Origin of the sequence: Sphingomonas sp. TF3 (assembly GCF_003985085.1) — a bacterium.
Taxonomy (GTDB): domain Bacteria; phylum Pseudomonadota; class Alphaproteobacteria; order Sphingomonadales; family Sphingomonadaceae; genus Sphingomonas.
The window spans coordinates 1-56954 of the sequence record NZ_RWKS01000023.1 but is presented as its reverse complement, the minus strand read 5'-3'; the positions used below and the strand labels follow the sequence as shown (position 1 = coordinate 56954).

The 56954-nt window shown below is 64.1% G+C and carries 55 protein-coding genes and 2 tRNA genes (1 of these 57 running past the window's edge); 24 read left to right on the top strand and 33 right to left on the bottom strand.

The features are described from left to right. The 13 genes from EJC47_RS17340 to EJC47_RS17280 all read right to left on the bottom strand — a co-directional run. A protein-coding gene (locus EJC47_RS17340; RefSeq protein ID WP_126849076.1) for a tyrosine-protein phosphatase crosses the window boundary here: on the bottom strand, positions 1-233 show its 5' portion. 652 nt of this gene lie to the left of the window's left edge; 233 of the gene's 885 nt are visible here — the first part of the coding sequence; its start codon is at positions 231-233; its stop codon lies beyond the left edge, outside the window. A 25-nt stretch (positions 234-258) separates the two neighbouring features. Continuing rightward, positions 259-2649 (bottom strand): TonB-dependent receptor, encoded by a 2391-nt coding sequence (locus tag EJC47_RS17335; RefSeq protein ID WP_126849075.1) that lies wholly within the window; start codon positions 2647-2649, stop codon positions 259-261. Positions 2650-2768: 119 nt separating this feature from the next. Beyond that, a complete protein-coding gene (locus EJC47_RS17330) occupies positions 2769-4115 on the bottom strand; it encodes an ATP-binding protein (protein ID WP_126849074.1) in 1347 nt (448 codons plus the stop codon). 88 nt (positions 4116-4203) lie between these two features. Next, positions 4204-4959, bottom strand: a complete 756-nt coding sequence (locus tag EJC47_RS17325; RefSeq protein WP_033966597.1) for a 3'(2'),5'-bisphosphate nucleotidase CysQ — start codon at positions 4957-4959, stop codon at positions 4204-4206. After that, positions 4956-6854 carry a sulfate adenylyltransferase subunit CysN gene (gene cysN, locus EJC47_RS17320; protein ID WP_126849073.1) on the bottom strand — a complete coding sequence of 633 codons (1899 nt, stop codon included), beginning with the start codon at positions 6852-6854 and terminating at the stop codon, positions 4956-4958. The genes EJC47_RS17325 and cysN overlap by 4 nt, the downstream gene beginning before the upstream one ends. A 122-nt stretch (positions 6855-6976) precedes the next feature. Further along, complete coding sequence (cysD, locus tag EJC47_RS17315; protein ID WP_033963292.1) at positions 6977-7879, bottom strand: sulfate adenylyltransferase subunit CysD; 903 nt, start codon at positions 7877-7879, stop codon at positions 6977-6979. A gap of 68 nt (positions 7880-7947) precedes the next feature. Beyond that, entirely contained in the window at positions 7948-8166 is a 219-nt protein-coding gene (locus tag EJC47_RS17310; protein WP_126849072.1) for a hypothetical protein, read from the bottom strand. A gap of 65 nt (positions 8167-8231) precedes the next feature. Further along, positions 8232-9485: an N-succinylarginine dihydrolase gene (locus EJC47_RS17305; RefSeq protein WP_126849071.1), complete on the bottom strand. Its 1254-nt coding sequence runs from the start codon at positions 9483-9485 to the stop codon at positions 8232-8234. A 6-nt stretch (positions 9486-9491) separates the two neighbouring features. Further along, on the bottom strand, positions 9492-10508 hold the full coding sequence (locus tag EJC47_RS17300) for an arginine N-succinyltransferase (RefSeq protein ID WP_033963296.1): 1017 nt from the start codon (positions 10506-10508) through the stop codon (positions 9492-9494). Continuing rightward, the gene (locus EJC47_RS17295; protein WP_185867707.1) at positions 10505-11713 is read right to left on the bottom strand and encodes a hydrolase; all 1209 of its coding nucleotides are present in this window, start codon (positions 11711-11713) and stop codon (positions 10505-10507) included. Before EJC47_RS17295 ends, EJC47_RS17300 begins: the two co-directional genes overlap by 4 nt. 46 nt (positions 11714-11759) lie before the next feature. Next, a complete protein-coding gene (locus EJC47_RS17290) occupies positions 11760-12695 on the bottom strand; it encodes a DUF481 domain-containing protein (protein WP_126849070.1) in 936 nt (311 codons plus the stop codon). A gap of 62 nt (positions 12696-12757) precedes the next feature. Then, positions 12758-13237: an RNA pyrophosphohydrolase gene (locus EJC47_RS17285; protein ID WP_033963298.1), complete on the bottom strand. Its 480-nt coding sequence runs from the start codon at positions 13235-13237 to the stop codon at positions 12758-12760. A gap of 17 nt (positions 13238-13254) precedes the next feature. Then, on the bottom strand, positions 13255-14214 hold the full coding sequence (locus tag EJC47_RS17280) for an alpha/beta hydrolase (RefSeq protein WP_126849069.1): 960 nt from the start codon (positions 14212-14214) through the stop codon (positions 13255-13257). A gap of 34 nt (positions 14215-14248) precedes the next feature. Here EJC47_RS17280 and EJC47_RS17275 point away from each other — a divergent pair, with 34 nt between their 5' ends. The 5 genes from EJC47_RS17275 to EJC47_RS17255 all read left to right on the top strand — a co-directional run bounded on the left by EJC47_RS17275 (position 14249) and on the right by EJC47_RS17255 (position 20992). After that, positions 14249-15175, top strand: coding sequence for a histone deacetylase family protein (locus tag EJC47_RS17275; protein ID WP_126849068.1), 927 nt, complete (start codon positions 14249-14251; stop codon positions 15173-15175). Positions 15176-15270: 95 nt separating this feature from the next. Then, on the top strand, positions 15271-17181 hold the full coding sequence (locus EJC47_RS17270; protein ID WP_126849067.1) for a 2-oxoacid:acceptor oxidoreductase subunit alpha: 1911 nt from the start codon (positions 15271-15273) through the stop codon (positions 17179-17181). 28 nt (positions 17182-17209) lie between these two features. Continuing rightward, positions 17210-18244, top strand: a complete 1035-nt coding sequence (locus EJC47_RS17265; RefSeq protein WP_126849066.1) for a 2-oxoacid:ferredoxin oxidoreductase subunit beta — start codon at positions 17210-17212, stop codon at positions 18242-18244. A gap of 133 nt (positions 18245-18377) precedes the next feature. Next, entirely contained in the window at positions 18378-19754 is a 1377-nt protein-coding gene (locus EJC47_RS17260; RefSeq protein ID WP_126849065.1) for a cryptochrome/photolyase family protein, read from the top strand. A 41-nt stretch (positions 19755-19795) separates the two neighbouring features. Then, positions 19796-20992, top strand: a complete 1197-nt coding sequence (locus EJC47_RS17255; protein WP_126849064.1) for an SAM-dependent methyltransferase — start codon at positions 19796-19798, stop codon at positions 20990-20992. On the opposite strand, the gene EJC47_RS17250 is transcribed toward EJC47_RS17255, so the two are convergent. Together EJC47_RS17250 and purF are read right to left on the bottom strand one after the other, a co-directional pair. After that, positions 20989-21699 (bottom strand): SDR family NAD(P)-dependent oxidoreductase, encoded by a 711-nt coding sequence (locus EJC47_RS17250; RefSeq protein WP_126849063.1) that lies wholly within the window; start codon positions 21697-21699, stop codon positions 20989-20991. The genes EJC47_RS17255 and EJC47_RS17250 overlap by 4 nt on opposite strands. Before the next feature lie 101 nt (positions 21700-21800). After that, on the bottom strand, positions 21801-23285 hold the full coding sequence (gene purF, locus EJC47_RS17245; protein ID WP_126849062.1) for an amidophosphoribosyltransferase: 1485 nt from the start codon (positions 23283-23285) through the stop codon (positions 21801-21803). Positions 23286-23440: 155 nt separating this feature from the next. On the opposite strand from purF, the gene EJC47_RS17240 reads away from it, so the two are divergent. The 5 genes from EJC47_RS17240 to EJC47_RS17220 are packed head-to-tail and all read left to right on the top strand — an operon-like array spanning position 23441 to position 26889. Continuing rightward, positions 23441-23689, top strand: a complete 249-nt coding sequence (locus EJC47_RS17240) for a Rho termination factor N-terminal domain-containing protein (RefSeq protein ID WP_126849061.1) — start codon at positions 23441-23443, stop codon at positions 23687-23689. Between the two features lie 45 nt (positions 23690-23734). Continuing rightward, positions 23735-24097 carry a phosphoribosyl-AMP cyclohydrolase gene (gene hisI, locus EJC47_RS17235; protein WP_033963312.1) on the top strand — a complete coding sequence of 121 codons (363 nt, stop codon included), beginning with the start codon at positions 23735-23737 and terminating at the stop codon, positions 24095-24097. Next, complete coding sequence (locus EJC47_RS17230) at positions 24094-24615, top strand: hypothetical protein (protein WP_126849060.1); 522 nt, start codon at positions 24094-24096, stop codon at positions 24613-24615. Before hisI ends, EJC47_RS17230 begins: the two co-directional genes overlap by 4 nt. 37 nt (positions 24616-24652) lie before the next feature. Continuing rightward, positions 24653-25081: a MerR family transcriptional regulator gene (locus tag EJC47_RS17225; RefSeq protein WP_010408546.1), complete on the top strand. Its 429-nt coding sequence runs from the start codon at positions 24653-24655 to the stop codon at positions 25079-25081. 5 nt (positions 25082-25086) lie between these two features. Then, complete coding sequence (locus tag EJC47_RS17220) at positions 25087-26889, top strand: acyl-CoA dehydrogenase C-terminal domain-containing protein (protein ID WP_126849059.1); 1803 nt, start codon at positions 25087-25089, stop codon at positions 26887-26889. A 75-nt stretch (positions 26890-26964) separates the two neighbouring features. Here EJC47_RS17220 and EJC47_RS17215 read toward each other — a convergent pair whose 3' ends face one another. The 4 genes from EJC47_RS17215 to EJC47_RS17200 form a co-directional block, all read right to left on the bottom strand. Continuing rightward, complete coding sequence (locus EJC47_RS17215) at positions 26965-28320, bottom strand: cell wall hydrolase (RefSeq protein WP_185867708.1); 1356 nt, start codon at positions 28318-28320, stop codon at positions 26965-26967. Positions 28321-28505: 185 nt separating this feature from the next. After that, a complete protein-coding gene (locus EJC47_RS17210) occupies positions 28506-28823 on the bottom strand; it encodes a hypothetical protein (protein ID WP_126849058.1) in 318 nt (105 codons plus the stop codon). A 67-nt stretch (positions 28824-28890) separates the two neighbouring features. After that, complete coding sequence (cysK, locus tag EJC47_RS17205; protein ID WP_126849057.1) at positions 28891-29811, bottom strand: cysteine synthase A; 921 nt, start codon at positions 29809-29811, stop codon at positions 28891-28893. Further along, on the bottom strand, positions 29808-31091 hold the full coding sequence (locus EJC47_RS17200) for an MFS transporter (protein WP_126849056.1): 1284 nt from the start codon (positions 31089-31091) through the stop codon (positions 29808-29810). The genes cysK and EJC47_RS17200 overlap by 4 nt, the downstream gene beginning before the upstream one ends. A gap of 164 nt (positions 31092-31255) precedes the next feature. Here EJC47_RS17200 and pdhA point away from each other — a divergent pair, with 164 nt between their 5' ends. Then, positions 31256-32302 (top strand): pyruvate dehydrogenase (acetyl-transferring) E1 component subunit alpha, encoded by a 1047-nt coding sequence (gene pdhA, locus EJC47_RS17195; protein ID WP_126849055.1) that lies wholly within the window; start codon positions 31256-31258, stop codon positions 32300-32302. After that, entirely contained in the window at positions 32302-33702 is a 1401-nt protein-coding gene (locus EJC47_RS17190; RefSeq protein ID WP_126849054.1) for a pyruvate dehydrogenase complex E1 component subunit beta, read from the top strand. Before pdhA ends, EJC47_RS17190 begins: the two co-directional genes overlap by 1 nt. Positions 33703-33757: 55 nt before the next feature. Here the strand turns inward: EJC47_RS17190 and EJC47_RS17185 are convergent, their stop codons facing one another. Genes EJC47_RS17185 through EJC47_RS17175 form a run of 3 tightly spaced genes read right to left on the bottom strand, consistent with a single transcriptional unit; the run spans position 33758 to position 37022 of the window. After that, on the bottom strand, positions 33758-34483 hold the full coding sequence (locus tag EJC47_RS17185) for a TadE/TadG family type IV pilus assembly protein (protein ID WP_260591641.1): 726 nt from the start codon (positions 34481-34483) through the stop codon (positions 33758-33760). Beyond that, a complete protein-coding gene (locus EJC47_RS17180; protein WP_126849053.1) occupies positions 34480-35070 on the bottom strand; it encodes a TadE/TadG family type IV pilus assembly protein in 591 nt (196 codons plus the stop codon). Before EJC47_RS17180 ends, EJC47_RS17185 begins: the two co-directional genes overlap by 4 nt. Further along, positions 35067-37022: a TadE/TadG family type IV pilus assembly protein gene (locus EJC47_RS17175; protein ID WP_260591640.1), complete on the bottom strand. Its 1956-nt coding sequence runs from the start codon at positions 37020-37022 to the stop codon at positions 35067-35069. Before EJC47_RS17175 ends, EJC47_RS17180 begins: the two co-directional genes overlap by 4 nt. Before the next feature lie 147 nt (positions 37023-37169). On the opposite strand from EJC47_RS17175, the gene EJC47_RS17170 reads away from it, so the two are divergent. Both EJC47_RS17170 and EJC47_RS17165 read left to right on the top strand, forming a co-directional pair. After that, positions 37170-37838: a squalene/phytoene synthase family protein gene (locus EJC47_RS17170; protein ID WP_126849052.1), complete on the top strand. Its 669-nt coding sequence runs from the start codon at positions 37170-37172 to the stop codon at positions 37836-37838. A gap of 56 nt (positions 37839-37894) precedes the next feature. Next, positions 37895-38368: an EF-hand domain-containing protein gene (locus tag EJC47_RS17165; RefSeq protein WP_126849051.1), complete on the top strand. Its 474-nt coding sequence runs from the start codon at positions 37895-37897 to the stop codon at positions 38366-38368. Between the two features lie 3 nt (positions 38369-38371). Here EJC47_RS17165 and trmFO read toward each other — a convergent pair whose 3' ends face one another. The 4 genes from trmFO to EJC47_RS17145 all read right to left on the bottom strand — a co-directional run bounded on the left by trmFO (position 38372) and on the right by EJC47_RS17145 (position 42198). Continuing rightward, positions 38372-39688: a methylenetetrahydrofolate--tRNA-(uracil(54)-C(5))-methyltransferase (FADH(2)-oxidizing) TrmFO gene (gene trmFO, locus EJC47_RS17160; RefSeq protein ID WP_126849050.1), complete on the bottom strand. Its 1317-nt coding sequence runs from the start codon at positions 39686-39688 to the stop codon at positions 38372-38374. Between the two features lie 621 nt (positions 39689-40309). Beyond that, a complete protein-coding gene (locus EJC47_RS17155; protein ID WP_126849049.1) occupies positions 40310-41128 on the bottom strand; it encodes a fatty acid desaturase family protein in 819 nt (272 codons plus the stop codon). Between the two features lie 35 nt (positions 41129-41163). Next, positions 41164-41568: a hypothetical protein gene (locus tag EJC47_RS17150; RefSeq protein ID WP_126849048.1), complete on the bottom strand. Its 405-nt coding sequence runs from the start codon at positions 41566-41568 to the stop codon at positions 41164-41166. Between the two features lie 84 nt (positions 41569-41652). Then, positions 41653-42198, bottom strand: a complete 546-nt coding sequence (locus EJC47_RS17145; RefSeq protein WP_126849047.1) for a GbsR/MarR family transcriptional regulator — start codon at positions 42196-42198, stop codon at positions 41653-41655. Between the two features lie 100 nt (positions 42199-42298). Between EJC47_RS17145 and EJC47_RS17140 the strand changes: the two genes are divergently transcribed. Both EJC47_RS17140 and EJC47_RS17135 read left to right on the top strand, forming a co-directional pair. Further along, positions 42299-42952: a lysoplasmalogenase family protein gene (locus tag EJC47_RS17140; protein ID WP_126849046.1), complete on the top strand. Its 654-nt coding sequence runs from the start codon at positions 42299-42301 to the stop codon at positions 42950-42952. Next, positions 42927-43358, top strand: a complete 432-nt coding sequence (locus EJC47_RS17135; protein ID WP_033966126.1) for a DUF488 domain-containing protein — start codon at positions 42927-42929, stop codon at positions 43356-43358. Before EJC47_RS17140 ends, EJC47_RS17135 begins: the two co-directional genes overlap by 26 nt. Before the next feature lie 6 nt (positions 43359-43364). Here the strand turns inward: EJC47_RS17135 and EJC47_RS17130 are convergent, their stop codons facing one another. From EJC47_RS17130 to yaaA, 5 genes are all read right to left on the bottom strand, one after another. Beyond that, positions 43365-43721, bottom strand: a complete 357-nt coding sequence (locus tag EJC47_RS17130; protein ID WP_126849045.1) for a DUF952 domain-containing protein — start codon at positions 43719-43721, stop codon at positions 43365-43367. Next, positions 43718-46489: a DNA gyrase subunit A gene (gene gyrA, locus EJC47_RS17125; protein WP_126849044.1), complete on the bottom strand. Its 2772-nt coding sequence runs from the start codon at positions 46487-46489 to the stop codon at positions 43718-43720. The genes EJC47_RS17130 and gyrA overlap by 4 nt, the downstream gene beginning before the upstream one ends. Before the next feature lie 110 nt (positions 46490-46599). After that, complete coding sequence (locus EJC47_RS17120) at positions 46600-46953, bottom strand: hypothetical protein (RefSeq protein ID WP_126849043.1); 354 nt, start codon at positions 46951-46953, stop codon at positions 46600-46602. 110 nt (positions 46954-47063) lie between these two features. Next, positions 47064-47762 carry an SDR family NAD(P)-dependent oxidoreductase gene (locus EJC47_RS17115; protein WP_126849042.1) on the bottom strand — a complete coding sequence of 233 codons (699 nt, stop codon included), beginning with the start codon at positions 47760-47762 and terminating at the stop codon, positions 47064-47066. Beyond that, complete coding sequence (gene yaaA / locus EJC47_RS17110) at positions 47759-48511, bottom strand: peroxide stress protein YaaA (RefSeq protein ID WP_033965093.1); 753 nt, start codon at positions 48509-48511, stop codon at positions 47759-47761. The genes EJC47_RS17115 and yaaA overlap by 4 nt, the downstream gene beginning before the upstream one ends. Positions 48512-48720: 209 nt before the next feature. On the opposite strand from yaaA, the gene EJC47_RS17105 reads away from it, so the two are divergent. Beyond that, the gene (locus EJC47_RS17105; protein WP_033965095.1) at positions 48721-50004 is read left to right on the top strand and encodes a hypothetical protein; all 1284 of its coding nucleotides are present in this window, start codon (positions 48721-48723) and stop codon (positions 50002-50004) included. 198 nt (positions 50005-50202) lie between these two features. Then, on the top strand, positions 50203-50703 hold the full coding sequence (locus EJC47_RS17100; RefSeq protein ID WP_260591639.1) for a hypothetical protein: 501 nt from the start codon (positions 50203-50205) through the stop codon (positions 50701-50703). A gap of 77 nt (positions 50704-50780) precedes the next feature. On the opposite strand, the gene EJC47_RS17095 is transcribed toward EJC47_RS17100, so the two are convergent. Beyond that, the gene (locus EJC47_RS17095) at positions 50781-51248 is read right to left on the bottom strand and encodes an Lrp/AsnC family transcriptional regulator (protein ID WP_033965099.1); all 468 of its coding nucleotides are present in this window, start codon (positions 51246-51248) and stop codon (positions 50781-50783) included. 186 nt (positions 51249-51434) lie between these two features. On the opposite strand from EJC47_RS17095, the gene EJC47_RS17090 reads away from it, so the two are divergent. From EJC47_RS17090 to EJC47_RS17075, 4 genes are all read left to right on the top strand, one after another. After that, the gene (locus EJC47_RS17090) at positions 51435-53372 is read left to right on the top strand and encodes a sensor histidine kinase (protein ID WP_126849040.1); all 1938 of its coding nucleotides are present in this window, start codon (positions 51435-51437) and stop codon (positions 53370-53372) included. Between the two features lie 2 nt (positions 53373-53374). Beyond that, the gene (locus tag EJC47_RS17085; RefSeq protein WP_126849039.1) at positions 53375-54397 is read left to right on the top strand and encodes a polysaccharide deacetylase family protein; all 1023 of its coding nucleotides are present in this window, start codon (positions 53375-53377) and stop codon (positions 54395-54397) included. 12 nt (positions 54398-54409) lie between these two features. Beyond that, positions 54410-54486 (top strand) — tRNA-Ile (locus tag EJC47_RS17080). 88 nt (positions 54487-54574) lie between these two features. Further along, a tRNA-Pro gene (locus tag EJC47_RS17075) sits at positions 54575-54651 on the top strand. A gap of 75 nt (positions 54652-54726) precedes the next feature. Here the strand turns inward: EJC47_RS17075 and EJC47_RS17070 are convergent. After that, a complete protein-coding gene (locus EJC47_RS17070) occupies positions 54727-55344 on the bottom strand; it encodes a hypothetical protein (RefSeq protein ID WP_148110557.1) in 618 nt (205 codons plus the stop codon). Positions 55345-55404: 60 nt separating this feature from the next. Here EJC47_RS17070 and EJC47_RS17065 point away from each other — a divergent pair, with 60 nt between their 5' ends. Next, entirely contained in the window at positions 55405-55620 is a 216-nt protein-coding gene (locus EJC47_RS17065) for a hypothetical protein (protein WP_126849037.1), read from the top strand. A 139-nt stretch (positions 55621-55759) separates the two neighbouring features. Next, positions 55760-56047, top strand: coding sequence for a hypothetical protein (locus EJC47_RS17060; protein ID WP_126849036.1), 288 nt, complete (start codon positions 55760-55762; stop codon positions 56045-56047). Positions 56048-56954: the final 907 nt, after the last annotated feature.

Sequence of the window (56954 nt, the reverse complement as noted above, 5' to 3'; positions counted from 1 at the left end):
ATCGAGCCGGAGCGGAACAGCAGGCCCCATTTGACGTGGCGACCATCGGCGGTGCGATAGCCGCCTAGATCGCGAAAGTTGCGTCCGCCCTGCAACGGCAGCAACCGCTCATGCGGTGCCGCCGTTGCGATCGGGGTATCGGCCCGGGCGGGCAGACCTGCCGCCCCGCTCGCCAACATTACCGCAGCCATTGCGGCAAAGGTAAGTCTCAGTCGAAACGGGGCGATCTTCATGGTCTGTCTCCGGGATCGGATCGTCTTAGAACTTGACCTGCACCTGCCCGCCAAAGGTCCGGGCTTCGTTGAAGAAGCCGTTGAGACCGCTGGTGAGGCTGAGCGCGCGGTAGAACACATGCTGTTCGTTGAACAAATTGCGCGCCCAGACCGAAACGGTCACGCGCGCGTCGCCCCGGCCCATGTCGATATCGGCCAGCGCCAGCGTGCCGTTGACGATGAACGCGCTGTCGCCCTTCGGCTGGTACACGTTGCCCGCATTGCCGGCCCCCAGAAAGAGCGGGTCGGTCGCGTTGGCGTAGAAGCCGCTGTCGTAATTGCCATCGAGATGCGCGCGGACCGTCGCGCCCTCCAGCGGGATTTCATAGTCGATCGTGCCGCTGGCACCGTGTTCCGGTGTGTAGGTCTGGTAGATTTCCACCGGCGTGTTGTTGACCGTGCCGCCTGCCGTCGCCGGGAATGGGTTGGCCGTCGAAGGGATCCGCACATAGGTGTAGGCATAGGATGCACCGAGCGTCAGGTGCGGAAGCGGGGTCAGTTTGAAATCGGCTTCGACGCCGTGGATGCCGCCGGTGCCAGGCGCGTTGAGCGTTTCGGTGGTCGTGCGGTTGCTGCGCGTCAGCACGCCGTTGATGACCGTCTCGTACAGGCCCGAGAAATCGACCTGCACGTTCTTGTAGGTGCCGGCATAAGCCGAAACGTTGAAGCGCGCGTGGCGGTTGAAGAACTCGGTTTTGAGCCCGGCTTCGAACACCGACACCGACTCAGGGTTAAAGGCGAGATATTGCAGCGAGCGTGAGTTGGCACCGCCCGATTTATAGCCCGTGCTCCACTTGCCATAGACATGGATGTCGCGCGACACATCGACGAGCACGTTGACCATCGGATCGACCCGCGACCAATGCGCATCGAGATAGCGTGTACCGGTCACGCCGAACACGACGGGGCTGGCACCGTTTACGGTGAAAAGCTGCCCGTGCTTCGCGTCCCGCGTCCAGCGCAGGCCGCCGGTGACGTGGATCGCGTCGTCGAGCAATGCCGGGGTATAGGTCGCCTGGCCGAAAGCACCGACGCTGGTGGTGCTGACATGGCTAGCGCGATCGATCCGTTGCGCATCATAATTGAGCGAAAGGATGGTGTAGGCGCTGCCCGCCGCATCGGTGAACTGGTTGGTGGCAAAGGCTTGGGCGTTGTCCTGCACGTTCTCGCGATAATACAGCGCACCCGCGACATATTTCAGGCGGCCGAGTTCGCCGATTGCTTGGAATTCCTGGCTGAACTGGTTCTGGCGGAACTGCGCCAGGCTGTAGCGGCTGAACGCGACGTTGGTGAACACGCCGGATGCGTTCGACATCGTCGTCGAAGCCGAGCCGTTATCATATTGGCTCTGCGTCAGGGCGCGATAGGAAGTGATCGACTTGAGCGTCAGGTTGCTCGCCGGGCGGTATTCCAGGTTCAACTCATGGCCGTGTACCTTGCCGACGCTGGGCTGTTCGGGAACGCCGACATTGGCCACGTCCGCGCGCGTCGCCTGGACGGTGCCGAGGGCAGCCTGCTTGTTGGTGCCGAGACCAAGGAGTTGCAGATACAGCGAGGTCGATGCGTCATAGGAGGAGTCGAACGCGTAATCGGCGCTGAAATCCGATGTCGGATTCCACAGCGCTTCCACGCGAACGCCGCGCTTGTCGTAAGCATTGAAGCCCGATGCACCCGTCAACGTGTTTTTCACCAGCGGATCGCGGTGGCTGACGACTCCATCGATCTTGAGCGCAATCCCAGCGACCGACGGCAAGTCGATATGTCCCTCGGCTTTGTAGCTGCCGAAATTGCCGGCCCCGGCGATCAGGTTTGCGTGAAAATCCCCGGTCGGCTTTTTGGTGGTGATGTTGATCGCGCCGCCTTCGGTATTGCGACCGAACAGCGTGCCTTGCGGGCCTTTCAGCACTTCCAGGCTGTCAATGTCGAACAGCGCGGTGCCGAGGCCCTGCGCACGGCCGAGATAGACGCCGTTGACGTACACACCGACACCCTGGTCGCGTGCGGGCTGGTTGCCGTCCGACAGCACACCGACACCGCGAATATTCACGATCAGCGCGGAGTTGCGCGAATAGAAAGGCGCGACCTTCAACGACGGGATCGAACCGTCCGTGAGATCGGCGAGCGAAACGACATGCCGGTTTGCAAGATCGGCTCCGCTCAGCACCGAAATCGAGATCGGAGTCCTTTGCGCGGTTTGCGGCCGCTTCTCAGCCGTGACCACGATGTCGCCAAGCTGGTCCCCTTCGCTGGCGGCGGCGGGCACGGTCGGCGCGGTCTCGGGTGCAGTGGCCGCATAGGCTGGCGACACGGCGATGATCGAGCAAAATGCGGTCGCCGCGAGCAGCCGAGCCGTTACAGTGTTGTGCTTGATGTTCATTGGATCCCCCGTTCTTAAGAACTGTCGGGGCTCCGTGTGCGTGTTTCGTGTCGTGTGCGTTACGAATATTGTTCAGAAATGTTGCGACGCACAATTATGGAGGGATCGACCCTCGGCCGTCACGCGCTTGGCGGTGTCGTCGGTAAAATGACCGTGACGCGCAAGCCGCCCAGCGGAGAGGGCCCGGCCTCGATTCGTCCGTGATGCGCCTCGACGATGGCTTGGGCCGTGGCAAGGCCAAGACCCGAGGTCGTCACGGACTCCCCCGGCAATTTTGTGGTTCGATAGAAGGGCTCGAACAAGTGCTGCGCCAGCCCGACGTCGACGCCCGGCGCACTGTCGTCGATGATCAGCCGCCAGGCATTGCGATGCCCCTCAAGCCCCAGAGCGATGCGTCCTCCCGCTGGCGTGTAGCGCAGGCTGCTTTCGATCAGCGCGGTGAACAATTGCTCGATCCGGGCACCGTCCCATTTCACCAGTACCGTCGTGGACGGCAATTGCCCGGGTTCTACCGACACCGATTGCGCCTTGGCGCGGCGGCTATTGGCCCACACCGCATTGTGGATCAGCGCGACCGGATCGACCGTCGCGAAGGTAACGGGCAGGCGACCGAGATCGGCCAACGCGACGGCGTGCAGATCCTCCGCCATTTCCTGCAAGCGTTGCACGCCTTCCGCCACCTCGGCGAAATCCCGCTGATTGTCCGGCATCTTGTGGTATAACGCGGCAACGTTTTCACCGAGCCGAAGAACGGGAACCCGTAATTCTTCGGACACCGCCACCAACCATGTCCGTCGTGCGGATTCGAGCCGGTCGAACCGCCGGGCGATGTGGCTGAGGTTGCGCATGGTCGCGCGCGTTTCGACCGGGCCGGTTTCGGAGAAATCGGTTTCGAAATCGCCATGCGCAATCGCGCGACTGGCGCGAAATAGCGCGCGTTGCGGGCGCGTCCAGCGCGCAGCGATACCCTGGCCGCAGCCAAGCAGGATCAGCAGCGTTGCGAACGCGGCCACCGCGATCCCCAGCAGTTGATCGCGGACGAAGGCGTAGCTTGCCTGGGTCTCCGCGCTTCCCGAGACAATCTTGAGGACGCCGAGCGTTTGCCCGGCCAGCGTCACCGGATGGGTGGCGCGGACACCGTCTGCATCCGGTGCTGCCCCTGCCAGGCGCTGACCCGTCACGGTATAGAGCGCGACGCGGTTCTTTAGCGGAGGGAGCGCGTCGCCGACCCCGGTGTTGTGATCTTCCAACTCCTGCGCGGCCGACAAGGCACCCGCCAGAGGCGTGCCCGCGCGAATCTGTGACGCGATCAGGGCGCTCAACGCGACGAGCGACTGGCGGTCCTGCGCTTCAAGATAAGCATGTTGTCCGCGCTGCAGATTGACGATCAGCGCGCTGCCCGGCAGCACGGCAACCAGCAACGCCTGACCTGCCAGCAGCAGGAACAGTCCCGAAAACAGCCGCACCGATGTATCTCCCCGAGCGGACGGGCGTCCGGTCAGGCGAGGTTTAATGCCGATTCACCATCGAAACAATTGGCCGTTTCGAGGGGGTTCATCCCGACGCGGGATTCTCCGCCGCGACCGCCGCCAACACCGGCCTCGCATATTCCGGGCGACAGATCAGCAAATCGGGCAGCAACGGATTTTGGCAATTGTAGCGTAGCGGCGATCCGTCGATGCGCGAGGCATGCAAGCCCGCCGCCTGGGCCACCGCGACGGGCGCGCAATTGTCCCATTCATATTGCCCGCCGGTGTGCAGGTAGATTTCGGCATCGCCTTGCACCACCGCCATCGCTTTTGCTCCTGCCGACCCCATCGGCACCAGATCCGCGCCGATCGCCGCGGCGACACGCAGCACCAGCGGATGCGCGCGCGTGCGGCTGACCACCATGCGCGGGCGCGCCGGAGCGGGCTGGGGAGAGGCGAAGGCATCGTCGGTGGCAAAGACGCGCTGTACGGCGGGCAGGGCCACGGCCCCCGTCACCGGAGCACCGTCGATGGCAAGCCCGATATGCACCGCCCAATCCGCGCGCCGTTCCCGAAATTCGCGCGTGCCGTCCAGCGGATCGACGATCCATACGCGCTGCGCGGCGCAGCGCGCGCCATCATCGCGTGCCTCTTCCGACAGGATAAAGTCATCGGGTCGTGCGGCGTGGAGCAGCCGCAGGATCAGCGCATTGGCCTCGGCATCCCCGCGATCGCCAAGCTCGGTATCGGCGCACGCCCCTGCTTTGCAGAGGCCAAGCAGCAGTTCGCCAGCGGCAAGCGCGACCGAGCGGGCGAGTTGGGCGTCGGTTTGCGCACTCAAAGGTCGGGACTCCACACGCCCATAATATGTCCGACGATCCGCTCGGCGGCGGCTTCGGGGCTCTCGCGCAACGTGTCGATGCGGATGTCGGGGCGTTCGGGCGCTTCATAGGCGCTCGAAATCCCGGTGAAGTTGGCGATTTTGCCCGCGCGGGCCTTGGCATAGAGGCCTTTCACGTCGCGTGCCTCCGCCTCGGCCAGCGGCGTATCGACGAAGATCTCGACGAATTCCTCGGGCAGCATCGCCCGTACCATCTCGCGTTCGGCGCGGAAGGGCGAGATGAAGGCGGTCAGTACGATCAGCCCCGCATCGGTCATCAGCTTGGCGACTTCCCCGACGCGCCGGATATTCTCGATCCGGTCGGCGTCGGTGAAGCCCAGATCCTTGTTGAGACCGTGGCGCACATTGTCGCCATCGAGCAGGAAGCTGTGGCGGCCGAGCGCGTACAGTTTCTTTTCCACCAGATTGGCGATCGTCGACTTGCCCGATCCCGACAGGCCGGTGAACCACAGCAGGCGCGGCGTCTGGCCTTTTTGCGCGGCGTGCGCGGCGCGGGTGATGTCGACCGCTTGCCAGTGCACGTTTTGCGCGCGGCGCAGCGCGAAGTGGAGCATTCCCGCAGCTACGGTGGCGTTTGTCGCGCGGTCGATCAGGATGAAGCCGCCAAGATCGGCACCTTCGGTGAACGGTTCGAACACCAGATCGCGATCGGTATAGACTTCGGCCACGCCGATATCGTTGAGGGCGAGCGTCCTGACCGACAATTCGGCCAGCGTGTTGACGTCGATCGCGTGGCGCGGCTCCTGCACCGTCGCGCTGACCGTCTGGGTGCCGAGCTTCAGCCAATAGCTGCGCCCGGGCAATAACGGCGTCTCCGCCATCCATACGATCGTCGCCTGGAATTGGTCAGCGACCTGGGGCGGATTGTCGGCAGTGGCGATGACATCGCCGCGCGAACAATCGACTTCGTCGGCCAGTGTCAGCGTGACCGATTGCCCCGCCACCGCTTCGGGCAAATCGCCGTCCATCGTCACGATGCGCGCGATATGGCTGATGCGGCCCGAGGGCAGGATGCGCACGGCATCCCCAGGCTTTACGCGACCGCTCGCGATCAGACCCGAAAAACCACGAAAATCGAGGTCGGGCCGGTTGACCCATTGTACCGGCATGCGGAACGGTCGCGCCTGTGCGACATCGGTTTCGACATCGATCCTCTCGAGATGCTCGATCAACGACGGGCCGGCATACCAGGGCATCGCGTCCGATCGGCTGGCGATATTGTCGCCGACAAAGCCCGAAATCGGGATCGCAGTAAAATCGGTGATACCGATCGCGGTGGCAAAGGCGCGGTAATCGGCGACGATCGTGTCGAACACCCTTTGATCATAGCCGACCAGATCCATTTTGTTCACCGCCAGCACCACGTGGCGCAGGCGCAGCAGGTGCACGAGGAAGCTGTGGCGGCGCGTCTGGGTGAGCACGCCCTTGCGCGCATCGATCAGGATCACTGCGGCATCGGCGGTCGAGGCACCCGTGACCATGTTGCGGGTATATTGTTCGTGGCCCGGCGTATCGGCGACGATGAATTTGCGTTTTTCGGTGGCGAAAAAGCGGTAGGCGACGTCGATCGTGATGCCCTGTTCGCGCTCGGCGGCGAGCCCGTCGACCAGCAAGGCGAAGTCGATATTCTGACCCTGCGTGCCGACACGCTTGCTGTCGGCCTCCAGCGCGGAAAGCTGGTCTGCGAAAATTGCGCGCGAATCGTAGAGCAAGCGGCCGATCAGGGTCGACTTGCCGTCATCGACCGACCCGCAGGTGATGAAGCGCAGTAGCGACTTGCGCTGATGCTGGAGGAGATAGGCGGTGATGTCCGAGGCGATGAGGGCGTCTGGCAAATACTCCCTCTCCCCTCCGGGGAGAGGGTTGGGGAGAGGGGCTGTGTCGAGGAATGGCGCGTGTAATTGCCCCTCTCCCCGACCCTCTCCCCGGAGGGGAGAGGGAGAAGTGCTGGTCGCCATCAGAAATATCCCTCCGCTTTTTTCTTTTCCATACTCGCCGCCTGATCATGGTCGATCGCGCGGCCCTGGCGTTCCGATGTGGTCGTCAGCAGCATTTCCTGGATCACCTCGGGCAAGGTCGATGCCGTACTCTCCACTGCGCCAGTCAGCGGATAACAGCCGAGCGTGCGGAAACGGATCGACCGCTCGACCGGCACTTCACCGGGAGCGAGCCGAAAGCGCTCGTCATCCACCATCAGCAGCACCCCATCGCGCTCCACCGTCGGACGCGGTGCCGCGAGATAGAGCGGGACGATCTCGATGTCTTCGGCGAGGATATATTGCCAGATGTCGAGCTCGGTCCAGTTGGACAGCGGGAAGACGCGGATGCTCTCGCCCTTCGCCTTGCGCGCATTGTAGAGGTGCCACAGTTCGGGCCGCTGTGCCTTGGGGTCCCAGCGCTGGCTGGCCGAGCGGAAGCTGAAGATGCGTTCCTTGGCGCGGCTCTTCTCCTCGTCGCGCCGCGCACCGCCAAAGGCGACGTCATAGCCGCCTGCGGCCAGCGCCTGTTTCAGTCCCTCGGTCTTCCACAGATCGGTGTGCAGGCTGCCATGGTCGAACGGGTTGATGCCCTGCGCTTGGGCCTCGGGGTTCTTGTGGACGATCAGCTCCATCCCCGCCGCTTGCGCCGCGCGGTCGCGCAGGTCGTACATCGCGCGGAATTTCCACGTCGTGTCGACATGCAGCAAGGGGAAAGGCGGGACGCCGGGAAAGAACGCTTTCTTCGCCAGGTGCAGCATAACCGCCGAATCCTTGCCCACAGAATAGAGCATCACCGGGCGCTCGGCCTCGGCGGCGACTTCGCGCAGGATGTGGATGCTTTCGGCTTCGAGCCGCTGGAGATGGGTCAGGGCGACGGACATGATCTGCTCCAGATAGAGCAGAAAGACCGATGTGCGATCAACTTATCCTGTTGTCCCGTAAAGTGGCCTCAAGGGGCGCTGTTGTGCTCGACCGAGTCGAGGATGCGCGCGCCCGCCATGAACACGGCGATCGGGCACACCGCGAACAGCAGCCAGCCGCCAATACCCGGATATTGCTGGAGGTAATGCACCCCGCGCTCGACCGCGCCGAGCGCCAGCGCATAGATCACCGCGAACGCTTCGAATTTGTTCTTGATAACGAACAGGCTGCAGAATTTTGTCAACATGCAAAAGGGTTAAGCAAGCGTCGGGCCAATGGCGAATTTGCGCGCTTTGTGATTGTTCTGAATGGTTACTTGTAAATTAACTCGACGATTCCGAGCGTCTCCAGCAGCGCGGTGCGCGCTGCGCCGACGCGGTCGACAAGCGAGGGATCGCCAATATCGGCTGGCGCAATCGCCTCGGGCCAATGCTGCTCGATCACCTGCGCGATGAGATTCAGCCGCGCATCGTCCACCAGAAAACGGGTGTCGACCCGCGCCGGATCCGCCACGACCCGCAACCGCAGGCAAGCGGGGCCGCCGCCATTGGCCATGGATTGGCGTACGTCGACCACCTCGACCCTGCGAATCGGGCCGTTGCCTGCAAGCATCGTTTGCAGCCATCGCCACACGGCCGCGTTCTCCCGCGCCTCCTGCGGCACGATCAGCGCCATCGTCGCATCGGGCAGCGTCACGAGCTGGGCATTGAACAGATAGGAAGCGATCGCATCGGCCAGGCTGACGGCATCGGCGGGAACCTCCACGATCTCGGCCCAGGGCGCGCGTTCGCGAATTGCGGCATAGGTGCCTTCGCGATCGGCAAAGGCGCGTTCGTGCGTGAAGAGCACGCGCTCGTTGGACACTGCGACCACATCGTTGTGGAAGGCACCTGCCGCGATCGCTTCGGGGGCCTGTTCGATGAACAGCGTGCGGGCCGGGTCCAGCGCGTGTGCGCGCACCACTGCAGCGCTCGCCTCAAGCCGTTGGCGTGCCGGGAAGCCGCCGCCCGATACGCCATAAACGAACAGCTCGATTCCGGCTGCATCATGGTGTTCGCACAGCCGCATATGGTTTGCGGCACCTTCATCGCCAAAGGGCGCGGGAATGGGCTCGTGGACCGTAAAGGCCGGGTCGGCAAAGGCGAGGCGGAGTTGGCGCAACGTCTCCACCGCCTCATGGCTGCGATGCGGCATGGTGACGAGGTTGGCGACGGTCAGGTGGCAGCGTCCATCCCCTGTGTCGGGGGCGGGCGACACCGTGGCGGCGTTGGCCGCCCACATCGCCGAGGCCGACATCGCCTGCGCCTGCAGGACAGGATCGGCCGCGTCATAGCGGGTCGAAAGGGCGGCCAGCCAGCGGCGGTTAGGCCGGTCATGCGGGAGGAGGATACCCTGCGTCAGCCCCAGCGCCAGATTCGCGCGCATCTTGGCGACGCCCTCCAGCGCGGCGCGGCGCGGATAGGCGGTCGCCCCGGCGTTGCGCGTCGCGGCAAGATTGCCGTGGCTGAGCCCGGCATAATTGTGGCTCGGACCAATGATGCCATCGAAATTGATCTCGCGGATCATGCCCGTTCAGTTCCGCGCGACATGGCTGATCGTATCGCCTTCGGCGACGCCCAGCGCAGCGGCGGTTTCCTGCGCCAGCACGACGCCGTCCTCGCGCGCTTGCAGGGCTCCATAGGTACAGCGAAAATCCGACAATCGCCCGCGCGAAATCAGCGCGGGTTCACCGCCATCGCCGTCAATCGCCGCCACACGCTCGGTTCGAGCGTCACGGATGGTGCGGACCTGGTCGGTCTTGGCCAGCATGGTCGGGCCGCCGTCAAAAATGTCGACATAGTTTTCGTAAGCGAACCCCTCATTCTCCAGCATCCGCATTGCGGCGCGGCCGGAAGGGTGGGGCAGGCCGATCACCGCGCGCGCGCTTTCGGGCAGCATGGCGATGTAGATCGGGTGCTTGGGGAACAGGTCGGCGATGAACTGATGCCCGCGCACCGCGTTGAACTGGTCGGCGTCCTGGAAATTCATCCCGAAGAAGCGCCCGGCAAGGCCATCCCAAAAGGGCGATCCCCCCGCTTCATCGATGATCCCGCGCAATTCGGCGAGCACGCGATCGGCAAAGCGCATGCGGTGCTGGGCAATGAACAAATAGCGGCTGCGCGCCAGCAACATGCCCAGGCCTCCCGCACGTTCGCCCGGATGCAGGAACAGGCCGCCGACTTCGCTGCACCCTTCCAAGTCGGTCGTCAGGCCTAGCATGTCGGCGCGGAAGGTGCGGCCGAGTTCCTTGCTATGCTGCGTCAGCGTGCCGAGCCGATAGCTGTAAAATGGATAGCTCTGCCCGACATGGGTGAAGATCTGGCAGGTGCCGCGCACTTCGCCGGTCGCGAGGTCTTCCAGCACCAGCACGAACAGATCGTCGGCCTTGCTGTCCTCGATCCGGGCGAAGGCGGCGGCGCTACGTTCCAGCTTGGCGCGCAGGGCAGCGCGGTCAGGCGGCAAATTGGTGAAGCCGCCGCCCGTCAATTTCGCCATTTCGTAAAGCGGTTGCAGGTCGCTGTCGCGCGCGGCGCGGATTACGTGAGTCACAAGGCCCCCCTTTGGGCGATACGGAGGATCGTGAGTGCGGAAAGCGCGGCGCGCTCGGGCAGCGATTCGACGATCAGGAATTCATCGGGCGAATGGATCGCGCCGCCGCGCGCTCCCATCGTATCGACCACCGGCACGCCGCATGCCGCGATGGTGTTGCCGTCGCACACTCCTCCCGTGGCGCGCCATGCAATGTCGAGGCCGAGGTCTGCGCCGCATTCCTTGACCAGAGCGAACAATTTTGCGGCACCGGGGTCGATCGGCTTGGGCGGTCGGTTGAAGCTGCCATGGACGGCGATGGAGACGTCGTGCGCGGTTGCGACGTCTGCGGTCACGCGGTCGAGCGCGGCCTGGGCGCGGGCGATCTCGGCGTGGTCGGCGGGGCGGAAGTTGATGCGCAGCACGGCATGGTCGGGCACCACGTTATTCGGGCCGCCGCCCTCGATCCGTGCCGGATTGACCGCGAGCGTCGGGCTACGCAGTGCGAACAGCCGCAGCGCCAGATCGGAAGCGGCGACGACGGCATTGCGGCCTTCGTCGGGGTTGCGCCCGGCATGGGCGCTTTTGCCCGTTACCACGATCGAGAAATTGCCCGTGCCGCCGCGTGCGCCCGCCAGCGTGCCATCGGGGAGCGCGGGTTCATAGGTCAGCGCCGCGATCTTGCCGCGCGCGGCTGCGGCAATCAGCGCAGATGAGGAGAAAGAGCCCGTTTCCTCGTCGGAATTGATCACGACTTCATAGCCGATGCGCGGGGCAAGCGGGCTCGCCTCGACTGCGGACAGGGCGGCCAGCATCACCGCCAGCCCGCTCTTCATGTCGGCAACACCGGGGCCGTTCAGCGTGCCGTCGGGCAGCGTGGTGAGCGTCTGGAAGGGCTGGTCGACCGGATAGACCGTGTCCATATGGCCGGTCAGCAGAATCTGCACCGGCGCATCCGACCGTACCACCAGGTGCAGATGCTTGCCGTGCTCGACCACCGTCACCGTGCCGTCGGGGGCGACGTTCTGTGCGGCGTTGCCGACAACCAGCGCCGGCTCCCCCGGAAGCGTGCCGAAAGCCGCCACAAGCAATTCGGCCATTTGCGCCAGGCCTGCGAGATTGCGTGTGCCCGAATTGATCGCCGACCACGCTTCAACCTGCGCCAGCATTGGCGCTGTCGCGACATGGTCGATTGCTGCGCGTTCCTCGTCTGTCATCCCCACCATGACGATGGTCTAGCGGGTCACGCGCGCACGCTCCACCCCATGCATGTCAGAAACTATAGACCAATGCCGCGCGACTGGTGGTGTCGGTGCCGACCCGGCCAACTGGCGGTGTGCTTTCATATTGCACCGCATAAGACAGCTGCGCCGCGAGCGGGCCAATCAGTTTCGCGTTGAGCGCCGTCGTGCTGCTGACGGTCGAGTTGACCTTCTGAACATAGGCCGAAGCGACCTGGGTCAGGTTGATCGCTTTCGACAATTTCCACCCGAAATCGACCGAGCCGCGCGCGGCGACGCTATTCTCCTTGGTGGAGTCGGTAAAATCGGTCTTGCGATAGGCTGGCCCGAGTTCGAGATCGAGCTTGAACCCGCCGCCGCGCAGCGCGCTATATCCCGCACCGAGCGATGCCGAATATCGGTCGTAATATCCAAGAAAACGGTCGCTCTCAAACTGCGTCGCCCCATAGACATAGGCGCGCGTCGAAAATTTGAAGTTCGGTTCATACGCGGCAAGAAAATGCTCGCGACTGATGAGCCCACCGCTTTCCTTGTAATCGGCGGCGAAATTGACCTTGTGCCGCCACCGCACGCTCTCGCGCGTCAGCGCGATCGCGCCGCTGACGCCAACGTCGCGGGTGTTGCCGGTGGTGAGATAGCCGCCCAGCTCGGCTTTGCCATGCCACAGATCGAAAATCCCGGCATCCTCTATCCGCTCGCGTTTGCTCGCTTCCTGCGCGGCTTTCCAGGCTGCCACCTGCGCATCGATCGCCTTGGCCGCCTCGGGGGCGGCCGCGCGGGCATATTTGGCGACGGTGACGATCTCGCCATCGTTGTTCGACGCGATCGCGGCGTCGAGCATCGCCTTGACTGCTGGCGGAATTGGCGCGGGCGCAGGCGGTGTTGCGGCCGGTACGGTTTGAACGGGTGGTGCCGGATCGGCGTTGCCCAGAAGGACGGGCGCAGCGAAGATCAGCATGGCAAGCATGCGAACCTGATAGAGCGGCAATTGCCGTAACGGAATAGCGTTCGTCGCCAGCGCGTTTCGGTTCAGCGCAGATGCGGCGCAAAAGCGGCAAGCACCTGTTCGTACAACGGCTTTTTGAACGCGACGATCACTTCGGGGAGGGTATGCGGCTCAACCCAAGTCCAGTCCTTGAACTCCTGATGCGCGGTGGCGATGTCGATGTCGGCATCGCTGCCGAGAAAGCGATACAGGAACCAGCGCTGCCGCTGGCCGCGCCATTTGCCCTTCCACACCTTGCCGACCAGTTCCTCCGGCAAATCGTAGAACAGCTCATCGGGCGCGATCGCGATCAGTTCGACCTTGTCGGGGGCGATGCCGGTTTCTTCCCCCAGTTCGCGGATCGCCGCAGTTTGCGCATCCTCGCCATCGTCGATGCCACCCTGCGGCATTTGCCATGCCTCGACCTCGGCATCGATGCGCTGGCCGACGAAGACCTTTCCGTCGGCGTTCAGGATCATCAGCCCCGCACAGGGGCGGTAGGGCAGGGTGGCGATATCGGTCATGAACGGTCCTTATGGGGTTACGCGCCGGCCTCGGCGATCAGCGTCTTGGCCGCTGCCAATGCGCCCGCCACATCGCCGACCGAGGAGGGGATCGCCTTGCGCAGCGTGATGAAGCCGTGGATGTTCCCTACCGCTTCGCGGTACACGACGGCAACGCCCGCGCGCGCCAGCGCTGCAGCATAAGCGCGGCCCTGGTCGCGAATGGGGTCGAGGCTGGCGGTCACCACCACCGCCGGTGGCATTCCGGTGAGATCGCCTTTCAGGGGCGAAGCGCGGATGTGTTCCGCCTCGGCCTGATAGGCAGCGTTGAACCAGTCCATGCTGTCACGGGTCAGCAGATACCCTTCGGCGAACTGGCTGTAGGAAGGATAGTCCTGCGTCGTGTCGGTCGCCGGATAGAAGGGCAATTGCGCGATCACCGGAACAGCGGCGGGCGTATCGCGCAGCGCCATCGCGACGACGATCGCGAGGTTGCCTCCGGCGCTGTCACCGCAAGTCACCAGACCGGTGACCTTGCGACTCAATGCGGCGGGGCTGTCGGCCGCCCAGCGCGCTGCCGCTTCGCAATCGTCCGGCGCGGCGGGCCAGGGCGTCTCGGGAGCGAGCCGATAATCGACCGCCAGCACCGGCAGATCGAGTGTGCGCGAAACCTCGGCGCAAAAGCTGGCATGCGTGTCGAGGTCGCCGATCACAAAGCCGCCGCCATGGAAAAAGACAATGAGCGGCCCCGGCGTACGGCTTTCCGCCACGTCGAACAGCCGCGCGGGAATATCGCCAGCCGGACCGGGAATGGTGAGGTCGGCGATGGTGGCGAGCTCGCCAACCGGGGGATCGGCAATGTCCTTCATCGCGGCATAGGTTGCGCGCGCTGCAGGGGGTTCGAGCTGGTGCATCTTGGGGCCGGGCAGATTGTTGAGAAATTCGAGGAAACCCGCGACATCGGGGCGGACATAGGGTTGGGTCACGCATCTCTCCATTGGTCTGTGCCAGCTGCATGCCTACCTAAGCGGGATGATCGCGGTCGTCCATCACCCAGCCTATGTCGCCTCCGGCCAATCCGCCAATCCGAGCCAGCTCAGCAAGAATGCCGCAATCCGCGATCTGTTGCGCGCCGAAGCTGCCGCGATCGAATGGCACGAACCCGTGTCGATGCCCTTGCGCTGGCTCGAGGCCGCGCACGATCCGGACTATGTCGCCGAGGTGCTCGCCGCCCGCGTCCCCCGCGACAAGGAACGTCGGATCGGCTTTGCCGTAACGCCGTCGGTGGCGGCGCGCGCTGCGGTGGTGCCGGGCGGCACGTGGCTGGCGGGCAAACTTGCCCTCGAACGCGGTTTTGCGGCGAACAGTGCGGGCGGCAGCCATCATGCGCTGGCGGCGACGGGCGCTGGCTATTGCGTGCTCAACGATCTCGCCATCGCTGCGGTCCGTCTGGCCGAAGAGGACGCGCGGCGGGTGCTGGTGGTCGATTGCGACGTGCATCAGGGGGACGGCACGGCGGCGCTCACCGCCGGGCATCCGGGAATCGCCACCTATTCGATTCATGCCGAGAAGAATTTTCCGGCGCGCAAGGCACGCTCGACCTGCGATGTCGCGTTGCCGGACGGAACCGGGGACGCCGCCTATCTTGCGGCGCTGGCGGAAACCTTGCTGCCAATGCTCGATGCGTATCGCCCAGATCTGATTCTGTATCAGGCGGGGGTCGATCCGTTGGCGGAGGATCGGCTCGGTCGCCTGTCGCTGACGCCGCAGGGGCTGGTGGCGCGCGACACCTTTGTCGGCCGTGCCGCAGCCGCACGCGGCATTGCGCTCGCGAGCACCGTTGGCGGGGGATATGGGCGCGACGTCGCGGTGCTCGCCGAGGCGCATGTGCGCGCGATTTTGACGCTGGGGCAAGCCTATCAGGAAGCGCGCTTTACCGGCGCTGTGGCGTTGCCCTAAAGCAACGGTTGCCTTCCGCTACGCTCAAACTACCTTGGCCCGCCGCCTTCCGAGGCATAAGGGGCATGACAACGATATCCCGCAGGACAGACGTAATGGCGACCGCCGCGCATGAAGTAACCCCCCAAGAAGCCTCCGCCCACCCCGCCGCCGAGTCGGTTGTCGTCCGCTTCGCGGGCGATTCGGGCGATGGGATGCAGTTGACGGGCGGGCAGTTCACGCTGTCCACCGCGCTGTCCGGCAACGATCTGGCGACCTTTCCCGATTTTCCCGCCGAAATCCGCGCGCCGCAGGGCACGTTGTTCGGCGTTTCCGCCTTCCAGATCAATTTCGGCTCGACCGCGATCGAGACCGCAGGCGACGCCCCCGACGTACTCGTCGCGATGAACCCGGCGGCGCTGAAGGTGAATGTCGGCCAGTTGAAGGCGGGCGGCCTGATCATCGCCGATGAAGGCGAATTCGGCGAACGCAACCTTGCCAAGGCGAAATATGCCGCCAACCCGCTGACCGATGGCAGCCTCGCCAAGTGGCAGTTGCTGAGCTTCAACATTTCGCAATTGACGCTCGATGCGGTGAAGCCCTTCGGCCTCGGCAATAAGGAAGCGCTGCGCTGCAAGAACATGTGGACGCTGGGTCTGGCGCTCTGGATGTTCGATCGCGACCGGCAGCCGATCATCGACTGGCTCAAGTCGAAATTCGCCAAAGCCCCGGTGTTGGCCGAGGCCAATATCGCCGCGCTGAACGCTGGCCATGCTTATGGCGAAACTGCCGAGCTTTCCGGGCCGATGAAGCAGCAGCATATCGGTGTCGCCCCAGCCGAGCCCGGTCTCTACCGCACTGTGACCGGTGCCGAGTCGATTTCGATGGGGCTGGTCGCTGGCGTGCAATTGGCTGGCGTGCCGATGTTCTTCGGCGGCTATCCGATCACGCCCGCCTCGGCGATCCTGCACTTCCTGTCGCGCCTGAAGGAATATGGCGTCACCACCTTCCAGGCCGAGGATGAGATCGCCGCAATCGCCTCGGCGATCGGTGCATCCTATGCCGGGCAGCTTGGCGTCACCTCGTCGTCGGGCCCGGGCATTGCGCTGAAGGGCGAGGCGATGGGGCTGGCGATCATGACCGAGCTGCCCCTCGTCATCGTCAATTCGCAGCGCGGCGGGCCTTCGACCGGGCTGCCGACCAAGACCGAACAATCCGATCTTTATCAGGCGGTCTATGGCCGCAACGGTGATGCGCCGATGCCGGTGATCGCCGCGCGTTCGGCGGCCGATTGCTTCGATTGCGCGATCGAGGCGGTGCGCATCGCGGTGCAGTATATGACGCCGGTGATGCTGTTGACCGATGGCTATATCGCCAATGCGGCGGAGCCGTGGCTGGTGCCGGACATGAGCAGCTATGCCCCGTTCCCGGTCGAGTTTGCCGGCAAGCAGGAAATGCAGGACAAGCTCGCGTCGGAAAATCCGGACGAGTGGAAATTCCTGCCCTATGGCCGCGATGAGAAATTGAAGCGTCCGTGGGTGAAGCCCGGCACGCCCGGCTTGCTCCACCGCATCGGCGGGATCGAGAAAGCGGTCGGCACCGGCAACCTCGATTATGGTGCCGAAAACCACCAGAAGATGACCGAAATCCGCCGCGACAAGGTTGCCAATATCGCGGTGCCGGACCAGATCGTGGAACTGGGCGAAACCTCGGGCAAGCTGGCGATCGTCGGCTGGGGCTCGACCTTCGGACCGATCCACCAGGCGGTGCGCCGCGCCCGCGCCAGGGGTTTGGATGTCGCCCACATCCATATCCGCCACATCTGGCCGATGCCTGGCAATCTGGGTGCTTTGCTAAAGGGTTATGAGCGGATCGTGGTTCCGGAAATGAACACCGGCCAGCTCAAGACGGTGCTGCGCGACCAGTTCCTGGTCGACGCCAAGCCGCTCAACAAAGTGTCCGGTCAGCCCTTCCTGATCTCCGAAATCGAGGCAGCGATCGACGCCGCCTTGGCCGCCCTGTCATAATCCGCTTCCAACATTCAGGTCTTCTCCGATGAACGACATGACCCCCATCGCCAAGTCCACCCCCAAGGATTGGGAAACCGACCAGGAGGTGCGTTGGTGCCCCGGTTGCGGTGACTATGCGATCCTGAAGGCGGTGCAACGCACCATGCCCGAGATTGGCGCACGGCCCGAAAACACCGTGTTCGTCAGCGGCATCGGCTGCTCGTCGCGCTTCCCTTATTATATGGAAACCTACGGCTTCCACACCATCCACGGCCGTGCGCCGGCGGTGGCGACGGGCGTGAAGCTCGCCAATCCCGATCTCGACGTGTGGATCATCACCGGCGACGGCGATGCGCTGTCGATCGGCGGCAACCACACGATGCACCTCATTCGCCGCAATCTCGATTGCCAGGTGCTGCTGTTCAACAACGAGATTTACGGCCTGACCAAGGGGCAATATTCGCCGACGTCGCGCGTCGGCACGCGCACGCCATCGACGCCGTTCGGCTCGGTCGACCGCCCGGCCAACCCGTGTGCCTTTGCGCTGGGCGCGGGCGGGCGCTTCATCGCGCGCGCGATCGACGTTCACAAGAACCTCGTTGGCGTGCTCAAGGCAGCTTATGCCCATAAGGGCACGGGGTTCGTCGAAATTTTCCAGAACTGCATCGTCTACAATGACGACGTGTTCGCGCCCTTCACCGAGAAGAAGAATGCGGCGGGAAGCCAGATGTGGGTCGAGCATGGCAAGCCGTTGCTGTTCGACGGCGGCACCAAGGGCCTGACGATGGATCGCGAACGGCTGGTGCTCAAGGTCGTCGACGTGGTCGATGGCGATTGGCAGGCGGCGGGCGTGATTGTCCATGACCAGACCAATCGCGGGTTGGCGCACATGCTGGTGGAAATGCCGTTCGGCACTTTCCCGATGGCTTTGGGCGTGCTGTTCGACGATCCCGCCCCGACCTTCGAAAGCGCAGTCGTTACGCAGAATATCGAAGCCGCCAAGGGCAAGACGCCCAACCTCCAGCATCTGCTGAGCCAGGGCCAGACCTGGCAGGTGGAGAAAGAGCCGCGGGCGGAGTAAGGAAACTCGCATAAAGGCGCAAAGAAGGACGTGGGTTGAGCGATCACCAATCTCGCAAGCCCGTTCCAGTGAAGGAATCCTTTGTGTCTTTGTGGCTTTGTGCGCGTAATTTCCACCGCACGTTGCTCAAGCCTTGACCAGCGCTCCAACCCTCCTCTGGCTACGTCGCGATTTGCGGCTCGCCGATCAGCCCGCGCTTGCCGCTGCGATCGGGGAGGGGGCGGTCGTGCCCGTGTATGTCCTCGATGACGAGACGCCCAAACACTATGCGATGGGTGGCGCATCGCGCTGGTGGCTGCACTACAGCCTTGCCGGCCTCGATACCGATCTGCGTGCGGCGGGGTCACGGCTGATCCTGAGGCGCGGGAAATGCGAGACCGCGCTGGAGGAACTCGCCGCCGAAACCGGGGCAAGCCGCGTGCATTGCATCCGCCACTTCGAGCCGTGGTGGCGCAATGCCGAACGCGCGGTGGCGAAGCGGCTTGACCTCGTCTGCCATGACGGCAACTATCTCGCGCCGCCGGGATCGATCGCCACCGGCAGCGGCGGGCAGTATAAGATCTACACCCCGTTCTGGCGCGCGCTCAAGCAGCAGATGCCGCCGCCAGTCCCGCTGGATAAACCGTCGACCATTGCCGCACCCGCCGACTGGCCCCGTAGCGACCGGCTTGCGGAATGGGGCCTGTTGCCGACCAAGCCCGATTGGTCGACGGGTTTCGCAGCGGATTGGATCCCGGGCGAAGTCGGCGCGCATGACAAGCTCAGCGGCTTCAAACGCCATGCCGCCACTTATGACGAGACCCGCAATCTGCCGTCGATCGAAGGCAGCTCGCGCCTGTCGCCGCATCTGCATTTCGGCGAACTCTCGGCAGCCCAAGTGTGGCACGCGGTGGCCGCGGCTAGCGGATCGGTCGATACCTTCCTCGGCGAGCTTGGCTGGCGCGATTATGCGCAAAATGTGATCCTGCAATTTCCGGACTATGGCAGCCGGAACGGGCGTCCGACACTCGACACGTTGCCATGGCGCACGGGAGCCGCCGCTGCCGCCGATCTGAAGGCATGGCAGCAGGGGCGCACCGGCTATCCGATCGTCGACGCCGGTATGCGACAGCTCTGGGCTACGGGCTGGATGCACAATCGCGTGCGCATGATTACCGCCAGCTTTCTGATCAAGCATCTGCTGATCGACTGGCGCGAGGGCGAGCGCTGGTTCTGGGATTGCTTGGTCGATGCCGATTACGGGTCCAACGCGGTCAACTGGCAGTGGACCGCCGGGACGGGGATCGACGCGAACATGTTCGTCCGCATCATGGCACCCCTCGTGCAATCGCCCAAATTCGAGGCCGGGGACTATATTCGCCAGTGGGTGCCAGAACTGGCGCAGGTGCGCGGCGACGCGATCCACGACCCCGAAGAAGCCGGATGTCGGCCCGCTGCCTATCCGCCCAAGATCATCGGCCACCGCGCGGCGCGCGAACGGGCGCTGGCAGCAGTAAAACAGGCGCATTGAACCGCTTGCGAGCGCGCCCTGAGGGTGCGAGGGAAGCCGCGATGACCAGCCTTCTCGCGACTCTGTTCGACCGCTTGCTCGACCGGATTGATGCCGGCTTGGCGGAAGGATCGTTGACGGCAACCCTTCCCGGCACGCGCACGCGCAGGCTTGGCGGGCGAGCGCCGGGGCCTGACGCCGTGGTTGATCTGGTGCGCTGGCGCGCGCTGGGCCGCTTGGTGACCGGCGGCTCGGCAGGCTGGTACGTTGCCTGGTCGAAGGGCGAATGGTGCAGTCCAGACCCGACGGTGTTGTTTGAACTGTTCATGCGCAACCGACGCACCCTTGGCGGGGCCGGGCGCGCGCAGGGCGCGATGCGGCTTTTACGTCATTGGCGTAATGGCTTGCGACGTAATTCTCGCACCGGTTCTAAGCGAAATATCGAGTTTCACTATGATCTGGGCAACGATTTCTACCGGCTGTGGCTCGACCCCAGCCTGACTTACTCGTCGGCGCTGTTTGCCGAACCGGTCGTGACCGAGGAGTCGCTGGAAGCGGCGCAGGCGCGCAAGAACGAGGCGATTCTGGATCGCTTGGCGCTGCCGCCGGGCGCGCGCGTGCTGGAGATCGGCTGCGGCTGGGGCGGCTTTGCCGAGGCTGCTGCGCGACGCGGGCTGGCGGTGGACGCGATCACGCTGTCGGCGGAGCAGGAGCGTGCGGTCAACGCGCGGATCGCAACCGCCGGGCTGACGGGCGTCACCGTGTCGCTTACCGATTATCGCGACGTGACAGGGCAGTACGATGGCGTCGCCAGCATCGAAATGGTCGAGGCGGTCGGGCAGGAATATTGGGGCACCTATCTCGCGGCGATCTCACGGGCGCTGAAGCCCGGCGCGCGCGCGGCGATTCAATATATCGCGATCGATGACGCGATCTTCGAGGCCTATGCGGCGAACGTCGATTTTATACAGCGCTTCGTCTTTCCGGGCGGAATGCTGTTGTCGGAAAGCCGGTTTCGCGCGCTCGCGGAGCAGAACGGGCTCGAGTGGCGCGACCGGCACGGCTTCGGGCTACATTATGCCGAGACGCTGCGCCGCTGGCGCGATCGTTTTGACGCGGCGGTCGTTTCCGGTCGCTTGCCGAAGAAATTCGATCAAAAATTCATCGACTTATGGCGCTATTATCTGATGTACTGCGAAGGTGGCTTTCGCGGCGGCGGGATTGATGTCGCACAGGTGACGCTGGTCAAGGGCGCTTAGCCGATCCGCTCGAAATGCCCGGTCGCGAAATCCTCGGTCAGTAGCGCGACGATGCGGTCGGCCACCACCGATGGCTCCTTGACCGATTTCGGGTCTTCGCCGGGATAGGCCTTGTGCCGCATCGCCGTCCGCGTCGCGCCGGGATCGAGGATTGCGGTGCGGACATTGCTGATCCGCTCCATTTCGTCGCCATAGGACGCGAGCAGCGTTTCGAACGCCGCCTTGGATGCCCCGTACAGCCCCCAATAGGCGCGCGGCTTGCGCGCCACGCTGGAGGTGAGGCCAATCACCCGCGCGCGTTTGGACTTGCGCAGCATCGGGTCGAACGCCGCGATCAACGCTGCCTGTGCGCTGATGTTGAGCGTCAGGACTTGCGCCATTTCCTTCACGTCGATCGCGGGCACGGCAGACAATTGCCCCAGCATCGCGGCGTTGAGCACCATGATGTCGAGCGCAGGCCAGCGCTCTCCGATCGCCGCGCCCAGGCGGGCAATGCTGTCGGTCTCGGTCAAGTTGAGCGGTGCGATTGTCGCGGACCCGCCGGCATCGAAGATCGCGCTTTCGACCGCTTCCAGTCCCGCAGCGGTGCGTGCGGTCAGCACGACATGTGCACCCGCCGCCGCCAAAGCCTGGGCGGTCGCCGCCCCGATACCGCGACTGGCACCGGTAACGAGCGCGATCTGGTTGGCGAGGGGCTTGTCGGTCATATGCTAACTCCCGTTCGCCCTGAGCTTGTCGAAGGGCTGCACTTTCTGAATCGTTAGAAGAAAGGGCGGTGCTTCGACAAGCTCAGTCCGAACGGTAAAGATCAGATCATCCGTTCCGCCAGCAACGCGAACTGGTCGACCGAGGAAACATCGTCCTGATCGGTCAGCGTCGTCGGATAATCTCCGGTGAAGCAGGCATCGCAATGGCTCGGGCGTATGGCGTTGCGCTGCGGTTCGCCGAGCGCCTTGTAGAGCCCGTCAATCGAGATGAAGGCGAGGCTGTCGGCCTTGATATAGGTCGCCATCTCTTCGAGATTCTTGGTCGCGGCGAGCAGCTTGGCACGCTCGGGCGTGTCGACGCCGTAGAAGCAGGAGTGCCGCGTCGGCGGGCTGGCGATGCGCATATGCACTTCAGCGGCACCGGCTTCACGCATCATCTCGACAATCTTGAGGCTGGTGGTGCCGCGCACGATCGAATCGTCGATCAGCACGACCCGCTTGCCCTTGATCAGCGCGCGATTGGCATTGTGCTTCAGCTTCACGCCCAAGTGACGAACCTTGTCGCCCGGCTGGATGAAGGTGCGTCCGACATAATGCGAACGGATGATGCCGAGCTCGAACGGGATGCCCGATTCCTGCGCATAGCCAAGCGCCGCCGGGGTGCCCGAATCGGGAACCGGGATCACCAAATCCGCCTCGACCGGGCTTTCGATCGCGAGCTGCGCGCCAATCGCCTTGCGCACGGTGTAGACGCTGCGGTCCTCCGAGATCGAATCGGGGCGCGAGAAATAGACGAATTCGAAGATGCACGGGCGCGGGGCTACGGCCGCGAACGGGCTGTGCGAGGTGATCTCGCTGCCCTTGACCATCACCAGCTCGCCCGGCTCGATCGAGCGGACGAAGGTGGCACCGACCACGTCGAGCGCGACGGTTTCGGAGGCGAAGATCACCGCCTCGCTGCCGTCCGACTGCTCGATCTTGCCCATCACCAGCGGGCGAATGCCGAGCGGATCGCGACAGGCGATCATGCCCTCGGGCGTCATCACGATCAGCGAATAGGCCCCTTCGACACGCTTCAGCGCATCGATGAACTTGTCGACGACGGTGCGGTAATTGGAGGTGGCGACCAAATGGATGATCGTCTCGGTGTCGCTGGTCGACTGGAAGATCGAACCGCGCCGCACGAGATCACGCCGCAGCCGCATCGCGTTGGAAATATTGCCGTTATGCGCGATCGCAAAGCCGCCCGAGGCGAGGTCGGCATAAAGCGGCTGAACGTTGCGCAGCGCGGTTTCGCCAGTGGTCGAATAGCGCACATGCCCGCAGGCGACGCTGCCGCGCAGCGGGACCATCACCTCTTCGCGGTCGAAATTGCCCGCGACATGGCCCATCGCGCGGTGGGTGTGGAATTCGGTGCCGTCAAAGCTGGTGATGCCGGCCGCTTCCTGGCCGCGATGCTGGAGCGCGTGCAGCCCCAGTGCGACCAGGCGCGCCGCATCGGCTGCGCCAGAGATACCGAAAATGCCGCACTCTTCATGCAGCGTGTCTCCATCTTGGGAGACGTCGAACGGATTGGTTGTCAGCATGGGGGCCCTTTGGGGGAGGGTAGAGCTTCGAGGCGGCATATAGGGAGCGCCATTCGGTTTGTCGCGCTTTTGTCACATGATGGGGAGCGATTGGTCGCATTGTTCGTTTCGGCGGCTTTGCGGGAAAGTTTGTTATCGGTCGCGGGAGATTGAGCATGGCGAAGGATCACGGACCCAGCGTGAAGGACGACGAACTCTACGAAGCGCTGCGCAAACAGGGGGCCTCTGAGCAGAAGGCGGCGGGAATCGCCAACGCCAAAGCGGCGGGCACACTCCGCCATCGCGGCGGGACGCTGGACCAGCGCACCAAGAGCGACCTGCTGGAGGAGGCGCGGGAGATCGGCATTGTCGGGCGCTCGCGCATGACCAAAGCCGAACTGATCAAGGCGATTCGCGCCGAATGACAGCGGAAGGATGACGGGGGCGGCTGCGGGCGCTAGACCTGCGGCATGGCAGACCTTCGCGAAACCGGCCTGGTGCTGGACCCCAAATATGATTCCGCTGGCTTGATCACGGCGGTCGCGACCGACCGCGTGTCGGGCGATGTGCTGATGCTCGCCCATATGAATGCCGAGGCGCTGCGGTTGACGGTCGAAAGCGGCGAGGCGCATTTCTGGTCGCGCAGCCGCTCCGCGCTGTGGAAGAAGGGCGAGACGTCGGGCCATGTATTGCGCGTGGCCGACATTCGCATCGATTGCGATCAGGATGCCGTGTGGCTGATCGTCGACCCAGCGGGCCCGGCTTGCCACACGGGCGAGCGGAGCTGCTTCTATCGTCGAATCGACGGCGATCGGTTGGTGTCGGCCGCGTGAAGCGGGCCGCGCTGCTGCTGGTCCTCGTTCTAGCCGGGTGTCACCGCGCTGAGCCCAAGCCTGCGGCCACGCCGACCCCGGTCGGGCTGGAGGCCGCTGCCATCCAGGCGGGCGTCATCCCCGACCCCGCCAGCACCGACATTACGGGTCTGTATGCGCGCGAAAGCGACCGCGTTTGCATCGTGCCGAGCGCAACGGCGTACCGCATCGGCGTGTTTGTCGATTATGACGAACAGCAGAATTGCGGCGGGTCTGGCACCGTGACTCGAGTCGGGGAAACGCTGCACATCACCTTGGATCGCGGCGGGGAAGGCGGCGATTCGGCCTGCAGCTTCGATGCCCGTTTCGAGGGGGACCGGATCGTCTTTCCGCCGCGCGTGCCCGATGGATGCCAAAAGGTCTGCATCCATCGCGCGTCGATCGCTGCACTGGATGTGGCACGGCTCAGCGAGTCGATCTCGGAGGCATCGACCTTGCGCGATAGCCGGGGCCGGTTGCTTTGCGCTGGCGGCGGTTGAGCTTGACGTTCACGTAAGGGTAAACTATTTGTCGCTCATGCCTAGCGGTCCAGCCTATGCCGTGATCGATCGCCACCCGACGCGCGATCACTTTTCCATTTCCGATTTGTCGGCCGAATTCGGCGTAACCGCACGGGCGTTGCGCTTTTACGAGGACGAGGGGCTGATCGCGCCTGAGCGGCGCGGCACCTCGCGCATCTACTCGCAGCGCGATCGCGCGCGGCTTGCCTGGATTTTGCGGGGCAAGCGCGTTGGCTTCAGTCTCGGCGAGATTCGCGAAATGATCGACCTGTACGACATTGGCGATGGCCGCCAAGTGCAGAAGGCAACCACCATCGCGCGGTGTCGGGAGCGCATGGCGCTGCTCCAGTCGCAAAAACACGATATCGATGCGGCGATTACCGAACTTGCCGACTTCGTCACCTTGCTTGAAACCAATGGCGCACAAGGCCGCCTGAAGGACTGAACCCCATGCCGAAATATACGCCCCCCGCTCGCGATGTTCGCTTCGTGCTCGATCATGTGGTCGGCCTTCCGGCTTATGCCGATCTGCCCGGCTTCCAGAATGCAACGCCCGATGTGGTCGATGCCGTGCTGGACGAGGGCGGCAAGTTCGTCGCCGAGGTGCTGTTCCCGCTCAATCATTCGGGCGATCAGGAAGGCTGCACCCGCCATGACGACGGATCGGTCACCACGCCCAAGGGTTTCAAGGAAGCCTATGACGCGTTCGTCGAATCGGGCTGGGGCACGCTCAGCGCACCGGAGGAGTTTGGCGGGCAGGCGATGCCGCACGTCGTTTCGACCGCGTTTCAGGAATTCATGATCTCCTCCAACATGGCATTCGCCATGTATCCCGGGCTGACGCACGGTGCGATCGCGGCGTTGCTGGTCAAGGGCTCGGACGAGCAGAAGGCCAAGTACGTCCCCAACATGGTCAGCGGCAAATGGGGCGGCACGATGAACCTGACCGAGCCGCAGTGCGGCACCGACCTCGGCCTGATCCGCACCCGCGCCGAGCCGCAGGGCGATGGTTCCTACGCCATTACTGGCACCAAGATCTTCATCTCGTCGGGCGAGCATGACCTGACCGAGAACATCATCCATCTCGTGCTGGCCAAGACGCCGGGCGCGCCGGAAAGCTCGAAGGGCATTTCGCTGTTCGTGGTGCCCAAGTTCATGGTCAAGGACGATGGCAGCCTCGGCGCGCGCAACGCCGTCACCTGCGGCTCGATCGAGCACAAGATGGGCATCCATGCCAATTCGACGTGCGTGATGATCTATGACGGCGCGATCGGCTGGCTGGTCGGCGAGGAGATGAAGGGCCTGGCCGCGATGTTCATCATGATGAACGCGGCACGCCTCGGCGTCGGTCTGCAGGGCCTGGCCGTGGCCGAAGTCGCGTACCAGAACGCCGTGCAATATGCCCAGGATCGCCGTCAGGGTCGCGCGCTGACCGGCCCGAAGGAACCCACCGAGAAAGCCGATCCGCTGTTCGTCCATCCCGACATCCGCCGGATGCTGATGGAAGCCAAGGCGCTGACCGAGGGCTTGCGCGCTTTGTGCCTGTGGGCGGCGCTGCAAGTCGATCTGGAACATGCCGCCGCTACGGACGAGGAAAAGCAACTCGCCGCCGATCTGGTCGGGCTGCTGACCCCGGTGATCAAGGGCTATGGCACCGACAAGGGCTATGACATCGCGACCAACGCGCAGCAAGTTTATGGCGGTCATGGCTACATCGCCGAATGGGGCATGGAGCAATATGTCCGCGATGCGCGCATCGCGATGATCTATGAAGGCACCAACGGCGTGCAGGCGATGGACCTGGTCGGCCGCAAGCTCGCCCAGAATGGCGGCCGTGCGGTGCAGGCGTTGTTCAAGGTCGTCACGGATGAAGTGGCGGCGGGCAAGGCAGATCCGGCAACCGCCGATTTTGCTACGCGTCTCGAAAAGGCCAATGGCGAGTTGCAGCAGGCGACGCTGTGGTTCCTCCAGAACGGCATGAAGAACCCCGACAATGTCGGAGCCGGGGCGCACAGCTACATGCACCTGATGGGCATCGTCGCGCTTGGCCTGATGTGGCTGCGGATGGTGACGGCGGCGACCAAGCTGAAGGCCGCGGGCGAGGGCGATGCAGCCTTCCTCGATGCCAAGCTGGTGACCGCGCGCTACTTCGCCGAGCGGATCATGCCCGAGGCGGGTGCGCTGCGCCGCAAGATCGAGGCGGGCGCGGAAGCATTGATGGCGCTGCCGCCAGAGATGTTCGAGGCCGCGTAAAGGAAGGGGGGGCGCATCGCGCGCCCCTCCACCGTGCCGGGGGGCACCGGTGAATGTCATCGGCCCGGCGACGCGTTAGCGCGCTTCGCTACCTCCCGTCGCAACTGGCGGCGGCGTTTTGGTTGGCGGCGATGGTTTTGCCGCAGGCGTTTCCACCTTGCGGCGCACGCCTGCAAGGCCATCGGGGAGTGCCGGTACCGAGCTGCGCGCGGCTGCCGTTTGCGCGCCCGCGGCGACGGCCGCCGGGGCCTCATTTTCCGGGACGACAGCGACGGCGGTCAGGAAGGTTTGCGCCTTCATGCACTGCGCTGGCAAAGACCGCCGAAACTCCCGGCAATTCCACAACGCCTTGTCATAGCCATGGGCTTGATCGCGCAGGTAGCTGAACGACATTGCGGCGATTTGCGCGGGTTGCAGCGGCAGCGCCGTTGGAGTCTTGGTCGGGTCGGTCCAGCCCATCACCTTGCAATAAGGGCGGTCTGCGCATGCGCGCGCCGCAAGCTGTGCAAAGCCATCGGGCGACAGCGTGGCAGGGTCTAGCGTCAGCAGGAAGCTGTTTGCATCCCCCGGCAAAGAGCGGGGGAGTGGGGCGGCGGCTGCGGCTGCGTCAACCGCCACGCCCCCCTCCGGCGCGACGACGGTGTCGATGCCGCGATGCGCTTCGGAATAGGCGGCGAGCGCGGCGATGACGGGTTCATCGGCCGAGACATGGCGGTTGAACGCGGCGGGCGTGCCCCACCAGCCGGTCCAGCGGAAAAACAGATGCGTGTTGACTGCAGCGATCTTGTCCAGGCTCGACTGCCAATACGGCACGACCCAGTTCGTGTGGTAATGCGTGGCATGGCCGACCGGCCTGAACACGGCACCGTTCAGCGCCGCCACTGCGACCGATCGCGCGCGTGCCCATTGGGCATCTGCCCAATGGTGTCGCACCAACGCTCCGTCGCAGGTGAACGTGAATTGGCAACCGGTCGGTCGTTCCGCCCCCTGGAACACCACGCCGCAGATCGTCTTGGGAAAGGCGGGGTGGCGAACGCGGTTGATGACGACCTGTGCCACCGCACGCTGCCCGACCGGATCGTCCCCGGCCTCATACAGGACTGCCGCCGCCATACAGTCGATCGCACGGGCTTGCTGGGGGGCGTCTCCTGGCAAACGGAAGGGGCGGGCCGCCGGGTTGGGGCCTTCGACGAACGGGACGCTGGCGTTGAACGCGCGCGCTTCGTCGGGATCGAGATCCTCGAAGGCGACGGGCTCGACGGGCGGCACCTCGGCTTGCGGCACCACGCGCGTCGGCAGGGGGTGTGCAACGAGGTGCCGGACGACCGGCGGGGCAAAATGCACGATCAGTGCGGGTATCAGGATCGCCATTGCGGCGATCAGCAGCACGATCGCGCGCAGCATATGGCCAGGGCGCAAGGGAGGGAGCATGGAGGTCAAAAGCAGCTTTGTTACGGAGGACGTCGGACAGGACCAGCTCCTTTCCGACGATTGCGGGCGGCTTTAGCCTAGTCTGCAGGGAAACTGAAACGCCGTCGCGCGACGGCGCACTATGTCTCGATTCCGGACGCCACCGCGCGCGCCCGGATTCGATCCCATACAGCTCGGTTTAGCTGTTATTTGGGCCAAAGGCCCGTTGCCTCGCACAGATCCCATTGGTCCGCGGCATTGAGGTGGCAGGCTTCGTCGGCTGCGCGGCATTGCTGGAACTTCGTCTGATATTGGCGGTAACAGCTTTGGGGAGGGGATGCGGAGGCTACGATTGGTGCCATTTGTGGGGCATTGGGGGCGCTGGCAGCGGCCAATACCGCCCGCGGGGCTACGGCGACAACGCTCGCTGCCGTTGGTGCTTTGTCCCTGCCGCCCGTAGCCACCATCGAATACATCTGGAACAACGCCAGCAGCACGCTGACGAAAATCATTATTTTACGCATGACTGGCCCCCGACGGACCCCCGCCCGTCGGAACGCCTTATACCGCAGAAAAAGGGTTACTGCGACATCAACCTTCGGGCAGGAAGTCGGGAACCGACAGATAGCGTTCGCCCGTGTCGTAGTTGAAGCCGAGCACGCGTGAGCCTGCGGGAAGCTCGGGCAGTTTCTGCGCGATCGCGGCGAGCGTTGCACCCGAGCTGATCCCGACCAGGATTCCTTCCTCGGCGGCGGAGCGACGCGCCATCGCCTTGGCGTCGGCGGCCTCGACCTTGATCGCACCGTCGATCGACTGTGTGTGGAGGTTGGCGGGGACGAAGCCCGCGCCGATGCCCTGAATCGGATGCGGCCCGGGCGTACCGCCCGAGATGACGGGCGAGGCTGCGGGCTCGACCGCATAGACCTTCAGATTCGGCCATTCCTGCTTCAACCGCTCGGCCACGCCGGTGATGTGGCCGCCAGTGCCGACGCCGGTGATGATGACGTCGATCGGGGTATCGCGGAAGTCGTTGAGGATTTCGATCGCGGTGGTGCGGGTGTGGATGTCGATATTGGCAGGGTTTTCGAATTGCTGCGGCATCCAGGCACCCGGCGTCTGGTCGACGAGTTCGAGGGCACGCTCGATCGCGCCCTTCATGCCCTTTTCGTGCGGGGTCAGATCAAAGGTCGCGCCGTAAGCCAGCATCAGGCGGCGGCGTTCGAGGCTCATGCTCTCGGGCATGACCAGCACGAGCTTATAGCCCTTGACCGCCGCGACCATCGCCAGGCCGACGCCGGTATTGCCCGAAGTCGGCTCGATGATCGTGCCGCCGGGCTTCAGATGGCCGTCCTTTTCCGCTGCCTCGATCATGGCGAGCGCGATGCGGTCCTTGATCGACCCGCCCGGATTGGAGCGTTCGGACTTGATCCACACTTCGGCACCCGGGAACAGCTTCTGGACGCGGATGTGCGGCGTGTTGCCGATCGTGTCGAGGATCGTGTTGGCTTTCATGGCGTGGCCTCCAGTTCGAGATCGCGGGAATCTTGCGGGCTTTTGGGCGGGTCGAAAGTCTTGGCGTTACGGATGCTGGGGAAGAGATAGGTCCACAGGATCGTGACTACAATCGCGCCGCCACCGCCGACCAGCACCGCGCCGACCGGCCCGAGCGCCGAGGCGAGGAAGCCCGATTCGGCTTCGCCCAGTTCATTCGACGCCGAAATGGTGAGCTGCGAAACCGCGCCGACGCGTCCACGCTTGTCGTCCGGCGTGTGCAGTGTGATCAGCGACTGGCGGATATAGACCGAGAACATGTCCGCCGCCCCCGCCACCGCCAGCGCGATGAGGCTGAGCGCCATGATCTGCGACAGGCCAAACACCACCGTCGCCGTGCCATAGACGAGCACCGCGCCCAGCATCTTTGGGCCGACATTGGTCTTGATTGGGCGGAACGAGAAGAACAATGCGACCACCGACGCGCCGGCGGCTGGGGCGGAGGCGAGCAGGCTCAGCCCTTGCGGCCCGACCTTCAGGATGTCGTGCGCGTAAATGGGCAGCAAGGCGCTGGTTCCGGCGAGAAACACGGCGAACAGATCGAGCGTGATCGCCCCCAGCACGAGCTTGTTCTGGCCGACATAGGCCAGGCCATCGATGATCTGGCGAATCGGGTGCGCCTTGCTTGCCGTGACCGAGCGCGGCACGGGGCCGATCGTGAACAGCGCGAGCAGGGCGGTGAGGAACAGTGCCGTCGCCACCGCATAGGCCCCCCAGGGTGCCGCCGCATAGGCAAAACCACCGATCGCCGGCCCGATGATCGTGCCGATCTGCCACGAGATCGAGCTCAGCGCGATGGCGGTTGGCAGCACTTCGCGCGGCACCAGATTGGGCGCGAGCGCACCGAAAGCAGGCCCGGCAAAGGCGCGCCCGAGGCCGAGCAGCACCGCGATCGAGAACAGCACCGGCAGGGTCATACCCTCGGTGTAGGTCACTAAGGCTAAGGTCAGCGCGCACAGCGCCTGCAGCGACACGGTGCAGCGCGTGATCAGACGCCGGTCGAATCGGTCGGCGACCCAACCGGTGATCGGCGTCGTCACGAACAAGGGAATGAACTGCAGCAGCCCGATTAGCCCAAGCTGTGCGGCGGCACCGGCGGGCGACATGGTCGTGCGGGCGATGGTATAGGTCTGCCAGCCGATGACGATGATCATCGCGTTCTGCGCGATCGTCATCGAAAAGCGCGCCGCCCAGTAAGCGCGGAACTGTGGGATGCGAAGGGGGTGGGGTGCTGCGTTCATCGCATCTGGCCTTAAGCGCTGCGGCGCGCGCTGGGCAATCGTGGAGTTGCTTGGGGCGAGGAAACTTCTGCTCACCCGAAGGTTTTACGGAGGCGATTGATAAACCCGCCGGATCGCGCCTATAGGCTCGCGTTCCTCTCCCCAGGTCATGAGGTCTTCCAGACGTGGCAAAAGCTCCCGCCGCCGTAAAGGCACAACCCCCGGTGCCGAACCGCGAGCGCCCCGACGAGCCCAAATTGTACGAGGCCTCGACCGAAGAGCTGCTCGAATTTTACAAGCAGATGCTGATGATTCGCCGCTTCGAAGAGAAAGCGGGTCAGCTTTATGGCTTGGGTTTCATCGGCGGTTTCTGCCATCTTTATATCGGCCAGGAAGCCGTTGCGGTCGGCCTGCAGTCGGCGCTGGATGGCGAAAAGGACTCGGTCATCACCGGCTATCGCGACCATGGCCACATGCTCGCCTACGGCATCGATCCCAAGGTGATCATGGCCGAGCTGACCGGTCGCGGCGCGGGGATTTCGCGCGGCAAGGGCGGCTCGATGCACATGTTCTCGACCGAGAAGAAGTTCTACGGCGGCCACGGCATCGTCGGCGCGCAGGTCTCGCTCGGCACGGGCCTCGCCTTCGCGCACAAATATAACGAGGATGGCGGCGTTGCGGTCGCCTATTTCGGCGACGGCGCTGCGAACCAGGGCCAGGTCTACGAATCGTTCAACATGGCCGAGCTGTGGAAGCTCCCGATCATCTATGTGATCGAGAACAACCAGTACGCCATGGGCACCAGCGTCAACCGCTCCTCGGCCGAAGACCAGCTGTACAAGCGCGGCGAGAGCTTCCGCATTCCTGGTATCCAGGTGGACGGCATGGACGTGCTGGCGTGCCGCGGTGCCGCCGAGGAAGCGCTGGCGTGGGTGCGCGCGGGCAAGGGGCCGATCATCCTCGAGATGAAGACCTATCGCTATCGCGGCCATTCCATGTCCGACCCCGCCAAATATCGCTCGCGCGACGAAGTGCAGGCGGTGCGCGACAAGTCCGACCCGATCGATCACGTCAAGAAGCTGCTCGATGCGCAGGGCATCAAGGAAGACGCACTGAAGGCGATCGAGCAGGAAATCCGCAAGATCGTCAACGAAGCGGCCGACTTCGCCGAACAGACGCCCGAACCCGAGGCCTCTGAACTGTATACCGACGTGCTGGTGGAAACCTACTAATGGCCGTAGAAATCAAGATGCCCGCGCTTTCCCCCACGATGGAGGAAGGCACCCTCGCCAAATGGCTGGTCAAGGAAGGCGATGTCGTCAAATCCGGCGACATCATGGCCGAGATCGAGACAGACAAGGCGACGATGGAATTCGAAGCCGTCGACGAAGGCACGATCGGCAAGATCCTGGTCGCCGAAGGCACTGACAATGTGAAGGTCGGGACCGTCATTGCGACGCTATTCGCCGAAGGGGAGGATGCTTCGACTCCAGTCGCCGCGCCGACGGCTCCTGCCGCAGCCCCCACTCCCGCCCAAGTCACCGAGGCCGAGGAAACCGGTACGGGCGAGGGCAAGACCACGACGCCCGAGCCGCTGAAGACCAATGCCGACACGCCCGTGCCCGCCGAAATCCCGGAAGGGACCGAGCTGGTCAAGATGACGCTGCGCGAGGCGCTGCGCGATGCGATGGCCGAGGAAATGCGCGCCGATCCGCGCGTGTTCGTGATGGGCGAGGAAGTCGCGCAATATCAGGGCGCGTATAAGGTTACGCAGGGCCTGCTCGACGAGTTTGGCGACAAGCGCGTGATCGACACGCCGATCACCGAATATGGCTTTGCCGGCATCGGCACGGGCGCGGCGATGGGCGGTCTGCGCCCGATCGTCGAGTTCATGACCTTCAACTTCGCTATGCAGGCGATCGACCACATCATCAATTCCGCCGCCAAGACCAACTATATGTCGGGCGGCCAGATGCGCTGCCCGGTGGTGTTCCGTGGTCCCAACGGCGCGGCGAGCCGCGTCGGCGCGCAGCACAGCCAGAATTACGGGCCCTGGTATGCGAGCGTGCCTGGCCTGATCGTGATTGCGCCTTATGACGCGGCCGATGCCAAAGGGCTGCTGAAGGCGGCGATCCGCACCGAAGACCCGGTCGTGTTCCTCGAGAATGAGCTGCTCTACGGCCGCACCTTCGAAGTGCCCAAGCTCGACGATTATGTGCTGCCGATCGGCAAGGCGCGGATCATGCGCGAGGGCAAGGACGTGACGATCGTCAGCTACTCGATCGGCGTGGGCCTTGCGCTCGAAGCCGCCGAGACGCTGGCAGGTGAGGGGATCGACGCCGAGGTGATCGATCTGCGCACGCTGCGCCCGCTCGACACCGCGACCGTGCTCAAGAGCCTGAAGAAGACCAACCGCGTCGTGGTGGTCGAAGAAGGCTGGCCGACCTGCTCGATCGCGTCGGAAATCTCGGCGGTGTGCATGGAACAGGGTTTCGACGACCTCGACGCGCCGGTATTGCGCGTGACCAATGAGGACGTGCCGATGCCCTATGCGGCGAACCTCGAAAAACTGATGCTGGTCAGCGCCGACAAGATCATCGCTGGGGTGAAGTCGGTTTTGTACCGCGCTTGAGCTAAGCTACCCGGATCGCCCCCTTTGCGCCTGACGCAAAGGGGGCCAGTCCTCGTTAGCTGGTGTAGAGATTGCAGGTCATCTTGGTCGAGGATGACGGGTTGTAGAGCTGCGCATAATCGCGCCGGTCTCGGACGATGAACGACGCAACATAATGCAGCCGGGCCGGGCTGGTCAGCCATGTGCCGAACAGCGGCTTGGTCAGATAGTTGATCTCGACGAACATCACACCATAGCCGGCGGGTGCGTTTACCATCGATCCAGCCTCGCCCATCCCGGAGGGCGCCAGCGTGCCGTCATTGGCGACGGTTGCATCGGTGCCGTCGGTGATCGTGGTGGTGCCGTAGCTTGAATCGTAGCCCGTGCCGCTTTTCATCCCCAGACATCGCTGCCAGTGGATGCGTTGCACGGCTGCCGTGTCATAGCTTTGCTGGACATTTTCCAGGCTCGACAGGATGATGCGGCCGTTGGTGCTGAGGTTGATGCTGCTGCCTTGATAGCGCGCGGCTTGCAGCACGTCGTTCACATCCACCTCGCGCATTTGCTGGGTTGATAGCGAACTGTAGGTGCCGACGCGCGAGGCATTGTCAGCAAGGTTGAGGGCAATCTGGCTGACCCGCAAATTGAGCAATGCCAGGTTGGACACTTCCAACCCATAGGCACCGACCCCGATTACAATCGGCAAGGCCAACGCAAATTCGAGCATCGCTACGCCGCTGCGCGCACTGGCGAGGCGGAGTAGCGGACGCATGGTGGTGCTGCGGGTACGGCGTACTATCATGTGCAGATCGTAACGTTGGCGTTGGTAGTCTGAGTGGCATAGGGCTGATTCTTCAGCAAAGTTGAGGCGCTGATCGTCGTACTGGAGGACCAGCCCAACAGTCCGGCGACGGGAAAGACGCGCGGATAACTCGCTGTCATCGTGTAGAGCGTGACCGCGCTGGCACTGCCTTGCCCGCTGACACCGGGGTCTGCGTCCCACGACCCGTTTCCATTTTCATCGGTGAAGCATTCGCCGGGGTCGCGCACACCATTGTGGTTGCTATCGGTGAAGGGTTCGGGCGCAACCTCGGAAAAACTGTCATAGCTTTTACGGGTCGAGACAAAGGTTGCGCGTGGCGCGACTTGCTGCACGATGCTTTGCACAGCGGCGTCGATCGTCGCGCCATTGGCTGCTCCGCCCTCGATGCCCGAATCGCGCGCAGCCTTTTGCACGGCACCGTTGAGCACCGATTGTACGTAAACCTGATAGGTCAGGTCACCGAGGCCGGTCATCAACAGCAACATCACCGGCGCAAGGATCGTGAATTCGATCGCCGTAGCGCCACGCCGGTCACGCGTCAGCCTGAGGAATAGGTTCCACGTCATCGCGTGAGCCGGAGCATCGCCAGCCGCTTGGCGATACTGGCGAAGGCGGTCGACAGGCCGGTGCCATCGGTGGTGGCAAGCGCTTGCGCGGAGGTGGTGGCGCACGAGGTCAATTGCGTGTTCGCAGATGCGGCAATTGATACGGTCCATACATCGATGTTGCGCGCCTTCGCGGCTGCGCATTCCGCGAGGAAGCGGGCATTGTGCAGATCGGTCAGGCTCGACCCGCTTGTGCCGGCCACGCGCTGGTCGAACGACTCGACACCGTACATGCCGTAAATTTCGTCGTTCGGCGCCATGTTGCCATCGGTCAGGAAGATGATGACGCGGTTGGGCGTGTTGCGATTGGGCCAGGCGGCGGTGTCGCTCGCCCATGGCCCGGTCGGCGAAATCAGACGCGTGCCCCAGATCATGCCGGTATCGTGATAGGTGCCGCCCATCGGGACGAAATCATTGGCGTAAAGGTAGTTGCTGACGTCCGTCCGGGTCATCGCGCCCAGCCGCTTGGCGGGCTTTCCGCAGGTCACATAGCCGTTGTCGCGCAGCGAGGTGTCCGAGACTTTTGGATCGGCCCCATAGTTGCGATGACCAGACGTATCATCGCCGTTCGAATAATCGGTTCCTGTGTTCCAATTGTTGCGGACATATTCGAGGTCCTGCAAATGCGGCCACCAGCGGGTGTCGGTCGAGCCACCGGCGTTCTTTGCCGGGGTCAGATCGGGATTGAGTTCCGATGGCAGGTTGCTGGTCGTAAAGCTTGAGGCCCCAGGACTGTCGACCTTGGTTTCGACGCAGCCGATCCAACTCGTCGTCTGGCCCATGACCTTGGTAGGATCGGTAATGGTGTTGCCGGCGACGAGCGAACTCACATCCCAGGCGAGTTGCTTATATTCATATTTGGGTCCCAGCGTATCGACGCGGGTCTTGCAGACTTTGGTGCTGCTCTTGCTCGATTTAGCAACCCATTCGTCGTAGGTGCTCGTCGCGTTACCGGTCGAGGGATCATAGGTGAGCGCGGTCGATGGCACCCGCACGGCCGGGTCGGTGCAGTTCGCCTGCGTCTTGTTGTTGGCAGTTTCGGTGTAGGACACGACATAGTCCGCATAGACATGCCGACTTTGATACTTAGCGGTATCGGACGTCCCGCCTGACCCCACCAGATAGCTCGACGATTTGTCGAGGATCGCCTGTCCGACATTGACGCTCGAACTATAGGTGACAAAGCCGTAGCGGATTTTGGTGCTTGGGTCGGCATTGGCGGCGAAGGTGTCGTAGAAGCTGAGCACCGCCTTGCGCAGCGCTTCGATGCGCGAGGCGTTGACCCCGTTCTGGTACAATTCGCTAGTAGCTACGCCAGTGGTGCCGGCATAGCCGGGAACGCCGCCGCTCCCGGACGGACGGGTGTAGGTGTAGGTTCCCGTCCCGCACGAATCAGAGCCGCTCGGTGAGCAGGCCATCGAGCCGGTGGTGTCGAGCACGAACATGATGTCGGTATCGGCGACGTCGAAGCGCGCCTGGCATCCCACATTGAGCGCGACCGAAGATGTGCCGAACATTTTGGTGATTGTCATCGGCACCGATGCGGATGCCGTGCCCGCCACCTGATTGTCGGTGGTGCGAGTCGGCGTGAAGGTCACCGCGCTGGTGTTCATAAAGCCGAGCGTCCCAGCGGCGGGATTGTCCTTCTTGAAATTGTTGGCGAAGAAGTTTTGCGCCTGCGTCGTCGCATTGGCGTCGAGGTCAGGGCCGGGATCAACCATGAACTTACGCCCGGCCAGCGCACCCGCGTCGCACGCTTGCTGCAATCGCGCCTTGACGACATAGAGACGGCTGATGTCGACCGCCGAACCGACCAGCCCTGACAGCGGAATCAGGAACATCGCCATCATGGCCAGGGTGTTGCCGCGCACATCGCGCGCCAGAGCCGACATAAAGCCGGGTGGCGTCGCCATCGTGTTCGGTGGGTTCCCCCGCATAGTTCAAGTGCCCCAAAGTCCAACCGGAATCCGGCTTGTCTCCGCTATGCCCCGAAAGGCGATAACCGGTTTTGAACGAGTTTGGTTAATCGGCGGTAACCCGTACCGGCCCAACCGCGCGCAATGACCTACCGGACCACCCCGGAGCGTATGCTCGCTTTGTCCTATGCGCCGCAGCGGAGCCGATCCGCGCTCGCGGCGCTGCTCGCGTTGGACGACACGTTGGGGCAAATCCTGCGCACGACGCGCGAGCCGCTGGTCGGGCAGATGCGGCTGACCTGGTGGCGTGAGGCGCTGGTCGCGCTCGACACGGCCCCGGCGCCCGCGCAGCCGGTGTTGCAAGCGCTCGCGGCAGAGGTGCTGCCGCGCGGGATTTCGGGCGCTACGCTTGCCGGGATGATCGACGGCTGGGAGGTGTTGCTCGACCCCGACCCGCTGACCAGGCCGGTGCTGGAGGGGTATGCTGCCGCGCGGGGCGGGGGTTTGTTTGCCGTGGCGGGGCAGATCCTTGGTGCGACGGCGCGCGATCCGCTGGCGGCGGCGGGCGCGGGATGGGCCCTTGCCGATCTGTCGCGCCACGCGCGCGATGCGGCGGCGCTGCTTCCTGCCGAGATGGCGGCGACGGCGCTGGCCGACGCCACCCGACAGCGCTGGAGCCCCGCCGCCCGCGCGCTCGGTGCGCTCGCGCACATTGCGCGGATGGACCTCTCGCTCCCGTCGGGCGTATCGCCTCCGGTCGGTGCCCCGCGACGGGTTGCGCGGCTTGCCTGGCATCGTTTTACCGGTCGCTAGGCTTCCGCCGCGCGCTTGGACGCGATACCCTCTCATGGGACTCGGGGGAGGGCGCGATGTGGCGATATCTGGTGGGGGGGCTGGCGACGCTGGCGCTGGTCGCGGCGGGAATGCTGCTGTTCAACCGCGGTGCGCGATCGGTGGCGGCCTTGCCGTCTGCCCCGCTAGCACTGACGCAGACGACTGAAGGCGGTGCGCTGCCCGCAACCGTGCCCGAGGCGAGCGACAAGACCCGCGAGCAGAAGCGCTTCGACCGCTACGACAAGGATCGCGACGGCAAGGTGACGCGCGAGGAGTATCTCGCGCCGCGCCGCAAGGCTTATGCCAAGCTCGATACCAACCATGACGGTGTGCTGTCGTTCGACGAATGGGCGGTGAAGACCGAAACCAAATTCGCCGAGGCCGACAAGGACAAATCGGGCGCGATGACGCCGGCCGAGTTCGTCAGCACCGCGCCCAAACGCAAGGCCCCGCGCGTTCGGCGCGATTGCCCGCCTGCGGCTCCTCCGGCGAGCGCCGAGGAAAGCTGAGGCTCACCTCGTCGCCAACCATTCCCCCAGCGCCGCGCGCGCGCGATCGGTATACATCTTCTTGCGATCGGCCTTTTTGGTGCGGCCTTCGATCGGCGGGAACAGCCCGAAATTGACGTTCATCGGCTGATAGGTCTCCGCGACCGCTGCCCCGGTGATATGGTGGAGCAGCGCGCCGAGCGCGGTCGTCACTGGCGGCGGAGTCATCGCTTTGCCGCCGAGTTCGGCCGCGGCGAAGCGCCCGGCCATCAGCCCGACCGCCGCGCTTTCGACATAGCCTTCGCAGCCGGTGATTTGCCCGGCGAAGCGGATATTGGGGCGCGACTTCAGCCGCAGCGTTTCATCGAGCAATTCGGGCGAGCGGATGAAGGTGTTGCGGTGCAAACCGCCCAGGCGCGCGAATTCGGCATTGTGCAGGCCGGGAATGGTGCGGAACAAGCGGACCTGTTCGCTATGCTTCAGCTTGGTCTGGAAACCGACGATATTCCACAGCGTGCCGCTGGCATTGTCCTGCCGCAATTGCACCACCGCATAGGGCCAGCGGCCGGTGCGGGGATCATCGAGCCCGACCGGCTTCATCGGCCCATAGCGCAGCGTATCCACCCCGCGCGCGGCGGCGACCTCAATCGGCATGCAGCCTTCGAAATAGGGGACGTTTTCCCACTCCTTGAACTCGGTTTTCTCGCCCTCGATCAAGCCGGTGTGGAAGGCGAGATATTCGTCCTTCGTCATCGGACAGTTGATGTAATCCTTGGAATCGCCCTTGTCCCAGCGCGAGGCCATCCAGGCCACGTCCATGTCGATGCTGTCGAAATGGACGATCGGCGCGATCGCATCGAAGAACGCGAGCGCATCCTTGCCGGTCGCCTCGCCGATCGTATCGGCGAGCGCGGGGGCTGTGAGTGGGCCAGTGGCGACTATCACGGGGCCAGTGTCGGGGAGGGTGTCGACGCGCTCGCGCACGAGGGTGATATTGGGATGCGCGGCGAGCGCGGCGGTGACGCCGTCCGAAAAGCGATCGCGATCGACCGCGAGCGCGGAGCCGGCGGGGACCTTGTGGATGTCGGCCTCGCGCAGGATCAGCGAGTTCAGCGTGCGCATTTCCTGATGGATCAACCCGACGGCATTGCTGTCGGCATCGTCCGAGCGGAAGCTGTTGGAGCAGACCAGTTCGGCGAGGCCGTCGGTCTGATGCGCGGGCGTCATCTCGCCCGAGCCGCGCATTTCGGAGAGCTTTACGGCGAAACCGGCTTCGGCGAGCTGCCAGGCGGCTTCCGACCCGGCGAGGCCGCCGCCGATGATGTGGATCTGGTGTGTCATGGCCTGGGCTGTAGCGGGGGTGGGGCGGGGTGGCAAAGGTCGATCGGGCGGGGGGATTGGCAGAAGGTTAGGCAAAAGACGGCGAATGCGGGCGTTGGGTAGGGTTAAAGTCACACGAGTCGCACCATCGGCACCGTTGTTTGGTGCGCTTGGTCTTGGGGGTGTCGACGGTTTGAAAGAGCGGGTTTGCCGAGGCTGACAGATCGATGGTGTGTAGGACAGAGCGAACGTCTCGGGTTGGGTGGTTAGCGGACGTTCCCACGGCTAACTGCATACCCGGTGCCAGCAAGCATTCCCCAGATCACAATAGCTGGGAGGATCATTATCAAACCTGCCTCCCACCAAGCGAAACTGTTGGGAGGCGCGGGCGGCGTCGTGGCCATCAAGATAGTCAAAACCCAAACCGGTGTGAGCAAAAACGCCGCTAAGAGTGTCATTCTAACAGATGCGTTTTGAACACGTCCGAGCCAATATCCGCCGATCGGGGGAACGGTTAGGAGAGACGCCCACGTAAGTGCGGTTGTCAACGACTGGGAGACCATCCGCATCGTGTAAACCCGCATTAGAGTGGCCGCAATTAGGCGAAACCGGTCGGCCATCATTTTCTGTTCCTCCCCTTCCTCACCCCCACACCTCCGGAAACACCAGCCGTTCCCGCGCCGCCACCTCGGGCGCGGCGTCGGCGATGCGGTGGGCGAGGATGCCGAGCCGCCGCACCGGCACCGCTGGGTAGAGGTGATGTTCGAGGTGGAGGAACATGTTGTAGGTCGCGAAATTGACCAGGGGTGAGCGCTGCGTGCGGGCGATGTCGTCCTCGGCGCAATCGTGGTGGGTGATCCACACCGCGAACAGGGCGGTCAGGCACTGCGCGACCAGCATCGCGGCGACGTGATAGAGCAGTACCGGGTGCAGCGTGACGAGCGCGGCGGCGATGACGGCGAGGTTGAGCGCGAAGTCGATCCGCATCCGGTGGCGCAAGGCGGGCGTGCCGTGCCGCCACGCATCCGCGTGATTGCGTAAGGGGAAGCGGGGGCCTTCGCGCAGGACTTGCCAGAAGGTCATACGGCCGCACGCGCCTTCGGTGTCTTCCGGCGTGCCGAGGTGGCGGTGGTGGCGCAAATGGTTGAACGCGACGGCGTTGTTCGACCCGAGCATGACCGCGCTGAGCGCGTGCATCACGATGCGGTGCGTGCGCCTGGCGAAGCCGAGATTGCCGTGGATCGCTTCGTGGTTGAGCCGCAGCGCGGTCAGGAACATCATGAAGGACGCCGCCGCGGCGAGCGGCCACAGCCCCGCCGCGGCCAGCCCCCAGCTCGCCGCCAGCCACGGCAGCGGGTGCAGGCATTCGACCAGCCCGTCGCGCGGGCGCATCCCGACAAGATCGCGCCATTCCACTGTGCCGATGCGGTGGCGGTAGGTTGCGACGGTTTGCATGCCCATGATCTGCACTCCCCGTTGATGGTTGGGTGGTTACGTCACCGCGTGATCCGCTCGTCGGTGCGGGTGCGGTGTGCCGCCGCCAGTGGGCGTGCTTCGATCCAGCCGCTCACCTTGCGGCCGAAGCGGGCAATCGCGCCCATGTTGAAGAAGTGCATCGCGCCGAGCACGAGCACCGCGAGCCCGACCTTGCTGCTGAGGAAGCGCATCGCGCCGGTCAGCGTCGTCGGTTCGTTGCCGAGGCTGAGCGTCAGCGTGATGAAGCCGATGTTGACGAGGTAGAAGCCGACCACGAGCAGATGATTGGTCGAGCGCGCCAGCGTCTCGTTCTGGCCAAAGCATTGAATGAGGAAGACCTCGCCATTCTTCGACAGCGTGCGCGCGACCCAGATGGTGATCGCGAGCGTGATCGCGAGATAGAGAAGATATGAAATTTCGACCATGACCGGTTCCTTATACCTGTCGTTTCTGTAAGGACCGAAATAAACGGGCAAAGTTATGGTGGGATTGGGTGGGTGCGCATCGCCTTAATCCTTGGTCTTGCCGCCGGGAATGAAGCGGGCGACCTTGCTGCCGAGCTTCATCAGCGTGACGAGGGTGGTCTTGGGCAGGGTGCGGACTTGTTCGTACCAGCCGCTCAGCGTCGACAGGAATTCGTGCATGCGCAGCACGCGGTCGCGCAAATGGGCGGGGGCGGTGTCGTCCTGGCGGAGGCGCTCGGCCAGGTCGGCGAGCAAAGCGATGGTCGGGTCGATCTCGCGGCGCTTGCGCTCGGCGACGATGCGCATCAGCATTTCCCACAGGTCGCCTTCGGCCACGAAATGGTCGCGCCGGTCGCCCTCGACATGGAAGCGGCGGACGATGGCATAGGCCTGCAATTCCTTGAGCGCGGTCGACACGTTGGAGCGGGCGAGCCCCAGCGCCTCGACGATCGCCTCGGCATCGACGGGCTTTTCGGAGAGGTAGAGTAGCGCATGGACTTGCGCGACCGAGCGGTTGACGCCCCAATGCGTGCCCATCTCGCCCCAATGGAGAATGAAGGCCTTGGCGTCGGGATGGTCGAGCAGGGTCACCAGTAACTCCAATTTCTGTAAATACAGAAATAGATGAATTTTTGTGCGGGTCAAGCCCGGTGTGCTTGCCGAAGCGGAGTCGGTGGCGCATCCTCCCACAATGTCTCAGCGTGTGCCGATCCCAGCCTTGTTCGTAACGGCCCTTGTTGCGGGGGTGAGTTTCTGGGCGGCCAGCCATATCTTGCCGGCTGGACCAGCGCTGGTGGCGTGGAAGGGGACTGCGGTTGCGCTGCTGGCCGTCTGGGTCGCGCTGGCCGCGCGGACGCTGGCGGCACGTTGGTTGGCGGTGGTGCTTGGGTTTGCGGCGCTGGGCGATGTGCTGCTGGAAACGTCGGGGATGACGATTGGCGGCGCTGCCTTCCTCGCTTCGCATCTGCTGGCGACCGGACTGTATTGGACCAACCTGCGTACCGACCGGTCGGGAACGGGCGTGGCGATCGCACTGCTGCTGGGGATTCCGTGCGCGGGCTACGCGCTGTCGGGGCAACCGGGTGTGCTGGTCTATGGGCTCGCGCTTGGCGGCATGGCGGCGACGGCGTGGATCAGCCGCTTTCCGCGTGACTGGGTGGGGGCAGGAGCGCTGCTGTTCGCGGTGTCGGACCTGCTGATTTTCGCGCGACTGGGTCCGCTGGCCGATTCGATCGTTCCGACGTTGCTGGTCTGGCCGCTCTACGTCGCGGGGCAGGCGATGATCGCTTATGGCGTGGTGAGAACGGAGCGGGCGGGAAATGAAGGTATTCACGATCGGCTATGAAGCCACGACGATGGCCGATTTTCTGGCGGCGCTGACGGGCGCGGGGGTTGAGCGTGTGATCGATGTGCGTGCGCTACCCTTGTCGCGGCGGCCGGGTTTTTCGAAAACGTCGCTGGCGGCGTCGCTCGCCGAAGCCGGGATCGACTATGTGCATTTGAAGGCGCTCGGCACCCCCAAACGCGGGCGCGATGCCGCCAAGAAGGGCGATGTGGCGACGCTGGAGGCGGTCTATGCCGACCAGCTCGAACTCCCCGAGGCGCAGGCCCAGGCGGCGCAGATGCTGGCGCTGGCGGCGGAGAAGCCGAGCGCCTTGCTGTGCTTTGAGCGCGACCCGCGCCACTGCCACCGCACTTTGTTGCTGGAGGCAGAGGCCGAAGGCGCAGAGGTGGTCGATCTGTATGCGTGAGCGGCGTTAGCCCGCGACGGGCAGTTTCACGCGGCCGTCGGCATCGCGTTCGAGCGGACCGTAAGCGATCACCGTCTCGAGCAGCAGCGGGCCGCCATAGAGATGCGGGAAGAGCTGGCCGCTGCGCGACTCCTCCCACTTCAACCCTGCGCCGAACGATCCGAGATCGACCGCCGCGACATGCAAATCGCTTTGCCCGGCGAAATGCTTGTCGACGGTTTCGGTCAACTGCGCGGCGGTCGAGAGATGGATATAGCCGTCGGCCAAGTCGATGGGCGCGCCAGCGAACGATTCCTCGGTCTCCAGCGTCGCCATCTGCTCGGCGGTCAGCACCTTATAGGCAGTGAGCGGCAGTTCGCTCATTCGCCATTGTCCGGGCCAGCCGCCAGATCCTCACCGGTGTCGCCGGTATCGTCGGGGGCCACTTCCACTGCGGTCAGGTCGCGGACGTCGGCCTCGGCATCGCCTTCGGCTTCCTCGATCCGCGCGGCGGAGACGACATGCTCGTTCTTGCCGACATCGAACAGCTTCACGCCAGCCGAGTTGCGGCCGATCACGCGCATCGAGCCGAGCGTGGTGCGGATAACCTTGGCCTGGTCGGTCACCAGCATCAACTGATGGCCCTTGGTCGCGGCGAAGCTCGCCACGACGGGGCCGTTGCGCGGGATGTTGTCGATGTTGGTGATGCCCTGGCCACCGCGACCGGTGCGGCGATAATCATAAGCCGACGACAATTTGCCGTAGCCATTGGCGCAGACGGTGAGGATGAACTGCTCGCGGATCATCAGCTCTTCGTAGCGCGCCTGGGTCATCGCCATCTGGCCTTCGCGCTCGCCCTTCCACGGCGCGAACTTGAGATAATCCTCACGCTCCTCGGGTGTTGCGCCGACGCGGTGGAGGATCGACAGCGAGATCACCTCGTCATCGCCCTTCAGCGTCATGCCGCGCACACCGGTCGAATTGCGGCTCTGGAATTCGCGCACTTCGTCGGCGGCGAAGCGGATCGCCTTGCCCTGGCGGGTGGCGAGCAGAACGTCGTCATTTTCGCTCAGCAACGCCACGCCGATCAGCCGGTCATCGGCATCGACGCCCTCGAACTTCATCGCGATCTTGCCGGCGGTCGGAATGTTGGTGAAGGCGTCCATCGAGTTGCGGCGTACGCTGCCCCGCGCCGTTGCGAACATGACGTGTAGTGCGGCCCATTCCGTCTCGTCCTCGGGCAAAGCGAGCACGGTCGAGATCGTCTCGCCCTCTGCCAGCGGCAGCAAGTTGATCATCGGGCGACCGCGCGTGGCGGCGCCGCCCTCGGGCAGCTTCCACACCTTCATGCGGTACACCTTGCCGAGCGTCGAGAAGAACAAGACCGGCGTGTGCGTGCTGGTCACGAACAGGTTCGTGATCGCGTCTTCGTCCTTGGTCGCCATGCCCGCACGGCCCTTGCCGCCGCGCGCCTGGGCACGGAAGGTGTCGAGCGTGGTGCGCTTGATATAGCCCTGCATCGTCACGGTGACGACCATGTCCTCACGCTCGATCAAATCCTCATCGTCGATGCCATCTGCGGCAGCGGCGATGTCGGTCTTGCGCGGGGTCGCGAATTCGGCGCGGACCGCGACCAGTTCCTCGCGCATCACCGCGAACAGCTTGGCGCGATCGGCGAGGATGGCGAGCAGTTCGGCGATCGAATCGGCGAGGCCTTGCAGTTCGTTGCCGATCTCGTCGCGGCCGAGCGCGGTGAGGCGGTGGAGGCGCAGATCGAGGATCGCGCGGACTTGCAATTCGGACAAGCGATAGGTGTCGCCGGTAACTTCGACTTCGACCGCTTCGACCAGTTTGATAAAGGGCGCGATCTCAGCGACCGGCCAATCGCGCGCCAGCAAGGCTTCGCGGGCGGCGGCGGGGCTGGACGAGCCGCGGATCATGCGGACGACCTCGTCGAGGTTCGTCACCGCGATGACGAGACCAAGCAACAGATGCGCCCGGTCGCGCGCCTTGGCCAGCTCGAACTTCGAACGGCGAGTGATGACTTCCTCGCGGAAGGTCACGAACGCCGTGATGATGTCGCGCAGGTTGAGCAATTCCGGGCGACCGCCCCGGATCGCCAGCATGTTGGCGGGGAAGCTCGATTGCGCGGGCGTGTGCCGCCACAATTGGTTAAGCACGACCTCCGGGGTCGCATCGCGCTTCAAATCGATGACAATGCGCACGCCCAAGCGGCTCGATTCGTCGCGAATGTCGCTGACGCCTTCGATGCGCTTGTCCTTGGCGGCTTCGGCGATCTTTTCGACCAGGCCGTTCTTGCCGGTCTGATACGGGATTTCGGTGAGCACAATCGAGCGGCGATCACCGCGTCCTTCCTCGACGACATAGCGCGAGCGGACGATGATCGAGCCGCGCCCGGTTTCATACGCCGAGCGCGCGCCCGCGCGGCCGAGGATGATCGCGCCCGTTGGGAAATCGGGGCCGGGGACGATCTCGATCAGTTCCTCGGTGGTCAGCGGTTCGCGCGCGCCGGTCATCGAATCGATGATGGCGAGTGTCGCGTCGATCACTTCGCCGAGATTGTGCGGCGGGATGTTGGTCGCCATGCCGACGGCGATGCCGCCCGCGCCATTGACCAGCAGATTGGGGAAGCGCGCCGGAAGCACCGACGGTTCGCGCTCGGACCCGTCATAATTGGGGACGAAGTCGACCGTGTCCTTGTCGATATCCTCGAGCAGCGAGCCCGCGACCTTGGCGAGACGCGCCTCGGTATAACGCATCGCGGCCGCTTTATCGGGGTCCATCGAGCCGAAATTGCCCTGGCCGTCGATCAGCGGCACGCGCATCGACCAGTCCTGGCTCATGCGGACCAAGGCTTCGTAGATCGAACTGTCGCCGTGCGGGTGATATTTACCCATCGCGTCACCGACGATGCGGGCGCATTTGCGATAGGGCCGGTTGTAGACGAAGCCGCTTTCGGACGCCGACCAAAGAATGCGCCGGTGAACGGGCTTCAGGCCATCGCGAACATCGGGAAGTGCGCGCGCGACGATCACGCTCATCGCATAGTCGAGATAGCTCGACTTCATCTCGTCGACGATCGAGATCGGGGCAATGTCGGAAGGGTCGGCGAGGACGGTCTCGTCGGTCAATTTATGGTGCCTTCGGCTGTGTTACGGGAATGCGACAAACCCTAGCCGAGCGCGCAACGAAACGCCACCCCCGCGCGCATCGCAGCGGCGCAGGGGTGGGTTTGGTTCGCTTATTTGCAGGCGGCCTTGTTGGCGTTGCCGGCCTTCGAACAATTGTAGGTGATCGTCTTGCCGGTGCTGGTCTTGGTGGTGACCATACGCCCGGTGGCCGCAGCGGCAGGTTTGCGGGCTGCGGGCTTGACGGCGGCTGGCGCGGCGGGTGCGGGCTTTGCGGCTGCAGGGGTGGGTTTCGTCGCAACGGGGGCGGGCTTTGCCGCAGCTGCGGGGGTCGCTTTCACCGCCGGGGCTGGCTTGGCGGCCGGCTTGGTCGGCGTTGGCTTTGGCGCAGGCTTGGTCTGGGCGAGCGCGGCGGTGCCGCACAGGAGGGCCGCAGCGGCGGCGATCGTCATCGGGAGCTTCGTCATGGACATCCTCTCAAAACCGTCAGGCGCAACACGCCTGCGGCGATGGTGCAACGCTATCGCCCGATCGGCAATGGTGCGATCATGACAAATCCGTCATGTTGGCTCGTTCTTTAGAACGGCACTTCCTTGCCCTCAAAGTCGAACAGCTTGCCGCTATCCGGGGCCTTCAATTCCTCGATCGTGTCGAGCAGTTGCAACGCGGCGCGGTCTGGCGTGAACAGGCGACCGGCCTGGACATTGCCCTGGAATGGGCGGGACAGCGCCGTGTCGACGGTGCCGGGATGCAGCGTAACCACGATGGTGCGGTCGTTGCGGCGCTTTTCCTCGATCGCGATGCCGCGCATCAGCATGTTGAGCGCGGCCTTGGAGGCGCGATAGCCGTGCCAGCCGCCCAGCTTATTGTCCGAAATGCTGCCGACTCGCGCGGAGAGCGCGGCGAACACCGCGCGCCCGGTCCTGGGCATGATCGGCAGGAAGTGCTTGGCGACAAGGGCCGGGCCGATCGCGTTGATCGCATAGGTCTCGGCCAGCCAGGCCGGATCAAGTTCGCGCATCGCCTTTTCCGGGCCGCGCTCGCCTGCGTGCAGCAATCCCGTGGCGACGATCACCAGCGTCGGGGCGGGGCCTTTGGCGACATGCGCAGCGGCTGCCGCAATGCTTGCTTCGTCGAGCAGATCAAGATGCTGCGCGCCGGTGCGGGACCGCGCGAAGCCGTGGACCTTTTCGAAGGTCGCTTCGTCGATCAGCGCCGCTTCCAGCGCCGCGCCAATGCCGCCCGAGGCACCGATAATGACCGCTGCGCCGGTCATGCGCGGGTAAACCGCCAGCGGTCGGGTGTGCTCTCGGCGGCGTCGAAGCGATAGCCGTCGCTGTCGAACCCGCGCATCGCGTCGATCTCGCCGATGCGATGTTCGCACATCCAGCGCGCCATCATCCCGCGTGCGCGCTTGGCGTGGAAGCTGACGAAGCGCGGGCCGTCGGGCCCGGCTTCGCGGAAGTCGACGTCGATCACGCGCAACCCCGCCAATTTGCCGTCGACCGCCGCGAAATATTCCTGGCTGGCAAGGTTCAGCACGACGCCCGATCCTTCCTCGGCGACGTCCTCGCGCACGGCGGCAGCGATGCGGTCGCCCCAATATTCGTACAGGCTCTTGCGGCGCGGTGCCCAGCGCGTGCCCATTTCGAGTCGATAGGGGCGCATCGCATCGAGCGGGCGCAGCAGGCCATATAGACCCGACAGCATCCGCACATGGTCCTGCGCGAAGGCAATCGCGGCTTCGTCGAGGGTACGCGCTTCGAGGCCGGTATAAACGTCTCCGGCAAAAGCGAAGAGAGCGGGGCGTTGGGGCGCATCGGCGAATCCCGCAAAGCGGTCGGCGTTCAACTTCGCCAGCTTGGGCGAAATGTGCATCAGGGCCGCGAGGCGCGCCTGGGTCAGGTTTGCGGCCGATTTGGCGAGCGAAGCGGCCTCTGCGTGAAAGCGCGGCGCGGTCGCGGTCAAAGCGGGGAGGGGACGTTCATAGTCGAGCGTCTTGGCAGGGGACAGAAGGGCGATCATCGCCCCGGCGATTAGGCGGGCACCGCGCCCGCGTCAAAGCCCGAACGCAAATTGGAGCGCGGCGAATCGCGAACCGCGATGCGGCCAAATGCGTTCAAAGCGCGTTCAGTCGCCGCCGCGCATCTCGCGTCGCTTGACGGTCTAACCGGCGGCGCTAGGAGCAAAGCCAGTATTCCGCCGCGCCAGCGACGTTTGAGGAGAGTCCCGCAATGAAGATGGTTTCGAAGATCGCCCTGACGGCAACGCTCGTCATCGGGTTGAACGGTGCCGCCCTGGTCGCCCCCGCGATCGCCAAGAAGAAGGAAGATGCCGCCCCGGCGACGCCGACGATTTCGGCACCGGCGCGTGCTGCTGCCGTCGAAGCACAGACTGCGCTGGCCGCGACGCCCAAGGATCTCGCCAAGGCCGAGACCGCGCTCAATACGCTCGATAGCGTGGCGAAGAGCGATTATGAGCGGTATCTTGCCTCTGGCCTGCGCCTGTCGCTGATCAACGCGCAGACGCAAGGCCAGCCCGAGGCCGCGCGCATCGCCGCGCTGACCCCGCCGCTTGATGCACTGATCGCCAATCCGGCAACGCCCAAGGCCGAGCTGGGTAACCGCTACAATTCGCGGGCCGGTTTCGCCTATTCGAACAAGGACTATGCCAAGGCGGTCGACTATTTCACCAAGGCCAAGGACCTTGGCTATACCGACGACGATCTGCTGCTGAATATCGCACGCGCCAAGGTCGATGCGGGTGACGTGAAGGGCGGTATCGCCGATCTGGGTGCCGCCGTGCAGGCGGAAAAGGCCAAGGGTAAGAAAGCGCCCGAATCCTGGTATAAATATGCCTTCACCCGGCTCGGCAAGGCAGGGGACCAGGAAGGTGCCGATCAGTGGACCGCAGCCTGGCTGACCGAATATGGCACCAAGGAGAATTGGCGCGGCGCGATCTACACCTTCGGCTTCCAGGGGCCGTCGGCGGCTAAGTACAGCAAGAACCGCGTCGATCTGTATCGCCTGCTGTGGGCGACCAAGAGCCAGACCGGCCAGCGCGAATATATCGATTATGCCGATGCCGCGATCAACGTCGGCTTGCCCAACGAAGCCAAGACGGTGCTCGACGAAGGCTTTGCCAACGAATCGATCCCCAAGGGCAACATCACCGCGACCGAGGAACTGACCCGCGCCAAAACCGGCATCGCCGGAGCGACGTCGCTCGCGATCAAGGAGAAGAACGCGCAGGCAGCCCCCAAGGGCGATCTCGCGCAGCAGGCAGGCGACGCCTATTTCGGCACGCGTAACTACGCCAAGGCGATCGAGATGTACCGCCTGGCCGAAACCAAGGGCGCACCTGACGCCGACCGCAACAACCTGCATCTCGGCATGGCGCTGGCGCTGTCGGGCGATCGCGCCGGGGCCAAGGCGGTCCTCACGAAGGTGGCTGCCGACCCGAGCAAGGCGATTGCCCGGTTGTGGCTGGTGTTCGTGGACACTCCGCCGACGGCGTGATCGCGCATCCCTTCGGATATGCGGAAAAGGGCGGCCTGCGGGTCGCCCTTTTTCGTTTGGGACAAGCGGCCGTCGCGCGATGGGAGGCCTATTCGCGACCTTGTTTGCCCGCATCTCGACCAGCCCAATAGTCAAAGATACAACCGCGCCCGTGCAGACTTAGGGGGACTTCGCATGGGGGCTTGGGGCGCGCTTATCATGAGCTTTTTCGGGGCGGTGTTCGCTTCGCTGACGCTGTATTGGCAGTGGAGTGTGACGGGAGCCGCCTTGGCCTTGCCCTTCCTGGCCTTCGTGTTGATCGGGCTGGCTGCGCTGTATGTAATCTGCATACCCGCCGACGGCATCAAACCGTCGGCAAAAGAAGCAAATGCGATCATGTGGAGCAGCATGGGAGAAGGAGTGGGCCTTTTCCTCGCGGCGAATATCGTCATCAATCTCCGTCGGCCCGACCTTCTCTTGCCCTCAATGGCGCTTGTGGTCGGGCTGCATTTCCTGCCGATCGCCTTCGCTGCGGGCTTTCGTCCGTTCTATGTCCTCGGCTTTGGGCTGATCGCCGTCGCGATCGTCGGCTTTGTCGTAAATGGGCCAAGCGGCGGCGCGTTTGCCGGGCTCATGGCCGCCGGCGCGCTATGGCTTGCATCGGGCCTTGCGGTTCACCGCGACTGGTCGGCAAAACGGGCCGTGATGGCTGCGGCGTAGGCCGGGACGGCACTTCGCCGTCGCTTTGCGAGTTGCCGCGCCAGACCCCGCTATCATGCGCGGTCTTCGGGATTTCATCACCCCGCGCGGATCGGAATACCCGGGAGCGACTTGGCCGTGCGGATCGTCAGCGAGGTCTTGACGCTCGCCACGTTCGGCGCTGGCGTCAGGTGAGTCATCAGGATTTCCTGGAAGCTCTTCAAGTCGCTGGCGACGATTTTCAGGATGAAGTCGATCTCGCCATTCAGCATGTGGCACTCGCGCACTTCGGGAATGGTGGCGACATGCTCCTCGAAGGCGGCGAGATCATGCTCGGCCTGGCTGCGCAGCGATACCATCGCAAACACGGTAATCGGATAGCCAAGGGTGGCGGGATCGATCTCGGCGTGGTAACCGCGGATTGCTCCGGCTTCCTCGAGCGCGCGCACGCGGCGCAGGCAGGGGGGCGCAGTCAGCCCGACGCGCTCGGCCAATTCGACATTGGTCATTCGTCCGTCGTCCTGAAGCAGTTCCAGAATACGGCGGTCGATCGAATCGAATGTCATTACGTAATGCTCCTGGGTAACGCGTGTTTCGCATTGCCATCTTGCACTTGCCTATAAGATAATTACTACGGAACGCAATTGTCCCACATTGCGACGGTGCCAAATCTCGGGGTTACGTAGGGCCTTTGCGCCGGTTAAGAATCCGTTACGACGCATGGGACGTCGCGATTTCGGGGACAGAATAGCTTGCGGTTCGACGACAGCCTGGAGACGGTCCTTTCGGCAGAAATGTCGACCGCTTTTGGCGCGCAATCCACTTGGCGGCAGTTGGTCGATCTGATCGGGCGCGGGCGGGCCGCGGCAAGCGAGGAGGCGATTGCCCGTTTGCGCATGATTCGCGGTGACGTGCCGCCATTGGTGCGGTCAGCGAGCGCGCGCGGGTTGGCCTTTGCTACCCCTCCCTTTCCCCTGGTGGCGTTGTTTGCCGAGGATGACCTGTCGATCGCCGCCCCGGTATTGCGAAGCGCGCGCCTGTCGATTGCCGAATGGACGAGTTTGCTGCCGGTCTTGTCGCCGTCCGCGCGGTCGATCCTGCGACACCGGCGCGATCTGCCGCGAGGGGTGCAACGAGCGTTGGAAAGCTTCGGCAGTGTGGATTTCGTCCTGGACGCACCGACCGAACCCGAGCAGGTCGCGGCACCTACGGCACCCGAGCCCGCGTCCGACCACGTAGCGACGGTCGAACCCGTCGCGCCCGTTCAACCGGTGCCGGAGCAGGCCGATGTCGTGGCGGAACCTTTCGCGGAGCCGCCGAGTTTGCCGGAAACTGTAGCGCCGATCGCTCCGCGATCGTCCTTCGTGTCGATCGCGGCGGTCGCAGCCGGGTTGCCGGTGGTGGCGGAAGCGCTGCGCCGCGCCGATCATTCGGCCGCACCCGCACCTCCGGCCGCGCCGCCGCCCGCCGCCGAGGTTTCTGCTCCGATTGCGTTTGTCCGGCCACCACCACCCGCATCGCCGCCCGAAACCGGTCCCTTTCAGATTGCGGAACTGGTTGCGCGAATCGATGCCTATCAGCGCCAGCGCGAGGAAATCCCCTCCGCCCGGCCGCGTCTCGAAATTCAGCCGGAACTGTTCGCGACCGAGCTGCACCCGTCCGAGACCTTCCGTTTCGAAACCGATGCCAATGGTATCGTCCGCTGGATCGAAGGGGCGGCCCGAGCGCCGTTGATCGGGCTGTCGTTCGACCTTTCGCCCGCAGCCACTGGCGCGCAGGTCGATGGCGTGGTGGCGGGAGCGTTTCGGCGTCGGGCCGGTTTTGCCAATGCGCGATTGGTGGTGGATGGCCATTCCGATGCGGCCGGCCAGTGGCGCATTACGGGGATTCCCGTGTTCGACCGCGTGAGCGGGCGCTTCACCGGCTATCGCGGTACGGCCCGACGCCCGCGTGCCGACGAAACCGCCGAGCCCATGCGCGAAACCCGCAATCCCGCCGCCGATGCGCTACGTCAGTTGGTGCACGAATTGCGCACACCGACCAATGCGATCGCCGGGTTTGCCGAGATGATCGAATCGCAGATGCTGGGTCCGGTCCCTGCGGCCTATCGTGCCCATGCTGCGGCCATTCGAAGCCAGTCGAGCGGGTTGCTCACCGCGATCGACGATATCGACATGGCGGCCCGGATCGAGACCCATGCGCTCGATTTGCGCAGCGGTGACGTTCCGGTCGCGCCGTTGCTGGCGCGTATCCTGGCGGACCTGGCACCGCTGGCGACGCTTAGGGGGAGTGTGCTCGAACACCATGTCCGCGGCGATTCGCTGGCGATCCTGGGCGATGATCGGGCGGTAGAGCGGCTGGTGGCGCGGTTGATGGCGACGCTCGTGGCATCGGGCAGCGCTGGCGAGCAGATCGGCGTGGTGGCCGCGCGGGATGACGGAGCGATCTCGATCGTGTTCGATCGGCCCAAGGCACTCGCCGCTTATGCCGAAGAGAATTTGCTGACCATCGATGCCGAGGCGGAGGCCGAGCGCGAGGGGGCACCCTTGCTTGGCACCGGCTTTGCGCTGCGGCTGGCACGCAATCTTGCCGCCGAATTGCGCGGCAGCCTGACGATAGGCGACAAGGCCTTGACTTTGCGCCTTCCCGCCGCGTCTCTTGCCGGAATGGAGCAGGTTTCTTCCAACTGATCGTGGCCACGCCCGATCCTGCCGCAGCGTATCGCCCGCTTGCCCCCGCGCGCACCGATCTGGTCGCGTGGCCGGATGTCTTCGGCACACGTTTCATCGTGTTCGTCGACACAGAGGAAGAGTTCGACTGGGCTGCGCCGCTCGCACGCGATGCCCATTCGGTGTCGGCGGTGGCCGCGATTCCCGATGCCCACCGCTGGTTCGCCGATCATGGCGTGCCACTGACCTATATGGTCGATTATCCGATTGTAGCGGACCCCCGCGCGGTGGAGGTGCTCGGTTCTGCGTGCGCCGACGGTGTCTCGGCGATCGGCACCCAATTGCACGGCTGGGTCAATCCGCCCTTCCAGGAGGCGCTGACGCCGTTCAACAGTTATGTCGGAAATCTGCCGCGCTCGCTGGAGGCTGCGAAGATCGATCGCCTCACCGACGCCATCACGGCCGCGTTCGGCACGCGCCCGATCGCCTATCGCGCCGGGCGCTATGGCATTGGCCCGCAGACGCTGACCTTGCTCGCCGAACGCGGCTACCGCCTCGATAGCTCGATGCGCGCGCGCTACAGTTATGCGGCGGACGGCGGGCCCGATTTCTCCGACATTGGCAATGCCGCCTTCCATGCCGGGCCGGGCGGCAGCTTGGTCGAGTTGCCGCTGACGACCGTGTATACGGGCCTGCTTCGGCGGCACGGCACCACCGTGTATCGTGCATTGGGACGTCTACCGAAGGGACGCGGCCTGGCCGCCCGCATGCGCCTGTTGTCGCGCGTGGCCCTGACGCCCGAGGATATGCCGCTGCCCGATGCGCTCGAGGCGATTGCGGTGGCGGCTGGGGAGGGGGGGCGGGTACTGAACTTCTCCTTTCACTCCCCCTCGCTCGTGCCCGGACATACCCCTTATGTGCGCGATGCAGCGGATCTCAGCGCCTTTTACGGTTGGTGGGAGGCGGTATTGGGCGATCTCGCGCGGCGCGGAATCGCCGCTGCTTCGCTCGATCAGGTGATTGCAGCGGCGCGCGCGCAACGCTAACGGGGGCGAGGGGGGCCTGTAGCTCAACTGGTTAGAGCTGGCCGCTCATAACGGCTAGGTTGCGGGTTCAAGTCCTGCCGGGCCCACCACGTCGCATCGTTTTCGATCGGCGATCGTAACGGATCGTAAGAGCAACGCTTGCGCTTACGATCCAGCCCGCCTAAGCGACGACACCGTCGGGGAGTGGCGCAGTCCGGTAGCGCGCCTGCTTTGGGAGCAGGATGTCGCAGGTTCGAATCCTGTCTCCCCGACCATCGCTAAAAAAACGTTATATTACAGCGGGTTAGCTGAAAGTGCTGTAGCAACTTTCGTGACGTTTGCTGTAGCGATTATGCAATCGGGTTTGTCCCTTGGAACTCTCCCGTTACCGGCGGCAACAGGTCGCCCAATTGAAAATAAAGCGAGTCGACGGATCGGCTTAGCCGGGTGGTTCGATAGACGCGCACGCGCAGCGTCTTGAGCATATATTGATCCCGCCGAAACTGGATGAACTCGCCGGCAGCGCTGTAATCCTCTAGCTTTATGCTGGCGTCATCGCCCGGCCCCGTGAGCACCTGCATACGTCCGTGAGCCATAATGTCACGGAGCGCCAAACCATCCTCGAACCGGCGCATAACTGCGAGGATCAAACCACGATGCGGGGTGAGCGGGCCAACGGTATCGCAAACAGTCGCAAGGTATTTTAACCGCTCGGGGCGGCGTGACGGAAAGCGGCCCCGTATTCCCGCATAGGCCTGATGCTTTGACGCCCGTATTGCCAATTCCGTGAGGATGGTTTCCACCGTCCCAATCGCAGCCACGTAAGCGCCCCGGAGCTGCATCACCTCCGTCAGGGTGTGATCCAGCGTCCACGGATTTACCTCTACCCGCAATGGTGAGCTTCGGTTCAGCATCGCTCCCGGCTCCTGTGTCAATTCGCACACGTTTTCTGCAACGTAGAACGACACAAACGATCTGGCATAGCTCCCTTGCCACCGCACGAATCACCGGCGGGGGAGAAACAAGACATGGGCGACACCGAAAGCGCCGTGCGCATCACGACGGCGGACATGCTTGCACTGAACGCGATAGGCGATGCGATCTTCGCCGAATGGTTTCCGAACTACCGCCCCGGCGATCCGGTGCCGGCAATGCCGCCCCTTCACATTATGCACGAAGCCCGCGAACTCGCATTGCGGCACCGAACGGTAGCGACCCGCCGGCGGGGGCAGAGAGACGCTTGAGCCTTGAAGGAGCCCCGCCGCCGATTTCTAGCGCTAGCTGCCTTATTTCCGCCACACATAATCCAAGCGACAGCCGGCGAAACATGTGCAGATAGGGGGGCTCCCTTCGATCCACGAAGCGGAATGAACAGGAGCAAACATGTTGTTGAATATGAAGGTTGACCCTGACACGATCGGACAAATGGTCGTTGAGGGCATAGCGATTATCAAAAATTGCGCTGACGACGACAATTACATCCTTGAGGACTGGTTTAGCTACGAAGCAAAGCAAGGCGATGCACTTCGTCCTTTGCAACAGCTTATGCCAGTCGCATGCGGACTGCTAGAGGATGCCAGCATCTTGAACGATGTCGGTAAGCAGCTCCGGGTTGCAGTGGCGCATGATGCGCTATCTGGGTTGTTATCGCTCTATGGCATTGAAGCCTGATCTAAGGATTGTGAAAAAGGATCGGCCCGCCTTCTCAAGGGATAGGCGGGCCGTTTCGTTAAAAGGGGCTTGTCGGCTTCGCCATCGTGAATGCAAGAGGTCTGGACAGCGACGCTGCGCCGGCTAGGCTCCTGCGCAAGTGGTTTGTTATAGGGGGAATAATGCGACACTTTGCAATGATCGCCGCGCTGACGATGGTGCCAGCCGGGATGCCAGCTATGGCACAGACGAGGCCTGTGGCACCGCCGGCAGCAGCTCCGGCAGGAACGTGTGCCACGCTCATGCGCCAGTATGATGGTGCTTCGATGGACCTTGCGGCGAACTTCGCTTCATCGGTCGGCGATGACAGCGCCCCTCGGGCCACACTCCGGCAGATGGAAGACGCGAACTCGCTGGCAAAGGCCCAAATTGCGATGGACCTAATGCGGGATAATCGCTGCCCGATGCCAAAGAGTGCTCCCAGCATCGGGCCGTATGTAAACCAGGCGCTTTCCTGCGCCACGGATCGCATGAAGGCTTCGGCATCGGTGTCACCCGAGTCTTGCAAGCGCGAGAACTGGAAACCCGGCGGGCAGTAAACCCGGAGCGCATCGCAAATCCGAAGCGATGGGGGCGCGGGCCAATTTGACACGAAAATCGAGGTCCGCCCCTTGACAGGGTTTGGCTCCAGCCGAGTCATTCAGGTTTTAATTTTGTGTGATTCGGCACAAGTTGCCGCCGAACGCCATGAGCACGCTGCGTCCGGAAGTTCGCCGGGATCGCTGCGACAGCGTGACAAGCCCGCGCACACCACGGTGTCGATAGGAGTTCGGCTCGCACAGCGTCGGCGACGTTATCGGATTGATTTGCCAGCCTCATGCCGTCAGGCGCTGTGCGGGCGCTCCGGCGCTTGCTGGTGCGCAACGGC

Bases quoted from the DNA above. Each gene is read 5' to 3' on its own strand.
- EJC47_RS17335 (WP_126849075.1), bottom strand. From the start codon at position 2,649: ATGAACATCAAGCACAACACTGTAACGGCTCGGCTGCTCGCGGCGACC.
- cysD (WP_033963292.1), bottom strand. From the start codon at position 7,879: ATGTCCGTCGCCCTGACCCATCTCCAGCGGCTCGAAGCCGAAAGCATC.
- EJC47_RS17310 (WP_126849072.1), bottom strand. From the start codon at position 8,166: ATGTTGACAAAATTCTGCAGCCTGTTCGTTATCAAGAACAAATTCGAA.
- EJC47_RS17305 (WP_126849071.1), bottom strand. From the start codon at position 9,485: ATGATCCGCGAGATCAATTTCGATGGCATCATTGGTCCGAGCCACAAT.
- EJC47_RS17295 (WP_185867707.1), bottom strand. From the start codon at position 11,713: ATGGTGGGGATGACAGACGAGGAACGCGCAGCAATCGACCATGTCGCG.
- EJC47_RS17290 (WP_126849070.1), bottom strand. From the start codon at position 12,695: ATGCTTGCCATGCTGATCTTCGCTGCGCCCGTCCTTCTGGGCAACGCC.
- EJC47_RS17285 (WP_033963298.1), bottom strand. From the start codon at position 13,237: ATGACCGATATCGCCACCCTGCCCTACCGCCCCTGTGCGGGGCTGATG.
- EJC47_RS17280 (WP_126849069.1), bottom strand. From the start codon at position 14,214: ATGGAGAGATGCGTGACCCAACCCTATGTCCGCCCCGATGTCGCGGGT.
- EJC47_RS17275 (WP_126849068.1), top strand. From the start codon at position 14,249: ATGATCGCGGTCGTCCATCACCCAGCCTATGTCGCCTCCGGCCAATCC.
- EJC47_RS17270 (WP_126849067.1), top strand. From the start codon at position 15,271: ATGGCGACCGCCGCGCATGAAGTAACCCCCCAAGAAGCCTCCGCCCAC.
- EJC47_RS17265 (WP_126849066.1), top strand. From the start codon at position 17,210: ATGAACGACATGACCCCCATCGCCAAGTCCACCCCCAAGGATTGGGAA.
- EJC47_RS17255 (WP_126849064.1), top strand. From the start codon at position 19,796: ATGACCAGCCTTCTCGCGACTCTGTTCGACCGCTTGCTCGACCGGATT.
- EJC47_RS17250 (WP_126849063.1), bottom strand. From the start codon at position 21,699: ATGACCGACAAGCCCCTCGCCAACCAGATCGCGCTCGTTACCGGTGCC.
- purF (WP_126849062.1), bottom strand. From the start codon at position 23,285: ATGCTGACAACCAATCCGTTCGACGTCTCCCAAGATGGAGACACGCTG.
- EJC47_RS17240 (WP_126849061.1), top strand. From the start codon at position 23,441: ATGGCGAAGGATCACGGACCCAGCGTGAAGGACGACGAACTCTACGAA.
- hisI (WP_033963312.1), top strand. From the start codon at position 23,735: ATGGCAGACCTTCGCGAAACCGGCCTGGTGCTGGACCCCAAATATGAT.
- EJC47_RS17225 (WP_010408546.1), top strand. From the start codon at position 24,653: ATGCCTAGCGGTCCAGCCTATGCCGTGATCGATCGCCACCCGACGCGC.
- EJC47_RS17220 (WP_126849059.1), top strand. From the start codon at position 25,087: ATGCCGAAATATACGCCCCCCGCTCGCGATGTTCGCTTCGTGCTCGAT.
- EJC47_RS17215 (WP_185867708.1), bottom strand. From the start codon at position 28,320: ATGCTCCCTCCCTTGCGCCCTGGCCATATGCTGCGCGCGATCGTGCTG.
- EJC47_RS17210 (WP_126849058.1), bottom strand. From the start codon at position 28,823: ATGCGTAAAATAATGATTTTCGTCAGCGTGCTGCTGGCGTTGTTCCAG.
- cysK (WP_126849057.1), bottom strand. From the start codon at position 29,811: ATGAAAGCCAACACGATCCTCGACACGATCGGCAACACGCCGCACATC.
- EJC47_RS17200 (WP_126849056.1), bottom strand. From the start codon at position 31,091: ATGAACGCAGCACCCCACCCCCTTCGCATCCCACAGTTCCGCGCTTAC.
- EJC47_RS17190 (WP_126849054.1), top strand. From the start codon at position 32,302: ATGGCCGTAGAAATCAAGATGCCCGCGCTTTCCCCCACGATGGAGGAA.
- EJC47_RS17185 (WP_260591641.1), bottom strand. From the start codon at position 34,483: ATGATAGTACGCCGTACCCGCAGCACCACCATGCGTCCGCTACTCCGC.
- EJC47_RS17180 (WP_126849053.1), bottom strand. From the start codon at position 35,070: ATGACGTGGAACCTATTCCTCAGGCTGACGCGTGACCGGCGTGGCGCT.
- EJC47_RS17175 (WP_260591640.1), bottom strand. From the start codon at position 37,022: ATGGCGACGCCACCCGGCTTTATGTCGGCTCTGGCGCGCGATGTGCGC.
- EJC47_RS17170 (WP_126849052.1), top strand. From the start codon at position 37,170: ATGACCTACCGGACCACCCCGGAGCGTATGCTCGCTTTGTCCTATGCG.
- EJC47_RS17165 (WP_126849051.1), top strand. From the start codon at position 37,895: ATGTGGCGATATCTGGTGGGGGGGCTGGCGACGCTGGCGCTGGTCGCG.
- trmFO (WP_126849050.1), bottom strand. From the start codon at position 39,688: ATGACACACCAGATCCACATCATCGGCGGCGGCCTCGCCGGGTCGGAA.
- EJC47_RS17155 (WP_126849049.1), bottom strand. From the start codon at position 41,128: ATGGGCATGCAAACCGTCGCAACCTACCGCCACCGCATCGGCACAGTG.
- EJC47_RS17150 (WP_126849048.1), bottom strand. From the start codon at position 41,568: ATGGTCGAAATTTCATATCTTCTCTATCTCGCGATCACGCTCGCGATC.
- EJC47_RS17140 (WP_126849046.1), top strand. From the start codon at position 42,299: ATGTCTCAGCGTGTGCCGATCCCAGCCTTGTTCGTAACGGCCCTTGTT.
- EJC47_RS17135 (WP_033966126.1), top strand. From the start codon at position 42,927: ATGAAGGTATTCACGATCGGCTATGAAGCCACGACGATGGCCGATTTT.
- EJC47_RS17130 (WP_126849045.1), bottom strand. From the start codon at position 43,721: ATGAGCGAACTGCCGCTCACTGCCTATAAGGTGCTGACCGCCGAGCAG.
- EJC47_RS17120 (WP_126849043.1), bottom strand. From the start codon at position 46,953: ATGACGAAGCTCCCGATGACGATCGCCGCCGCTGCGGCCCTCCTGTGC.
- EJC47_RS17115 (WP_126849042.1), bottom strand. From the start codon at position 47,762: ATGACCGGCGCAGCGGTCATTATCGGTGCCTCGGGCGGCATTGGCGCG.
- yaaA (WP_033965093.1), bottom strand. From the start codon at position 48,511: ATGATCGCCCTTCTGTCCCCTGCCAAGACGCTCGACTATGAACGTCCC.
- EJC47_RS17105 (WP_033965095.1), top strand. From the start codon at position 48,721: ATGAAGATGGTTTCGAAGATCGCCCTGACGGCAACGCTCGTCATCGGG.
- EJC47_RS17100 (WP_260591639.1), top strand. From the start codon at position 50,203: ATGAGCTTTTTCGGGGCGGTGTTCGCTTCGCTGACGCTGTATTGGCAG.
- EJC47_RS17095 (WP_033965099.1), bottom strand. From the start codon at position 51,248: ATGACATTCGATTCGATCGACCGCCGTATTCTGGAACTGCTTCAGGAC.
- EJC47_RS17065 (WP_126849037.1), top strand. From the start codon at position 55,405: ATGGGCGACACCGAAAGCGCCGTGCGCATCACGACGGCGGACATGCTT.
- EJC47_RS17060 (WP_126849036.1), top strand. From the start codon at position 55,760: ATGTTGTTGAATATGAAGGTTGACCCTGACACGATCGGACAAATGGTC.